The sequence below is a fragment of the Vibrio penaeicida genome, from assembly GCF_030689305.1.
In the GTDB taxonomy this organism is placed as follows: domain Bacteria; phylum Pseudomonadota; class Gammaproteobacteria; order Enterobacterales; family Vibrionaceae; genus Vibrio; species Vibrio penaeicida_B.
Map to the genome: position 1 here is coordinate 57,672 of NZ_JAUYVM010000005.1, position 57,671 is coordinate 115,342.

Annotated in this window: 47 protein-coding genes and 1 pseudogene (2 of these 48 cut by a window edge); 31 read left to right on the plus strand and 17 right to left on the minus strand. The window is 44.1% G+C overall.

The annotated features are described in order from the left end of the window. From Q8W40_RS09960 to Q8W40_RS09985, 6 genes are all read left to right on the plus strand, one after another. A protein-coding gene (locus Q8W40_RS09960) for a M4 family metallopeptidase (protein ID WP_305397014.1) crosses the window boundary here: on the plus strand, positions 1–995 show its 3' portion. Its footprint begins 862 nt before the window's first position; the window shows 995 of its 1,857 coding nt (coding positions 863–1,857); its start codon lies off the left edge, out of view; the stop codon is at positions 993–995. A gap of 855 nt (positions 996–1,850) precedes the next feature. Beyond that, a complete protein-coding gene (locus Q8W40_RS09965) occupies positions 1,851–2,558 on the plus strand; it encodes a hypothetical protein (RefSeq protein WP_305397015.1) in 708 nt (235 codons plus the stop codon). A gap of 63 nt (positions 2,559–2,621) precedes the next feature. Continuing rightward, a complete protein-coding gene (locus Q8W40_RS09970; protein ID WP_305397016.1) occupies positions 2,622–3,845 on the plus strand; it encodes a zinc-dependent metalloprotease family protein in 1,224 nt (407 codons plus the stop codon). A 964-nt stretch (positions 3,846–4,809) separates the two neighbouring features. Continuing rightward, positions 4,810–6,711 (plus strand): M20/M25/M40 family metallo-hydrolase, encoded by a 1,902-nt coding sequence (locus Q8W40_RS09975; RefSeq protein ID WP_305397017.1) that lies wholly within the window; start codon positions 4,810–4,812, stop codon positions 6,709–6,711. 286 nt (positions 6,712–6,997) lie between these two features. After that, on the plus strand, positions 6,998–9,208 hold the full coding sequence (locus Q8W40_RS09980; RefSeq protein WP_305397018.1) for a M4 family metallopeptidase: 2,211 nt from the start codon (positions 6,998–7,000) through the stop codon (positions 9,206–9,208). A 294-nt stretch (positions 9,209–9,502) separates the two neighbouring features. Then, positions 9,503–10,945: a catalase gene (locus Q8W40_RS09985; RefSeq protein WP_305397019.1), complete on the plus strand. Its 1,443-nt coding sequence runs from the start codon at positions 9,503–9,505 to the stop codon at positions 10,943–10,945. A gap of 215 nt (positions 10,946–11,160) precedes the next feature. Here the strand turns inward: Q8W40_RS09985 and Q8W40_RS09990 are convergent, their stop codons facing one another. Beyond that, positions 11,161–11,688, minus strand: a complete 528-nt coding sequence (locus Q8W40_RS09990; RefSeq protein ID WP_180958371.1) for an outer membrane beta-barrel protein — start codon at positions 11,686–11,688, stop codon at positions 11,161–11,163. A 349-nt stretch (positions 11,689–12,037) separates the two neighbouring features. Here Q8W40_RS09990 and Q8W40_RS09995 point away from each other — a divergent pair, with 349 nt between their 5' ends. The 8 genes and pseudogenes from Q8W40_RS09995 (at position 12,038) to Q8W40_RS10030 (ending at position 19,577) form a co-directional block, all read left to right on the plus strand. After that, the gene (locus Q8W40_RS09995) at positions 12,038–13,477 is read left to right on the plus strand and encodes an SLC13 family permease (protein WP_305397020.1); all 1,440 of its coding nucleotides are present in this window, start codon (positions 12,038–12,040) and stop codon (positions 13,475–13,477) included. Between the two features lie 39 nt (positions 13,478–13,516). Continuing rightward, positions 13,517–14,410 (plus strand): LysR family transcriptional regulator, encoded by an 894-nt coding sequence (locus Q8W40_RS10000; RefSeq protein ID WP_305397021.1) that lies wholly within the window; start codon positions 13,517–13,519, stop codon positions 14,408–14,410. Between the two features lie 98 nt (positions 14,411–14,508). Then, a complete protein-coding gene (locus Q8W40_RS10005; RefSeq protein ID WP_101111820.1) occupies positions 14,509–15,351 on the plus strand; it encodes a mechanosensitive ion channel family protein in 843 nt (280 codons plus the stop codon). A gap of 133 nt (positions 15,352–15,484) precedes the next feature. Beyond that, positions 15,485–16,120 (plus strand): HD domain-containing protein, encoded by a 636-nt coding sequence (locus Q8W40_RS10010; protein ID WP_305397022.1) that lies wholly within the window; start codon positions 15,485–15,487, stop codon positions 16,118–16,120. Between the two features lie 2 nt (positions 16,121–16,122). Continuing rightward, positions 16,123–16,863, plus strand: coding sequence for a helix-turn-helix domain-containing protein (locus Q8W40_RS10015; protein ID WP_305397023.1), 741 nt, complete (start codon positions 16,123–16,125; stop codon positions 16,861–16,863). A 183-nt stretch (positions 16,864–17,046) separates the two neighbouring features. Beyond that, positions 17,047–17,637, plus strand: a pseudogene (locus Q8W40_RS10020) (1-acyl-sn-glycerol-3-phosphate acyltransferase); the annotation flags it as partial. A gap of 166 nt (positions 17,638–17,803) precedes the next feature. Continuing rightward, the gene (locus Q8W40_RS10025; RefSeq protein ID WP_305397024.1) at positions 17,804–18,427 is read left to right on the plus strand and encodes an esterase/lipase family protein; all 624 of its coding nucleotides are present in this window, start codon (positions 17,804–17,806) and stop codon (positions 18,425–18,427) included. 367 nt (positions 18,428–18,794) lie between these two features. Next, complete coding sequence (locus tag Q8W40_RS10030) at positions 18,795–19,577, plus strand: hypothetical protein (RefSeq protein WP_305397026.1); 783 nt, start codon at positions 18,795–18,797, stop codon at positions 19,575–19,577. Positions 19,578–19,691: 114 nt separating this feature from the next. Here the strand turns inward: Q8W40_RS10030 and Q8W40_RS10035 are convergent, their stop codons facing one another. Next, a complete protein-coding gene (locus tag Q8W40_RS10035) occupies positions 19,692–20,909 on the minus strand; it encodes an MFS transporter (RefSeq protein ID WP_305397027.1) in 1,218 nt (405 codons plus the stop codon). 249 nt (positions 20,910–21,158) lie between these two features. Then, positions 21,159–21,881, minus strand: coding sequence for an oxygen-insensitive NADPH nitroreductase (gene nfsA / locus Q8W40_RS10040; RefSeq protein WP_305397028.1), 723 nt, complete (start codon positions 21,879–21,881; stop codon positions 21,159–21,161). Between the two features lie 224 nt (positions 21,882–22,105). Between nfsA and Q8W40_RS10045 the strand changes: the two genes are divergently transcribed. Next, entirely contained in the window at positions 22,106–22,516 is a 411-nt protein-coding gene (locus Q8W40_RS10045; protein ID WP_305397029.1) for a DUF4893 domain-containing protein, read from the plus strand. Between the two features lie 55 nt (positions 22,517–22,571). On the opposite strand, the gene Q8W40_RS10050 is transcribed toward Q8W40_RS10045, so the two are convergent. Continuing rightward, entirely contained in the window at positions 22,572–24,167 is a 1,596-nt protein-coding gene (locus tag Q8W40_RS10050) for an MFS transporter (RefSeq protein ID WP_305397030.1), read from the minus strand. A gap of 244 nt (positions 24,168–24,411) precedes the next feature. On the opposite strand from Q8W40_RS10050, the gene Q8W40_RS10055 reads away from it, so the two are divergent. The 3 genes from Q8W40_RS10055 to Q8W40_RS10065 all read left to right on the plus strand — a co-directional run bounded on the left by Q8W40_RS10055 (position 24,412) and on the right by Q8W40_RS10065 (position 27,483). Further along, the gene (locus Q8W40_RS10055; protein WP_305397031.1) at positions 24,412–25,068 is read left to right on the plus strand and encodes an alpha/beta hydrolase; all 657 of its coding nucleotides are present in this window, start codon (positions 24,412–24,414) and stop codon (positions 25,066–25,068) included. Between the two features lie 242 nt (positions 25,069–25,310). Further along, positions 25,311–26,384, plus strand: a complete 1,074-nt coding sequence (locus tag Q8W40_RS10060; RefSeq protein WP_305397032.1) for an SGNH/GDSL hydrolase family protein — start codon at positions 25,311–25,313, stop codon at positions 26,382–26,384. A 160-nt stretch (positions 26,385–26,544) separates the two neighbouring features. Continuing rightward, positions 26,545–27,483 carry a homocysteine S-methyltransferase family protein gene (locus tag Q8W40_RS10065; protein ID WP_305397033.1) on the plus strand — a complete coding sequence of 313 codons (939 nt, stop codon included), beginning with the start codon at positions 26,545–26,547 and terminating at the stop codon, positions 27,481–27,483. Positions 27,484–27,613: 130 nt separating this feature from the next. On the opposite strand, the gene Q8W40_RS10070 is transcribed toward Q8W40_RS10065, so the two are convergent. The 3 genes from Q8W40_RS10070 to soxR all read right to left on the minus strand — a co-directional run bounded on the left by Q8W40_RS10070 (position 27,614) and on the right by soxR (position 30,353). Beyond that, a complete protein-coding gene (locus Q8W40_RS10070) occupies positions 27,614–28,753 on the minus strand; it encodes a hypothetical protein (protein ID WP_305397034.1) in 1,140 nt (379 codons plus the stop codon). Between the two features lie 85 nt (positions 28,754–28,838). Continuing rightward, positions 28,839–29,867 (minus strand): AraC family transcriptional regulator, encoded by a 1,029-nt coding sequence (locus Q8W40_RS10075; RefSeq protein WP_305397035.1) that lies wholly within the window; start codon positions 29,865–29,867, stop codon positions 28,839–28,841. Positions 29,868–29,918: 51 nt separating this feature from the next. Continuing rightward, a complete protein-coding gene (gene soxR, locus Q8W40_RS10080) occupies positions 29,919–30,353 on the minus strand; it encodes a redox-sensitive transcriptional activator SoxR (protein WP_305397036.1) in 435 nt (144 codons plus the stop codon). A gap of 98 nt (positions 30,354–30,451) precedes the next feature. On the opposite strand from soxR, the gene Q8W40_RS10085 reads away from it, so the two are divergent. Continuing rightward, positions 30,452–31,654, plus strand: coding sequence for an MFS transporter (locus Q8W40_RS10085; RefSeq protein WP_305397037.1), 1,203 nt, complete (start codon positions 30,452–30,454; stop codon positions 31,652–31,654). 16 nt (positions 31,655–31,670) lie between these two features. Here the strand turns inward: Q8W40_RS10085 and Q8W40_RS10090 are convergent, their stop codons facing one another. Both Q8W40_RS10090 and Q8W40_RS10095 read right to left on the minus strand, forming a co-directional pair. Then, the gene (locus tag Q8W40_RS10090; protein ID WP_305397038.1) at positions 31,671–32,312 is read right to left on the minus strand and encodes a flavin reductase family protein; all 642 of its coding nucleotides are present in this window, start codon (positions 32,310–32,312) and stop codon (positions 31,671–31,673) included. A gap of 117 nt (positions 32,313–32,429) precedes the next feature. Then, the gene (locus Q8W40_RS10095; protein WP_101111839.1) at positions 32,430–32,921 is read right to left on the minus strand and encodes a fasciclin domain-containing protein; all 492 of its coding nucleotides are present in this window, start codon (positions 32,919–32,921) and stop codon (positions 32,430–32,432) included. 173 nt (positions 32,922–33,094) lie between these two features. Here Q8W40_RS10095 and Q8W40_RS10100 point away from each other — a divergent pair, with 173 nt between their 5' ends. From Q8W40_RS10100 to Q8W40_RS10110, 3 genes are all read left to right on the plus strand, one after another. Next, positions 33,095–33,400: a DUF6482 family protein gene (locus tag Q8W40_RS10100; protein ID WP_305397039.1), complete on the plus strand. Its 306-nt coding sequence runs from the start codon at positions 33,095–33,097 to the stop codon at positions 33,398–33,400. 201 nt (positions 33,401–33,601) lie between these two features. Beyond that, complete coding sequence (locus Q8W40_RS10105; RefSeq protein ID WP_305397040.1) at positions 33,602–33,946, plus strand: XRE family transcriptional regulator; 345 nt, start codon at positions 33,602–33,604, stop codon at positions 33,944–33,946. A gap of 198 nt (positions 33,947–34,144) precedes the next feature. Beyond that, positions 34,145–35,401, plus strand: a complete 1,257-nt coding sequence (locus Q8W40_RS10110; protein ID WP_305397041.1) for an SGNH/GDSL hydrolase family protein — start codon at positions 34,145–34,147, stop codon at positions 35,399–35,401. A gap of 16 nt (positions 35,402–35,417) precedes the next feature. Here the strand turns inward: Q8W40_RS10110 and Q8W40_RS10115 are convergent, their stop codons facing one another. After that, positions 35,418–36,284 (minus strand): LysR family transcriptional regulator, encoded by an 867-nt coding sequence (locus Q8W40_RS10115; protein ID WP_305397042.1) that lies wholly within the window; start codon positions 36,282–36,284, stop codon positions 35,418–35,420. 115 nt (positions 36,285–36,399) lie between these two features. Here Q8W40_RS10115 and Q8W40_RS10120 point away from each other — a divergent pair, with 115 nt between their 5' ends. Then, a complete protein-coding gene (locus Q8W40_RS10120) occupies positions 36,400–37,059 on the plus strand; it encodes an FMN-dependent NADH-azoreductase (RefSeq protein ID WP_305397043.1) in 660 nt (219 codons plus the stop codon). A 105-nt stretch (positions 37,060–37,164) separates the two neighbouring features. Here the strand turns inward: Q8W40_RS10120 and yghU are convergent, their stop codons facing one another. Further along, a complete protein-coding gene (yghU, locus tag Q8W40_RS10125) occupies positions 37,165–38,025 on the minus strand; it encodes a glutathione-dependent disulfide-bond oxidoreductase (RefSeq protein ID WP_305397044.1) in 861 nt (286 codons plus the stop codon). A gap of 455 nt (positions 38,026–38,480) precedes the next feature. Between yghU and Q8W40_RS10130 the strand changes: the two genes are divergently transcribed. Further along, a complete protein-coding gene (locus tag Q8W40_RS10130) occupies positions 38,481–39,671 on the plus strand; it encodes a diaminopropionate ammonia-lyase (protein WP_305397045.1) in 1,191 nt (396 codons plus the stop codon). A 128-nt stretch (positions 39,672–39,799) separates the two neighbouring features. On the opposite strand, the gene Q8W40_RS10135 is transcribed toward Q8W40_RS10130, so the two are convergent. Then, a complete protein-coding gene (locus tag Q8W40_RS10135; RefSeq protein WP_101111846.1) occupies positions 39,800–40,291 on the minus strand; it encodes an Lrp/AsnC family transcriptional regulator in 492 nt (163 codons plus the stop codon). A gap of 312 nt (positions 40,292–40,603) precedes the next feature. Here Q8W40_RS10135 and Q8W40_RS10140 point away from each other — a divergent pair, with 312 nt between their 5' ends. The 6 genes from Q8W40_RS10140 (at position 40,604) to Q8W40_RS10165 (ending at position 47,024) form a co-directional block, all read left to right on the plus strand. Next, entirely contained in the window at positions 40,604–41,371 is a 768-nt protein-coding gene (locus Q8W40_RS10140) for a maleate cis-trans isomerase family protein (RefSeq protein WP_305397046.1), read from the plus strand. Positions 41,372–41,413: 42 nt separating this feature from the next. Beyond that, positions 41,414–42,607: a M20 aminoacylase family protein gene (locus tag Q8W40_RS10145; RefSeq protein ID WP_305397047.1), complete on the plus strand. Its 1,194-nt coding sequence runs from the start codon at positions 41,414–41,416 to the stop codon at positions 42,605–42,607. A gap of 161 nt (positions 42,608–42,768) precedes the next feature. Further along, positions 42,769–43,812, plus strand: coding sequence for a TRAP transporter substrate-binding protein DctP (gene dctP / locus Q8W40_RS10150; protein WP_305397048.1), 1,044 nt, complete (start codon positions 42,769–42,771; stop codon positions 43,810–43,812). Between the two features lie 129 nt (positions 43,813–43,941). Continuing rightward, positions 43,942–44,484, plus strand: a complete 543-nt coding sequence (locus Q8W40_RS10155; protein WP_305397049.1) for a TRAP transporter small permease — start codon at positions 43,942–43,944, stop codon at positions 44,482–44,484. Beyond that, the gene (locus tag Q8W40_RS10160) at positions 44,481–45,824 is read left to right on the plus strand and encodes a TRAP transporter large permease (RefSeq protein WP_305397050.1); all 1,344 of its coding nucleotides are present in this window, start codon (positions 44,481–44,483) and stop codon (positions 45,822–45,824) included. The genes Q8W40_RS10155 and Q8W40_RS10160 overlap by 4 nt, the downstream gene beginning before the upstream one ends. A gap of 15 nt (positions 45,825–45,839) precedes the next feature. Then, a complete protein-coding gene (locus tag Q8W40_RS10165) occupies positions 45,840–47,024 on the plus strand; it encodes a M24 family metallopeptidase (RefSeq protein WP_305397051.1) in 1,185 nt (394 codons plus the stop codon). Between the two features lie 69 nt (positions 47,025–47,093). Here Q8W40_RS10165 and Q8W40_RS10170 read toward each other — a convergent pair whose 3' ends face one another. From Q8W40_RS10170 to Q8W40_RS10185, 4 genes are all read right to left on the minus strand, one after another. Continuing rightward, entirely contained in the window at positions 47,094–47,963 is an 870-nt protein-coding gene (locus tag Q8W40_RS10170; RefSeq protein WP_305397052.1) for a retropepsin-like aspartic protease, read from the minus strand. Positions 47,964–48,194: 231 nt separating this feature from the next. After that, positions 48,195–48,830: an alternative oxidase gene (locus Q8W40_RS10175; protein ID WP_305397053.1), complete on the minus strand. Its 636-nt coding sequence runs from the start codon at positions 48,828–48,830 to the stop codon at positions 48,195–48,197. 186 nt (positions 48,831–49,016) lie between these two features. Next, on the minus strand, positions 49,017–50,777 hold the full coding sequence (locus Q8W40_RS10180; protein WP_305397054.1) for a diflavin oxidoreductase: 1,761 nt from the start codon (positions 50,775–50,777) through the stop codon (positions 49,017–49,019). A 31-nt stretch (positions 50,778–50,808) separates the two neighbouring features. Continuing rightward, a complete protein-coding gene (locus Q8W40_RS10185; RefSeq protein ID WP_305397055.1) occupies positions 50,809–56,265 on the minus strand; it encodes a glutamate synthase-related protein in 5,457 nt (1,818 codons plus the stop codon). A gap of 396 nt (positions 56,266–56,661) precedes the next feature. On the opposite strand from Q8W40_RS10185, the gene Q8W40_RS10190 reads away from it, so the two are divergent. Next, positions 56,662–57,369: a DUF445 domain-containing protein gene (locus tag Q8W40_RS10190; protein WP_126607677.1), complete on the plus strand. Its 708-nt coding sequence runs from the start codon at positions 56,662–56,664 to the stop codon at positions 57,367–57,369. A 95-nt stretch (positions 57,370–57,464) separates the two neighbouring features. On the opposite strand, the gene Q8W40_RS10195 is transcribed toward Q8W40_RS10190, so the two are convergent. Continuing rightward, positions 57,465–57,671 carry the 3' end of an Lrp/AsnC family transcriptional regulator gene (locus Q8W40_RS10195; protein ID WP_101111857.1) on the minus strand. Its footprint extends 279 nt past the window's final position, so the window shows 207 of its 486 coding nt (coding positions 280–486); the start codon falls outside the window, past its right edge; the stop codon is at positions 57,465–57,467.

The following is a 57,671-nucleotide window of genomic DNA, read 5'->3' on the forward strand; positions in this document are numbered from 1 at the left end:
GTGTGGACCTAGGTGTAGCGAATGCGTCGTGGTATTTGGGACAAATGTTCTACGGTAAATCCAGAACAGGCGCCGATTACACAACAGATTTCGATGTCATTGGCCACGAGTTTACTCATGGCGTTATCGATTCAACCGCCGATTTGATTTATCAAAATGCATCAGGCGCGTTAAACGAAGCGTGGGCAGACATTCTAGGGATCTCGGCAGAAGCGTATAAAAATGGCAAAACAACTTCTACTTGGTTGCTAGGTAACGAACTGTATCAAAGGCCTGGGCAAGCGTTGCGCTATATGAACAATCCAACTAAAGATGGGCGTTCTAAAGACTGGTACCCAGAGCGCAGACCTTTTGTAAAAAATCCAGGTCAGGATAATGACAATGGTTGGGTTCACCTAAACTCTGGTATCGCAAACCTTGCCTATGTTCTATTAGTTGATGGCGGATCCCATCCACGTGGCAAGTCGGACGCGGTTGTTGATGGTATTGGTTTACTTAAAGCGGAAAAAGTATTCTACCGCGCTCTCAACACCTACATGGGTCCAAACACTAATTTCCCTGAAGCTCGTACGGCAACAGCTCAAGCGGCGGCTGACCTATATGGCCAAAGTGCAAAACACTCTGTTGAAACAGCATGGTGTGCGGTTGGTGTAGGTGAGTGTCCAACAGCGATACCAACATCGGAAAAGCCAACATCACTTAGTGAAGCAGTAAGCGATATTTCCATTCCTTTGAACGAATGGAAACACTACACGCAAGACTTGGGTGAAGGCTACTCAAAAATGACGATTAAGGCAGAAGGTGGATTAGGGGATGTAGACCTATACGTAACCTATGGAAAGGAATCGACAGCAACCGCATTCGATTGTGAGTCAAACACCACTTCCAATACTGAAGAATGTGTTATTACAAACCCGAAAAAGGGCGCTTGGCATATTGATTTATTCGGTTATAAAGCGAGTTCTGGTGTCACACTAACACTGACTGCAGAATAAGCTTATTCAAGAAAGACAGCAATTGCTGTCTTTCTTTTCGTACCACTCACATTGCGTGCTAGCTTTTATGTTTACCTAAATAATTTAAATTGTTATTTAATAACATAACAATTTAGACACTTATATTAATAGCAAACGTTTAAATGGGAATATGGATATTTATCTCTTATAAATACTGAAGATAAAATATAATAATCGCATGTTCTTATTTGAATTGTGATCACATTGGAACATGCAAGTTTTCGATAAACCAAGATCCCTGCCATGTTTCTATTTATTTTCAGCCAGTTGGTAAAATTAAAGCTTTTACTCTAAAAATAATTTAGTCGCCAAAATATCAATAGAAAGGAAAAGACCTTTAATTTCATAACATTAATAGAAAAACACGAATCAAATACATTTGGTAGGCAACGAGAAACACTCCATATCTCATACAGTGTTCGCTAGGCTTAATGTATTATAATTTACATAATTATCAATAAATTCTGAAACCTATAGTCATCAATACTTATAGAGTAGGTAAGATAAAAAAACACAATAGCAATACATAAATACAGTGAAGTTTCAACCCACTAAATGTATTAACTGATTGAACTATTGTTAGCGTAAAATAACTCTAATAGAATCCTCTTCTCCCAATCAGGAGAGGTTCCTTGTTTTATTTTAATCCTGACAAAATTAAACAAGGAATTAACAAAGAGTTTTAATTTAAAGATTTATCATCCAAGAATTATACGTACGCATAGCCTTTTGCAAGTAACGTAAAGGGTCGGAGTCTGCCTAGATAGTAGACTCAAAAAAACTGTATTCTTAATATTTTTGCCATAAACATAATTATTGGTAGGGAGATTTTTTGTGAAAATAAAACCCATATTAATCGCGATAGGGTTAGCTGTGCCTTTATCTTTATTTATTTTTAGCGATATATCTAACGATCCAAATACATCGCTAGATACCAATTCTTCTAAAAATTTAAATGCAAGCAAAAGCTCTGAAGAAAACAGCATTCTGGACAAACAAGCGGGTCGAAAAAAGCAAGAGAGTGGCAATCATCACACAGCGAAAATAGATGAACCCATTCATTTAGAAGCGCAAAGCGAGAAAAGCACTCGTGAGGAAGAAAAATCGCTTGAGGAAACAAAAGTACATGAAGACAAATCTCATGAGCCAATAAGCTTGGAACAAGCTTGGATAGATGTAAATCCAAGCGAAACACTTGCAAGCATAAGGCCTAAAAGTGAAGCCATAGAAAGTATTAAAGCGATTGAGTTTTCGAATGTATCAGAATTCCAATCTCTAAATACAAATGACAACGTGACTCTCAACTTACCGGATAACACTGACATTGATATCGAAGTGGAATCAAACGAATTTCAAAATGAAGGAGTAAGAACTTGGTCGGGGAATTTCAAAATTGATAATCAGAACTACCCAGCCACCTTCACTTTTGGAAGTTCTTCAATTTTTGGTTTTATTGGTCACCCTAATGGTCCAATTAAAATTGAAGGCTCTGGAAACACTGCATGGATTTATGAAGTCCCAGATAGTCATGGATACGACTAATTAATAAATGCAGTTCAAATAAAAACAAACTAATTAATTAAAGATACTATTTTAGGATTAAAAATGAAAAAAACGTTATTAGCGGCGATTGTTGCGTCGAGCTTTGTTGCACCCCTTACACACGCAACAACGAATATTGATGTACTGGGTGTTTACACGACAGAAACCGCGCAAAAAACTGATCACATTACTGCTATCCAGCATCGTTTCAATGTTGGTAATAAGATTCTTAAGGACAGTAAACTAGACATAAAAGTGAATCTCGCTGGGCTGAAAGAGTACAACTTCGACTCCGAACCCGGTAGAAAACAAGATCAAGGTGTTGCTTTGGAAGCAATAACACCTGGATATAAGCAGTCCGCGTTGTTCCGCGATATCGAGCAAGTAAGAAAAGATGAAGGCGCGGATATGGTGGCTATGTTCCGCTATCTAGACCTCGACAATTCTCCGGATTACGAACGCACCGCCAATGGTTATAGCATCAGTTGTGGTGTGGCCTGGGTAATACCAGCATTCCAATGGAATGGTAACCAATCTTGGGCGAAAAGCAGAATGTACAGCCATACCTACATTAACGAATGTGGTGGTGATACATTTATTCACGAATTAGGCCACAATTTTGGTATTAACCACGCACGTGAGCAATACAACGGTTTGCCTCACCTCCAAAATGGAACAGAAAAAGATGCTTATGGTTATGGCGTAAACGGGCAATTTGCAACGACAATGGCTTATGGGTACCTATTCGGTATAAGAGGGCGTTCTTACAATTTCTCTAACCCAGAAGTAGAGTGTAAAGGGCAGCCATGTGGTCGAAAAGGGGTAGCAAATGCCGCTCGCGCTATTGGTCTAACCGCACCTAAAATTGCCAATATCTATCAAAGTAAAACCGATGGTACGGATACAGGTAAACCGACCCAGCCAATCGATCCTAAAGAACCCAACAACGTCTTTAAAATCGACTCCCCTGTAGCAATTCCAGACCAAGCTCAGGTAGACATTCCTCTTAAGGTGTCCTTCGAAGGCGAAATCACCAAACCAACAATCGCGCTAAACGTGGAACATGAGTTCATCGGTGATTTGTCTATTCGACTTATCGCACCAGACAACAACTACTGGATTTTGAAGGAAGCGAACAGTAGAGATCGTGGTGAAAAATACAATGTTACTTTCACCTTACAAGATATTGAAGGTATCGACTTCAACGGTCAGTGGACACTGCGTGTTACGGATAAATTCGAACGAGATACTGGTGTAGTTAAAAGCGCCGTTCTAACCCTTAAGTAATCCGTATACCCAAGAGCCCAAAAGGTTCTTGGGTATTTTTATTAGAAAGAGTTAGGTACATGCCATACGAATATAAGGAGAAGGAAATGAATTAAGATTTGAATATCAATTTACGTTACTGTATAACATAACAACATCAATTCTGTTGTTTACAGGAAGGCAAACGTTAAACAATGAAATATGTATTTTCATTCTCATTATTGGAATGACATAACTCTGACATTAATTATAGTAATTCCTGAATAGTTATCACATGAAATTAATGAAACAAATGAAAAATACAATTTTAAAATTGGCTCAACTCGTTACTTCGGGATAAAAATAAAGTATAAGCCTTTCAATTACTTATACTTTAGATATGTAAAATCGCACAGCAATCCGTTTAATTCATATATCATTAATTCAATTATAAGTTTATATATATCAATAAGTTGAAAATTAAACTCTTATTCAACGCAACATTGATCTCATTTATTCTTAATTTTTTACCCTTATTCATCTTCTGTTCACGTGATTTCTACTAAGGATGATTGCTAGGGGAATGGAAAATATTTTTTACACTCTTTGCTGTATCGCCTATATACCAAGCATATTCCTTTATACACGTACCGTAAAAAAACACCAACAAACATATTAGATAACACCTGTCAACATAATAAGGTTTTCTAAATTCTTCTGAAATTTGTTTTTTCTCACACCATTGATAACAATCTCTGTACTCAGTCACTGATACGGCTGTGTATTTGATTAATTCGAACTTTCTAAAGTGGAATAGGGTTTGGCTCTATTTCTGTTTTCTTTTGATGCTTGAGGAAAATCATATTTTCAACAAACATTAATAAGCTAATTAATAGCTATAGTCACATGACTTATAAAATATAATATTGAGTTATATAAGTGTTCACTTATTTTAGTGGGTATAGGCTTTTTTATTTTTTAACTTTAATAATTTCGGGAATAAGAAATGAAAGTTAAGTATTTGTTACTCGTCACAGCAATTAGCGCTACAAATTCAATCGCTAGCCAAAACATTATAAATCCAAACGAACCAACAAAAGCTTGGATAACAATAGGTAGCGACGCAATTCAGCACTTTACAACAGCGCAAGAACACAAAGGGTTGGCTTTTTCATCTCAAACAATACAAGGCGTTAATGGCATTACCGTATCGGAGATTAATACTGCCGATATAAACAATTTGAGTGAGCTCATGCACCATGAATTCAAACGCTGTGGTGGATTCTTTTATCACGATTCGTTTGAAGAAGCGCAGGCATACGCGAAACAAGCCGCGAATGCGAATCAGAGCTTTGCCAATTTTGCAGCCGTTAACTACACCATCGATAACGAGTCTGTCACCAATGCGATGATGTCAGAAACGTCACAGCAAAACCTAACCAATACCGTCAATACATTATCCAATTACTACGATCGTTATTATACGTCTCAGTCGGGTTACGACGCGGCAAAATGGATAAAGGATCATTGGGTTCAGCTTTCGCAGGCACGCAGTGATATCAGTGTGGAATTTTTTAATCACAGCTGGAAACAACCTTCTGTTATCGCAACGATAAATGGTACGACTCTTGCCGACGAAATCGTCGTTATCGGTGGGCACCTAGACTCCATTAATACACGAAGCCCAGGTAACGAATCCGCCCCAGGTGCGGACGATAATGCTTCTGGTATTTCTGTTCTCACTGAAACGCTAAACGCGATCGTTAAAAGCGGATTTAAGCCTAAGCGTACCGTTAAAATCATCGGTTATGCCGCAGAAGAAGTCGGGCTGCGAGGTTCTAAAGCCATCGCCCAGTCTTACAAAAGCTCAGGTAAGAACGTAGTGGGTGTCGCTCAGTTTGATATGACGGGCTATAAGGGGACATTTAATCGCGACATCGTACTCATCACTGACTACACCAATTCAGGACAAAACCAGTTTATTCGAAACCTGATCAACAAATACTTGCCGAATATGACGCACGGCAATTCGCAGTGTGGTTACGCGTGTTCCGACCACGCCTCTTGGTACAATGAGGGCTTCCCTGCTTCTATGCCAGCGGAAGCAAATTTCCACGATTCGAACCCACTCATCCATACAGCAAATGATACCCAATTTGACTCAAGCCATGCGATTAAGTTTGCCAAACTGTCCGTTGCCTTCATTTCTGAACTCGCCAAAGGTACGATTGCAGGAACCCCTCCACCACCGCCACCTACTGGCGAAAACGAACTGCAAAATGGTGTGCCAAAAACCAATATATCTGGGGTAGCTAAAGCGCAAAACTTTTATACGTTTAATGTTCCAGCAGGGGCTTCCAACCTGAAATTCACAACATCAGGCGGAACTGGCGATGCGGATTTATACGTAAAATTTGGCTCTAAGCCAACGCTTAACAGTTATGACTGTAAAAGCACCAACAGTTCCAACAATGAACAATGCCAAATTCCAAACGCACAAGCGGGAACCTACCATGTGATGGTAGAGGCTTGGTCTTCAATATCTGGCGTATCTCTTACAGCAAGCTATGCCGACAGCGGTAACCCACCACCTACAGGCATTGAACCCATTAACGAAACGGCTACTAATATTTCTGTTTCTCGTGGTCAGTGGCAACGCTACACCCAAACACTAGGCGAAGGTTATTCAAACCTAACCGTTACGATATCAGGTGGATCGGGCGATGCAGATCTGTACGTTCGCCATGGCGCTCAATCTACGTTTGGGCAACACGACTGCCGACCTTATCTCAATGGGAATAATGAAAACTGCCCAATCACGTCACCGCAATCTGGCGTTTGGCATATCGACATCTACGGATATTCAACAACGACAGGGCTAACGCTCAATATCAAAGCCACACCATAAAATAGTGGCGCTTCACTGCCCTTTTCGAATCAGAAAAGGGCAGATTAAACACATCCAAATTTGATGAGTTTGTCATTGCATGAACTATTTTCTATGCCGTTTTAGTTAATAGAACAGCATGAATAAGCACATCAAATTAATACTGAAATCGATATTAAAATCTTTGGTATTAATGGAATAACGTCTCTTTTTAAATAAAAGAATACGTATAAGGAAACCATGAATATTCATGGTGGATGGAATGTTGGAAATATCCAGCGGTCCTTTAAATACAGGAAAATAAATCATGAAGTTTAAAATAGGAATTATCCCCTTAGTGGTCGGTATTACATTATCGACCTCTGCTTTCGCACAGATGGAAATAAAAACAGCGACAGATACTGGGCGACCTTCATTTGTCACTGGGAGCTTAGGTAATGCAACTGCAGGTGCTGAAGTTCAGGCGTTAAAACAAATTCTAGCCAGCAACCCATCGTATAAGTCGACGGGAAGCGAAGAATTTGAAGTATCTCGCCAATGGGTTGATGAACTGGGGAAAAAGCACACGTTTTTTGATCAGAAAATCAATGGCATTAAAGTTTATGGCAACAGTATTGCTTTGCACACCGAAGCCAGCAATAACGCTAATGGCTTGCTGAATAATGCCCCTGTTTATGCGGTAACAGGTGCACTCGCGGTTTCTTCTGCTCCGGCTTCGGCTGCGTTTGCCACCAAGCAAAGTAATGACAATGGTAAACAGGCGCGATCAGTTGGAGAAAGTATTGGTTCAGTTCAAACACAACCTGAACTGGCTTACATCTACTTGCCGGATCAAGACGAAGCAAAACTCGCTTGGCGTATGGAAGTCGTCTACTTTGCAGGTGCTGGACCATTTGGGCGTGACATAGTTTACATTGATGCCGCAACCAATGAAGTGCTCGCACGACATGCACAGGTACACTCGGCAAAGAGTTGGAAAACGTACACCCTTAACGGCGGTAATCAAAACTCTGCACCGGGGCAACTGCTTTGTACGAACAACCAAAATTGTGGCGGCAACGCTGCGGCGCAACGCGCTCACGATGGTGCAGCAACAGTTTACGATTATTACCAACAGCGACATGGTCGTGACAGCCTTAACAACAATGGGATGACGTTGGTATCCAGTGTCGACCTTGGTGAGCAAAATGCGTATTGGACTGGTTCGCAAATGCTTTATGGTCAAGCCGGTGGCGGGGTCGACTACGATTTCACCTCAGATTTCGACATCATTGGTCACGAGTTTACGCACGGTGTCACCAACTTCTCTGCCCGTCTTGTTTACCAAAATGCACCTGGTGCATTGAATGAAGCATGGTCAGATATTCTTGGTCTATCCGCAGAAGCGTTCAAAAATGGCACAACGACATCCAGCTGGTTACTGGGCGACGGTTTGTACAACCAACCCGGTAAAGCTTTCCGCTACATGAACGATCCGACCAAAGACAATTACTCAAAAGACTGGTACCCAGAACGCATACCGTTCACCAATAATCCTAATAGAGACAATGATTATGGCGGCGTACACGGCAACTCCGGTATTGCCAACTTAGCGTACGTATTGCTTGTAGACGGTGGAACACACCCTCGCGGAAAATCCAATGCACAAGTGCCCAGTATTGGCATGCTAAAAGCCGAGAAAATCTTCTATCGTGCGCTGGTCACCTACATGAACCAAAACACCAACTTCTCAGGTGCTAGAACAGCAACCGCTCAAGCAGCGCAAGACTTGTATGGCGCAACAGAGAAAAACGCTGTTGAAACCGCTTGGTGTGCCGTTGGTGTGGGTGACTGCCCTACAACAACACCGCCTCCACCCCCACCTACTGGCGATAACGAACTGCAAAATGGCGTTCCAGTAACGGGGATTTCAGGCGCAGCGAAAGATCAGAAATTCTACACATTCCAAGTTCCTGCTGGCGCGACAAACTTGCGTTTCGTTACAACAGGCGGTTCAGGTGATGCTGACCTTTACGTAAAATTCGGCTCCAAGCCATCGCTAAGCACTTACGATTGTAAGAGCACCACCAGCTCAAGCAACGAAACCTGTGCGATCAGCAATATCCAAACGGGCACTTACCATGTCATGGTTGAAGCTTGGAATCAGATAAGTGGCGTAACTTTAACTGCCAGCTACGATGGCGGTACAACACCTCCACCACCACCTAGCGGACCAACACCAATCTACGACACACTGGGCAACATCTCTGTTGGCGGTGGTCAGTGGCAACGCTTCACTCAAGAATTAGGTACGGGCTACTCAACCATGACGATTACCACGTCTGGTGGGTATGGTGATGTCGACTTGTATGTTAGAAAAGGTTCCGACCCTACACTCTACCAATACGACTGCCGTCCTTGGAAAAATGGCAACAATGAATCCTGTACGTTTACCAACCCCGGTGCAGGCACTTGGCACATCGGTATTTACGGTTACTACAATAGCTCTGGCGTCACGTTAACCCTGACAGCAGAATAAACAGTAAACAACTCGTAAGATAAAAAATCCAAAATGTAATTTGAGAGGGGCAGTAAAGCCCCTCTTTTCTGTTATCAAACCAAGACCATCGAATTTACCTATCAAAACTATAAATACAATCGAATATACCTTTCTAAATGTAAAGAGTAGCCTTAACTTATTCTTAATTAACCCTGATTTAAATAGGGATTATGTAGTCAATGTACTAAATTATTAATGGCTATGTTTCTTTGTTTTCGGATTGTCCTATGGTCAACGAATTCATCCAAAAAAATACACTGGAAGGAATATATTATGAGTAAGAAGCTAACAACCGCAGCAGGTTGCCCTGTTGCACATAACCAGAATGTTATGACCGCTGGTCCGCGAGGACCGCAACTTCTTCAAGATGTTTGGTTTTTGGAGAAACTGGCGCATTTTGACCGTGAAGTGATCCCAGAAAGGCGTATGCACGCCAAAGGGTCTGGTGCTTACGGCACGTTCACAGTGACTCATGATATTACTCAATACACTCGGGCAAAAATCTTCTCCGAGGTAGGGAAAAAGACCGACTTGTTCGCACGCTTTACTACCGTCGCCGGAGAACGAGGCGCAGCAGATGCAGAAAGGGATATTCGTGGTTTCGCGCTTAAGTTTTACACCGAGGAAGGCAACTGGGATTTGGTTGGAAATAACACCCCTGTGTTCTTTTTACGCGACCCTCTAAAGTTCCCAGACTTGAATCACGCAGTAAAACGCGACCCACGAACCAATATGAGAAGCGCGGTGAATAACTGGGATTTCTGGACTTCCCTACCTGAAGCGTTTCACCAAGTCACCATTGTAATGAGCGATCGAGGCATTCCTACCAGTTATCGTCACATGCATGGATTTGGCAGCCATACCTTCAGTTTTATTAATGCCGATAGTGAACGTTACTGGGTGAAATTCCACTTTAAAACACATCAGGGCATTAAAAACTTAACCGACGAAGAAGCCACCATTCTGTGTGGACGAGACAGAGAAAGCCATCACCGCGATCTTTATGACAACATCGAAAGTGGAAACGCGCCTAAATGGACTTTGTACATTCAAATCATGCCGGAGCTAGAAGCCGATGAGGTGAATTTCAACCCATTCGATCTGACTCGCGTGTGGTCTCAGAAAGATTATCCGTTGATCGAAGTGGGCGAGCTGGAACTTAATCGCAACCCAGAAAACTACCACGCAGAAGTTGAACAGTCGGCATTTAACCCAGCTTCCATTGTTCCGGGCATTGGCTTCTCCCCGGATAAAATGCTTCAAGGTCGTTTGTTCTCTTACGGTGATGCGCAGCGTTATCGCTTAGGGGTAAACCACCATCAGATCCCTGTGAATGCGCCAAGATGCCCAGTGCACAGCTACCACCGTGATGGCGCTATGAGAGTGGATGGCAACTACGGTTCAACCATTGGTTATCAACCAAATTCACAGCAGGAGTGGGAAGAACAACCTGATTACTCCGAACCACCATTGCGTATTTCTGGTCATGCGGATCATTACGACCACCGTATAGACGAAGATTACTTCACTCAAGCGGGCGATCTTTTCCGCCTAATGGATGAGCAGGAGCGACAACGTTTGTTTGATAACACCGCCCGTTCTATCAAAGGCGTGCCCGACTTCATACAACAACGCCATATTGACCATGCGTATCAAGCAGACAAGGCATACGGTGAAGGGTTAGAGAAAGCCATCAAAAAAGCAAACGCATCTTAATGAACTCCGTGTTCCTAAATAAGAAAAGAGAAACCAGAAAGGAGAAAGCCATGAGCGAACAAGATTTTATGACTCTATTTAACACCACGGACTTATTTATTTTTTACTAAGCCGCAACGGTGAATAACGGTCCTAAATAAATCACTAAAAACGTAAACAGCCTGACGATATCAGGCTGTTTTTTTAGGTGAGGAACCGGGTGAGGCTGAACAGAATTAAAATTTCATACCAAATGTGGCACTCAGCTGAGTCACATTGACACCGTCCATTTTGCTTCTATCAGCGCCGAAATCGACATAAAAGCCATAGTTGGTCGAGAACCGTATACCCGCTCCGCCGAATGCGGCAGATTCGTTCACTTTTTGGGTCGTCGTGGTACCTTCAATTCGATGATTGGCATAACCCACTTCAATGTAAGGTTTGATAAATGAGCCATCGGATAACACGTAAGAGTACCCTAGTTCTCCCCCTGCTTTTAAGGTGTGTCCTTTCAGCTCATCTTTAGTGTTGTTCTCGTAAGACGCCTTTAACGCGGCAAACCCATTGAAGTTGTATGTGGTTTCCAATCTCAACCCAGAGCCTGCATCTTCTGTAATTGAGAACCCTCCAAGGCTCGCTGAATAATCGGTATCAGAATACCCCGCACCAAGGCTCCAACCTTCCAATCGATTAAAATCTTGAGCACTCGCAAAGCCAGACATCAAACCGACGATGAGAACCAAGCCACTACGTAATTTCTTCATAATTCCACTACCCATTTTTCTTTTAGAATCCGGTTTTATATTCACGCAACCTTACTAAATTCCTGACTCCACCTCACAGTTTTTCATTGATGAGTCATGGTATTGCGACCCACCTCTACCGCCATAAATGCAAGTACATCTCAAAAGAACGAGTAAAGCGGTAACGATCAGACATTTATGTAAAATCAAACAATTGCAAAATCTAAACACTCGCAATGCAGAAAAAATCAGACCTCAGCAATCCTGATCGACTGCTTCAATTTTATTGATTGGATTTGAATCAAAGAGTGTTGCTAGCATGCTCACAGCAATCAGTATTCTTACAATATTAAAAAGGAGTGAGATCCGCATGTCAGACCCAATCTCCACAACGATAAAAGCGCCGCCTTCACCCAACGCTTCGCCATCAGAAAAAAAAGCAAAGAATCTTAGGGTAGCCGTAGGTATTACTCTATTTAGCGTATTAACAGGCATCGTAGTCGCGCAATTTCAGTCGACTCAGCTCGCATCTGTTGCGGCACTAACGGTATTTTGCATAGGCTTGTGGGCGACGGTCGTCGTGCCGGAATATTGGACGGCATTGAGCTTTTTTCTTATCGCCATCGTTTTCAATATTGCACCCGCTTCCGTTGCGCTTTCTGGATTTCAATCTTCTACGTTCTGGTTATTGTTTGCTGGGTTGGTTCTTGGAGCCGCGTTCAAACATACAGGGCTAGGAAAGCGCATAGCCCATTTGCTCGCTTCTGCGCTAGGTACGCGCTATAACACCATAATTTGGCGGATTGTCATTTTCGGTATTGCACTCGCCTTTATAATGCCATCTTCCATGGGCAGAATCGCGCTCTTACTCCCTATAATTATGGCGTTATCGGAGCAAATGGGATACCAAAGTGATTCTAAAGGACGCATTGGTATGATTACCGCCACGGCTTTTGGAACTTGGTTACCTGCTTTCACCATTTTACCCGCCAATGCGCCCAATATGATCCTTGTAGGTATGGCTGAAAACCTTCACGGCTTACAACTTTCCTACTGGGATTACTTGCTGATCCACTTCCCTGTGTTAGGTGCGCTGAAAGGTGTGGTATTGGTTTTGTTGATTTTAAAAATGTTTCCTTCCGACGATCCAAAGCACACAACAAAAGAAACGGCCTCTTTGCCCGCTGTAACAAAGGATGAGAAAACGCTGGCTTACATTATTTTGGGTTGTTTGGCCATGTGGCTAACAGACGGCATCCACCATATTTCTCCGGGATGGATTGGGCTTGCCGGTGCGGTGATTTGTTTATGCCCATTTTTGAATTTAACCACCAAAACCAGTTTTCAAGCCGATTTGAATTACAACTCTCTTTTCTTCGTGGCGGGTATTATTGGCTTGGGTGCGGTCATTGCGCAGTCTGGCTTAGGGGAAACACTTATCGCAGCTCTGGGTGATAGCGTGCAGTTTTCACCGCAAGAGCAACTGCAAAGCATTGTTTCGCTAACGTTCATCTCAACGATTGTTGCTATTACCACCAGCTTGCCGGGGGTTCCAGCGGTAATGACCCCCATCGCAGGCGACCTTGCACTTTCCACTGGTTTGCCTATCGCCACTGTTTTGATGACTCAGGTTTTTGCCTTCTCCAACATTTTGTTGCCGTACCAAGCTCCTCCGTTAGTCACAGCAATACAAATGGGTAAGTTACCCATCGCAGCCATCAGTAAGTTATGTTTGGTCCTATTTTTCATCACAGTCGTGGTTCTTTTACCGCTCGATCTATTATGGTGGCGTCTTATCGGTCTATTCTGAAGTAGGTCATGTTGGCAAAAAGAGGAGGGAGAAGGGGTAATGGACAACCACCAACTACGAACGTTTGTCGTCGTCGCTCAAGAAGGCAGTATTACACGCGCGGCAGAGCGGCTTTTTTTGAGTCAACCAGCCATAAGTGCGCACATTAAAGCGTTAGAGTCGTCTTTGGATCTCACTTTGTTTGAGCGCACGCCTCAAGGTATGCGACTCACCTTAGATGGCCAGCGAATTTTGCTTAAAGCAGAAGAAACACTACAAGCGCATCAAGATTTGGTCGAAGAAGCGCGCAAAATCAAAGGGCAAATAGCGGGAGTGATCCAGGTTGGCGCAACCAGTCATACTGATCCCAAAACACTTGGGAAAATCATGATATATGTTGCTGAGCATTTCCCAGAAGTTGACGTAAAGCTGCAACATCTTTCAACGCAAGACATTGTTGCTGGCATTAGAAGCGGCGACTTGGATGCTGGTATTTATAATGAATTCGGTGAAGCGCCAGAAGATTTTTTCTCTGCAGAGCTGTCTAAAATAAGGTTACTGCTCGCTTCGTCCCCACATTTCCCTCAGATCTACTCTCCTGTTGACTGGCAAGCGTTGCAGCACATACCTTGGATTTACCCCGGTGAAGATACATGCTGCGGAAAAGCCGCTGAACATTTATTTAAACAACGTGGCTTTCGCCTTAAAAAACTGATTCATGCCGATAGGGAAAAGGTCACTCGCACCTTAATTGCCGGTGGTCTTGGTATAGGGTTGGTTCACGACAAACCTCATTCTCAACCTCAATCAAGCGAACAAACAGACGACATCGTTATTCTGGATGACATATCCCTAAGAATCAGAACATTACTCGTTTGCAAGAAATCTCGCCAAACCGATCCGGTACTCCACTCCTTGATTGCCTCTATGGTCGGTAACCACAGCTCTAAGTAACAGTATGTCTTTGATCCCTTTATTTTCTCAACAATGGGAAGTACTTACGTAGATGGTCTAACCTATAATTCAGGTGATTTTAAAAAGGAGTCATATTTATGATGGACAATATTTCGTTAGAACAAATCTACGAAAAAGCGTTAGAACTCGTTCTGACATTCGGACCTAAGCTCATTCTTGCATTTTTGGTCTTAGTCATTGGTTGGTGGTTAATTGGGAAAGTAACCAAAGGTGTTGACGTTGCATTAGAGCGTGTTCGCTTAGAACAAGGGCTAAGAAGTTTCCTCTGCTCACTTGCCTCGGTCATTCTTAAAATTCTGCTGATTATCTCTGTCGCTTCGATGATAGGGGTCGAGACCACGTCCTTCATCGCTATGCTGGGTGCCGCAGGCTTAGCCGTGGGTATGGCGCTGCAAGGGAGCTTGTCTAACTTTGCTGGTGGCGTACTCATTCTGTTCTTCAAGCCTTTCAAAATAGGCGATGTGATTGAAGCGCAAGGTCATATGGGTAAAGTGGTTGATATACAAATTTTTGTTACTGTATTAATCACCTACGATAATCAAAGAATCATTATTCCTAATGGTATGCTTTCTAATGGAACGGTTAAAAACCTGTTCTGTGAAGAAAATCGCCGCGTCGATATTGAATTTGGAATCAGCTACGGTGACGACGTGCGTAAAGCGCGCGAAGTTCTCATGAAAGTACTGGCCGATTACGACCTTGTGTTGGACGATCCTGAGCCACTTGTTCACGTTAGCCAACACGGCGACAGCCATGTCGGTATGCTGGTTTGGGCTTGGGTGAAATCTGACGATTACTGGCCTGTGTATTTCAGCTTGTACGAGCGCGTGAAAATCGCCTTCGACGAACAAGGCATCACTATCCCGTTCCCTCAGCGCGATGTGCATGTTCATCAGTTCCCAGGCAAGCAAGCGTCTTAAATTGCTGAGGTCTGTTGACCTTTCGCGATACCTTCTAGTAACACGCCAGCATTTTGCTGGCGTGTTGGTTTTTGTAACCGAACTCTAGATGCTTGGGTATAATACACCACCACTTTCAAGTAGATGAGCCCCCATGAGCCTCGCGTTAAAATACGAAAAAAACTGCATTGAATTCATAACGAAAGAAATGATCACCGACGCTGCTCACGACCTGCAGCATATTTTTCGGGTCGTCAAAACAGCGAAGTCGTTGGCAGACAGAGAACAAGCCGATATCAATGTTGTTTTACCCGCCGCTTATCTACACGACTGCTTCACCTACCCTAAAGATCACCCAGAACGTCATTTAAGTGCTCAGATAGCCGCAGACAAAGCGTGCGAGTTTTTGCGCTCCATCGAATACCCATCGCATTACTTAGATGACATTCACCACGCCATTATGGCACACAGTTTCAGTGCGGGACTCACACCCAAAACCAAAGAAGCCAAAGTGGTTCAGGATGCCGACAGGTTAGATGCGTTGGGTGCCATTGGAGTAACTCGGTGTATTCAAGTCAGCAGCACGTTCGGTTCAGATTTATATCACCCTGATGACATGTTTGCCCAACATCGACCACTTGATGATAAACGCTATACCATCGATCATTTTGAAGTGAAGCTGTTCAAAATTGCAGAAACAATGAATACCCTATCAGCGAAAAAAGAAGCTCAAAAACGCGTGGCGTTTATGAAAAGTTACCTCTTGCAACTGCAAAACGAAGCGGAATAAACATGTCTGAAACAGATAAAGTCATCACAGAGCTCAAGCGCCAACTCAAAATCAGTGGAGTTAAATACACAGATGTAGCCCAAGCCCTGTCCCTCACTGAAGGCTCCGTCAAGCGCTTACTTGCCGCTGGTAATCAAATCAGTTTGGAACGCTTGAACGCCATTTGTGAGTTGATTGGTATGGATATGGCAGAACTGTTTAAACTTGCATCGCCAACGCAGGCTCTTACTGCATTAACTTATGAACAAGAAAAACAACTCGTCGATGACAAAGCGTTATTACTGGTGGCGGTTTGTGTTGTGAACGGCTATCAGTTTGAAGAAATTCTTAATCAATATGAATTCACTCAACCTGAGCTTATTAAATACCTCGTCCAATTGGATAAATTGGATATCATCGAGCTGCTTCCAAACAATAGGTTAAAACTTAAGCTCTCTCCCACATTCTCATGGATTGCTGGCGGACCTATTCAGCGCTTTTTCCAACAACAAGTTCAAGACGAATTCTTCCGCAGTCACTTTTCTGGTGAAGATGAAAAACTGATGATGGCTACGGGTTTAATGTCTATCCCTAGTAACAAGAAAATTCAGAAGCGCATCGATAAACTCGTTTCCGATTTTTACACCGCCTGCCGTGATGATGGTGAACTGAACTTGGACGATCGCCATGGAACATCGATGATCGTTGGGATTCGTCATTGGAGCCTCCCACAATTTAAACGCCACGAAAGACCTAAAAAGTAACCATAATCGAATCAAAAGTTACGTATTATGTAACTCCATTTGTTTTTATTTTAAATCTGGTATTAATACAGCACATTAACCTCATGCACTAAGGCACTGCTCATTTCTTAAGGCAGTGTCTATTTCTAAAAATACTGTCTATTTCTAAAGGCAGTCTATGAGGTTTACATGCACACTTATCTAAGATTCATCAGCTCTCTATTCAGCCGCTTGCTTTATCGTATCCGCGTAAATGGCAAAAAACACATTCCGCAAAATGGAGCTGCACTGATCGTGGCTAACCACGTCAGCTACATAGACGCACTGATTCTTATGGGCTTGGCGAATCGACCAATTCGCTTCGTAATGGACAAGAGTTTAAGTGAGCTACCCGTTCTTAAATACTTTTTCCGTCATGCTGGCGTCATCCCTATCTGCTCTCCGAAACAGTGCTTAGAAACCTACAACCAAGCTTTTGATCAAATTGATGAAGCATTAAACCAAGGCCAATTGGTGTGCATCTTTCCAGAAGGGCGCATCACTAGAAATGGTCAAGTAAACGAATTCAGACCGGGTGTGGAACGTATTTTGGCAAGTAATCCCGTACCTGTTGTCCCTGTTGCATTGAAAGGGCTTTGGGGGTCGTTTTTCTCGCATAAAGATGGACACGCGTTCACTCACCTACCAAAACGATTTTGGTCAAAACTGGAAATCAACATCGGTAAGAGCGTGAATGGAAAGTCGGCAAACTGTTCTCTGCTTCAGCACCGCGTTGAAACATTGATAGCTCGGTAATCTGGAAGGACAGCTGTTCACTTTAAACGGTTGACTTACCTACAACATCACAGATTTTATACCCAATTTGAAGCATAATAATAACGTCACATGTATTAACTCATTTGTCGTTGTTTTTCTATTAATATCCAACGAAGTTGAGCAAGCAGGAGTACAGGAGACCACAATGAAAATCATCATTTTACATGGCTTATATATGCACGGTTTGGTTATGCAGCCGCTGAGCCAACGCCTTCGAAAACTCGGGTATGAAACCCAAGTTATCAGCTATAACTCCGTCACTATCGATGAAGATAAATTATTCCACTCAATTGATTCAGCATTAGACCGAACACAAAAAAATGTGCTGGTCGGGCACAGCCTTGGTGGTGTGGTGATTAAAAACTACTTAGCCTCTCGCTCCCCTTCGCCTTCGCTTGTTTCCCATGTCATTGCCGTTGGCTCACCACTTAAAGGGGCATCTATTATTTGCAAAATTCAAGAGTTAGGTTTGGGTGCTATGTTAGGTAACGCCCCCGAATTTGGATTGAAAAAGCACGAAGATGTATGGGGCTACCCACAAAAACTGGGCAGTATTGCCGGAACAATCCCCCTTGGCATGCGACCTTTATTGTTAATGGATAACGATACTTTATCTGATGGCACCGTGACGGTAGAAGAAACACAAATTGAAGGCATGACTGATCACTTGCAAACCAAATCTAGCCACACCAGCATGATTTACAACCACTACCTTCCGAATCAGATCGATCACTTTATCCAGCAAGACCAATTCCGTCATACTCATTAGGGGGAGTACCCCCTTTGATGCGAGTTCACTCTTGCAATAATAACCCAAGAACATACTTATTAAGATGAGCACAGTTCTACACTTCGTTTTCGACCTTGTGCAAACAAAACGCGATAGACAAGAGTCGCCGATAAGCAATGTCATAGGTCGTGTCGGAATTTAACTACGTATCACCCAATCTGTAATTCGATTTTATGGTGAACCTAGTAATGCAGAACAATAAATGCATGAATACGATTTCAACATAACATACTGATTAAAAAGAAATTTACCATCCGTCGTATAGCTCGCAAATTTATAAAGCGGTCCTAACGACAAGAAATGATATGCATTAACATTAGGAGTTCACTTCAAAAAGGACTTCAAAATGAAAAAACTGGCTTTCCTCATTTCTTCTGCCCTTCTCGTAACAGCATGTGGAGGAGGTGGCAGTGGTGACGGTGCTTCTTCCACTGGTGGTGGTAGTGGCAGTGGTGGTAGCACCGCAGCCAAAACTAAAATCACCAATAACAGCGCAGACGGCATGATAAATGGTGCGAACAAGGTAGATCCAAACGCTGCACGTAATGTAGCAGGAAATGTTGGTAATCAAGGCGCATCTGGGGCTGCTCGGAGTGCAATGGCATTAAGTGCCAGAGCGGCGTCAAACATTAACGATACAATCGCATGTTATAACGGAAATGGTAATATAACGACAAAGGCTAGCGGCAACGAACAAAGCACGACAGGTACATTTACTATTGATCGTTGTAGTTTATCGGATGACTTAAATATTAGAGCGAATGGTAAGCTGAATTTTTCGGTTGCTGACAGTAAGTTAAGCATCAGTGGATTTTTCAACCTAGAAGATGAAAATAAAGCAGAGAAGATTATTGCGTTAAATGATCTGGCATTCAATCTTAATGGTTCAAATACCTCTTTTTCTTCATTAGTTAGTGCCGGTGGCGAGACACACGGCATTGCGATAAACCATATCGTGAGCGATAACTCTGGTTCTACAACAACTCTAAAACTTGATGGTGCTGAAGGTACATGGGTTCAAGTAAACCGTGTCACTAATGTATGGGACCAAGAAGTGAGCTGTGAAGTGACACAAAGTGCAGGTCTTGATTTTACACAAGATGAAGGCTGTGACTTATTGCGTAAGTAACATCTCTTAATAATGACTTACTAGCCTTGTTCGGCTTTGCAAACTTATCGTAACAATTTTGGTATTTAAAAGGGATTTACATTGTAAATCCCCTTTTTCAATTCACATTGCCAATCATTCCACTTTGAAATGCTTCGTACTCTTTTGCTTCATCGCGATCAGTGGTGCAACCAAGCACACCGCACCACACCCTAGAAGAACTGCCGTATTTCCAAACCACCCTGTAAGCGGAGCAATGGCTAACAGCCCTAATGGCGCAAAACCATAAGAACAAAGGAAATCAATGGAAGAAATACGGGCTAGCTTGTCTTTGGGGACTTCTTTTTGCAAAGAAGAGAACCAAATAACATTAAAGATTTCTATGCCGACACCCGCAACAAAATAAGCCACAACGGGCAAAAGTACAGAGTGATCAAATAAAAAGCTCAAGGGCACGACACCATACACTGCGAGACCTATTAAGGCCCACCAGCCTTGAGGGTGAAACGTAAATCGCCCAAGAAGAACAGCACCCGTCAGCCCGCCCAATGCGTAAGCGGTCATGGAATAAGTGAGAAGGCTAGAATCACCAAAGTTCGCTTTTGAAATCGTTGGAAGGAGAACACTAGTCGCGGAATACCCAGCCGCAATCACAATGGTCAATGCCGCTAGGCTCACTATAAACCATGGGTGACGCTTGGCTTCTTCAAGTGCTTCTCGAATATCAAACCACATTGAAGAAATATGCAACGAATCGGACTCTCTATGCCTTTTTTGTTCTGCAACCCAAGGGGGAACAAACGCACTGACTAGCCAGCCAACGATAAGAAGGGCAAATCCACTGTGAAGACCTTGCCAGATAGCCAGCGCGGTTACCGCAGCCGGCCCTGCTAATGTCACCACACGAATGGATAAACTCATTGCTGCATTGGCAGGTTGCAATTGCTCGGGTTCAATAACTTTGGGGACCAATGCTTGAAAAGCGGGACGGCATGCGCCTTGTCCAAAGCCAGAAAGCATCGCACCTATAATCAAAAGACTGATACCTGAACCCCGTTCTATATCAAGAGGCAAAGAAAACAGAGTGAGCACGATACCAATAGCAGCGATCAAACTCGCGATGAACACCACACCTCGGCACGAATACCTGTCAGCAAAAATGCCTCCAAGTAATACACCCACCAAAAAACCACCTGTTCGAAATGCCAACGCAATTCCCAGCTGTACAGTCGTCAGCATATCTTGGGTCATGGCGTAGCCAAGCAAAAATGGGAGCCCCCATGTAGCAAAGCCTGATGTTGTACTGCCGAGCCAAAGCCGGACAAATGCCCCATTTCTCACTATTGTTAACACGTGATCTCCAAGTCTTTTTCTTATACCTAAGTAAAGTCGATACGCCTTGATAGAAACGTTAACCGGGTAATTTAGCAATCATTGTTACACTATTACATGATGCCGATATGGAATGCCCCCATATCGCGCAGGCACGCAGCGTCAGGCATTAAATTAGGTAAGGCAGCTTTGTTCGGTATTTTTCGAAGTAAACAAACAAAAAGCCGCACGTAGGCGACTCAATTGATGTTGATATTCAACGTTTAAGAATCACTTAATCGCCAAACCTTTTCCGTTCAAATAACCCTTAATGTGAGGTCGAGATTCTCCTGAAAGTTTACCCGTAATTTGCTCCGACCACGTCACGCTTTTATTGTTACCGCTTCGGCTTGAATAGTAATCCAACATGGTTTGGTCGTACTCACCCACTTTGTTTTTATCCAATGGCTGATACGTGTTTTCATGCAAAATAACATCTGGGCTTAACCGAGGTTTCACTTCAGGATGTTGATCGGGGTGCCCTAAACACATTCCAAATAAAACCGCAGTATGAGGCGGTAACTCCAGCAGTTCATCCACTTCTTGAGCACAGTTTCTTAATCCGCCAATGTATACACCACCCAGCCCCATCGACTCCGCTGCCAACATGCAATTTTGAGCCATAATTCCGGCATCTACTGCGCCTATTAGAGTCAGTTCGGTAAACTCTGGTTTAACGTTCTCGTTCAATTCAACATGGCGTTGGAAATCAATACAAAACACCAAAAACTCCGGTGCCGAACCGACGTATTTTTGACCACCAGAAAATGTCACCAAGGCTTCACGCTTTACAGGATCGGTTACGCGAATAATAGAGTTCACCTGTAATAAACTGGAAGAAGACGCCGCAATGCCTGCCCGAATGATGGTATCAAGCTGTTCTTTGGTCACGGCTTCTTGAGTAAATGCACGAATTGAACGGTGAGAAAGAATGGTGTCGATAGTCGAGTTCATAAGCGTTCCATATTGAGGGATCTGAGCGTGAGTCACGTTCGCAAAAATCTTTTATAAATAAATCCCAAAACATTGTCGAATACCGCGATCGCAAACCAAGAATTTATACAAAAGAAAAACAATGCGCACCTACACGCATAAATACAAAGAGTGAAAACGAAACAATATACATAAGCCTCCTTAAGTTGCAGGATTCACCCATACCTTCAAATTAAGAGGATGACATGAAATTTTTTGTATCCACCCTTGCTCTCGTCACAATGGCAGCGAGTGCACCTACTTTTGCTAAAGAGTCCCAAAACGGTGTAACCCTTGTGGGTAACTACGCCTGCGCTTTCACTAAATACTCCGGTGGCGAGACCTACGCCTACCCCGACTTCAAATGTAAAATTACTGAAAAAGAAGGCGTATTCACTTTAGAAAAACTCACAGGCTCTCAGCGTATTAAGGGTAAGGTAACTCTCACACCAGCAGGGTTCGAATTTGAGGGGGTATATTTTTGTCCCTGGGGAGACTGCACATACGATGTGCACGGTCAATTTGAAACGCAAAAAGCAGGCGAGTTTGCTGGTACCGTTTACAACACAAGCGATCCGAATGACTTTACCGACGTGGATCTAAGACGCGTCAAATAATACAGACAGGTGTGATCTTGCCCTGTTAGATCACACCAAATTATCGTTTCTCAAGCTAACTGGCTTCTGAAATGCTGCTTGCGATGGATCGAATTTCAACCGTTTCCTCTTCATCTGCACCATCCAATAACGCCTCGTAAATCAAAGCATTGATCCTAGCTTTTCGCAGTAAGAAAAAGTCATGTAATGAGTGGGCTATTTCGAGCCTTCGCTGAGGATATTGATTGATCAACTCGCCTAAAAGCTCCCCAGACTGCTTGGGGTAGGCAAGTGTTATATTGATGGCAACATCGTTGGCTTTTAGCGATGATCCTTCTAACGCTGTTCGGATCAACACGCCAGGGTCTGTCGGGTTTTGTCCTAATGCCGCTATCAGCAATTTGAGCTCTGGGTCTGCAATGTCCGTGTATTTGAAATCTAGCATAGAGTCTAGCTCTGCGGTTCCCGTTGGAATCGGCTGCACATTCACTTGATACTGACTGACGGCTTCCAACGTGTCGGTACGCACAAAGACCTTGCGGTACAGTAAGAAACCAAACACAAATAAGTGGACCACGATGAGGTAGTAATAAAGCCAAACAATGGAAAACTCATTCATAAGATAGCCAGCAACAATGGGACCCGTTACCCCGCCAATCCCCACCAATATTTGCATGGTGCTTGTTGCTGGCATCGCTTCTTTAGGTTGAATATGATCAAAAACTTGAGTCACCGCGAGTGGGAACAACGCCACCCCAGAACCACCTGAAATCCAAAATAGAACGGCAAGCATTTCGATAGGCATCGGGATGTAATTTTCCAAAATGATCAACGAATTACTGATCACACCCATAAACATAAGCCCAGAAGCGACGACGCGTTTGTCGTACCGGTCTGCGAGCCACCCTGTCGGGAATTGAGTCAACAACCCCCCCATTTGGTAAGAGCCCAAAATCAGCGATAACCAGATCCCAGATATGCCCTTACCGTATGCATACAAAGAAATCAAAGACACGCTTGCAGCGTTTATCAGCCCTGCACAAAAACAAGAAAGCGTGCCCGAAGGAGAGTAGTTCCAGAGTTGTTTAATGGTAAGCGGCGCGCTTTTTTCTGGCAATTCAGGCATGGGTAATCGGCTCATCGACATAATGATGAGGGCAATGCACAAAAACACCGAAATAATCCCAAAAACTCGAGGGTCTTGGGCTCCAGAAAATGCAATCAAAAAGGGAGCCGTACCAAAACCAATAGCAAAACAGATTTGATAGGTACCATACACCTTGCCACGGTTACTTCGATCACTCAGCACATTAAGCCAGCTTTCTAATGTGATAAAACTGGTGACATAACAAACACCGGACACCATTCTTAGTGCCGAAGTAACATAAATATCATTTGAATAGCTGTGCAATACTGACACAATAGCCAGCATAGCTGCCATAGAGGCAAAGGCTCGGATATGCCCAACACGCAAAACGACCTTTGAGCCAAATAAGCCCGCGCAAATCGCTCCTGCGGCGAACATACTCATCGCTAAACCGATTTCAGAAGAATCAAATCCACCGTCTTTTAAGCGAATCGGTAACATGACATAAAAAAGGTTATGGCTGATCGCAAACGCAAAAATAGCGAACAGAATCGGTCTTATACGAATGAATATACTGTTTCTCATAGGCACTATGGACTTTTTAGGCAATCAATCGACGGCAAGGGTTGCTGATTAAAATATCAACTACAACATAGCACAGGTTAAAATTTATCCAGATATTTAGAAAGAAAAAGTATCGAACAATCAGAAGAAGTTGTGTGTGTTCTCAAGTTCGAGAGCTCTATTTGCAAGGCGAAAATTGAAGATCGCATTCGACCGTAAATAGCGTTAAGGTGAGCCAAACTTAAAATCAATATGGAATATCAAGATGCTTAGTTACGTTGAAGTCGAATCGACAACAAAAGCCACTGCCAGTGTGATTTGGCTGCACGGTCTTGGCTCAAATGGACACGACTTTGAAGCCATTCTGCCTGAATTAAAACTGCCAGCCGATGCCCCCGTTAGATTTATTTTCCCGCACTCGCCTTCCATTCCAGTTACCGTCAACGGCGGAATGGTGATGCCAGCGTGGTACGACATTATTGAAATGGGTGCCGGTAGAAAGCTGAATTCGCAGCAACTCATCGATTCAGCCCATCAAGTCGTTGAATTAATTAAGCAAGAACAAGAACGTGGAATCGCTTCAAACCGTATTCTACTTGCAGGGTTTTCTCAAGGTGGCGCAGTGGCATACCAAGCGGCATTGAGTTTTGATCAGCCACTAGCTGGCTTGTTAGCACTATCCACTTATTTCCCGACATCCGACTCCATTGAATACTCAGAAGCTAGCAAATCTTTACCTATAGAGATCATGCATGGCACCTTCGACCCTGTAGTATTTCCAGCGATGGGCGAAGAAGCCAAAACCGATTTAGAAGCCGCTGGGTACAAACCCAATTGGCGTACTTATCCGATGGAGCATCAAGTATGCATGCCTCAAATTAAAGACATTTCAGAGTGGCTGCACCGCATACTCGAACTTTAAAATCGGTTCTTTAGCCTCTTTACTCTACGTGTGGAGAACCTGCTCTCCGCACGACTTACCTAACGGTATGTCACCGCTCCACTACACCGTTACCTCCAAAGAATGCCAACCCCACCATAGATCTAATAAATTACTTAGCTTTTAATAATTTCTTCATTGAACCTCAATATTTCGCTCCTTAAGTTAGATCAAGTTATCCATCGATAACATATTGATAAATAAGTAACTAAAAGGAATTGGCTATGTATAGAAAAATTGCTTTTTTGGCTTGTATGGTATGCTCTGGCTACACGTTTTCTCAAACTGATTCAGCGACGCATTACGCAGTTCAATATGAAGGAAGAAGTGTAAAGGACTACGCAACGGGTACAGTTCAAATTAACTTCCCGGGCAGTGCGCTGAAAACGAAATTCACGGGCACTCAGCTCGCAATCAATTTAAAAGGCAAAGGCGATCATTTTGATGTGCTGGTCGATGGTGTCTTGTCGCACAAAATTGTCACGAATATTGGCAACGAAACCCAAAAATTTGAGCTGTTCAAAAGTGCAGAAAAAAGCACGGTTGTCATCGAAGTGGTTAAACGAACAGAAAACTACGATGCCATGATTGAAATCGTATCGTTCGATCATGATGGCTTCCTAGAAGGAGTGTGGGAAAACCAACCGCATGTCCTGTTTATCGGGGATTCAATCAGTGCTGGGTTTGCCAGCGAATCAAACAAACGTGACTGTACATGGGACGAAGTGTATAACACATCCAACGCCCGTCTAGCCTTCCCACATCAAACAGGCGATCAACTGGATGCCAGTATCACTCAAGTTTCGCTTTCTGGTTTAGGGTTAATTCGAAACTGGGACGGTAACCAATCTTTTCATGATGTAACCTATTACGCTGATAAATCCGGCGCTGTGTTTGGTAACGTGCAGCAATTTGAAGATAAACACCCAGACTTAATTGTTATCGAAGTTGGCACCAATGATTTCAGCACCGATCCAAAGCCTCACGAACCATGGGCAAACATTGATGAAGTGAAAACAGCTTGGGTCGAGCGCATGGTGGAATTCACTGAGGAACTAAAATATCGCTACGACGATACCAATATTGTTTACATGCCTCGTCCAGCCTACCCATACGACTACATCATTCCAGCAACAAACGAAGCGATTAGCGTATTAAACAGCAAAGGGGTAACTGGTCTGTATAGCCATACCTTTGTGTCGCCATTAGAAGGCTGCATTTGGCACCCAACAGAAGCAGAGCATAAAGACATCGCGACGAAGCTCACCACCTTCATCAAGCAAAATGGGCTCTTATAAGCCAATCTTAAAAAGTCGTCGATGGGGACACCCCGTCGACGCCTCACAACACCAAACCAACGTTATAACCACAAAACCCTGAAATAGATTGGGTTACTCTTCGATAGATTACTGATATAAAGATAAACAAGTAACTGTTCTAGCAATTGGAGTAGCAAAAATGGCAAGGTATCGAAAAAATATACCACTGCTTGGACGTGAACTTTTCGCTTGCTATACAGGAACTGAAACGGATCTTCTCTACAACCGTGGAATTGATTTACCAGGGTTTGCGACCTACCCATTACTTTCCAGCGCAAAACATAAAGCAATACTCCGCGAGTACTACTGCAAGCTTATCGACTTGGCTCGGAGCCAGAATGTGGGTGTCATCTTAGATTCCGCGACTTGGGTTGCTAGCCGAGATAGAGGTGCAGAGCTTGGATATACCGTTGCTGAGCTAAAACAATTTAATATTGAAGCCATTGAACTCATGGCCAGTGTCCGTAACGAAAAAGGGGATTTGCCCACCATACTTAGCGCTCAGGTGGGTCCAAGAGGAGATGGATATGCCCCTTCCGATCTCATGACGATACAGGAAGCAGAAGAGTATCACGCAGAGCAAATAGAGGTTTATTCAAACACCGACGCCGATTTAGTGAGTGCGTTTACGATTTGCTATGCAGAGGAAGCAGCAGGGATTGTGCGTGCTGCAAAGAAATGCAATATGCCTGTCGCCATTTCATTTACGGTTGAGACTGACGGGTGCTTGTCCACGGGTATGGCATTAAAAGAGGCCATCGAGCAGGTTGATTCTGAAACAAATAATGACGCACTTTACTACCTCGTTAATTGTGCGCACCCTGATCACTTCAAAGGCAGTTTTAACCATGAACCGTGGGTGCGACGTGTACGAGGTGTCGTCGCTAATGCGTCCCGTTGTAGCCATGCAGAACTGGAAGTTTCAACTGAACTGGATGATGGAGACCCGAATGAATTGGGTATACAGGTTGGTGGATTACGTAAAACATTCCCCCATTTTAATATCCTTGGTGGTTGTTGTGGTTCCGATTGGCGACACATGAAACGCATACTTGAAGAAGCTAAAAAAGCAGAGTAAAAACGCGAGTAAGCTCTCCCCCTATTTTCAAGAAGAAAGATACCTTATCGCGTTATTTGGGTCTGTTGAAAATCAACATATGGGACAGCGTGCCCCATGTGATGTACCTACCTAAGTCAAGAGTATTGAACTAGTATTCTTTACGTTGAATAGAAACGTTGGGGTGCTCAGACAGTATCAGTTCTTTATCTTTTAAATAGTGAGAAAAGAAGCCACTCATGCTTGTTTGAACGATGTCGTGTATATCGTTCGCCCCTATCCCTGAAGGTAACCCGACGCTCCATCGGCTTTGATCGGTAAAGTCGCGATGATTCGTGCCTGCGACGGACACCAAATAGGTATCGGATTGGTTCGCTTCATAGCCTTCGCTTAAATTGTGATCGGCTGCTTGCAGGAGCATCAACGGTTTATTCATTGGGGAATCGGCAACGCCACCCAAAATAATGCCGTCCATATTGGCCGCTGCGACACATGCGGTAATCGCTTTGCAGCTGTTCATCGCTGCACTGCCACCTAAGCTGTAGCCCAAAGCCCCTACTTTTGAGGTATCCAGTTGATACTGAAAACGCCATTGGTTCCATAAAAGCCATTGATACGTGGTGAAAACATCCTGTGTAATTTGCGGCGCGACAACACCATTAAAGTACGCTTTACCTTTATCTGTATTCACGTCGTGCGAACCTTCAGGAATATACCCTTTCACCGTGATGCCATCATTAAAAACCGATATGCCAGAGGCAAACGTATGATTGATTGCTACAACGGCAAACCCTTGACTCGCGAGATCTTCAAGTAACTCGACATTGTCCTTCTCAAGTAACATTGAACCATGAGAATAGAAAAGTATTGGCCATCCTTGGTCTATTTCAGCAAGGTCGGCATTTTTGACCGACCACGACAACATCTCATTCAAATCATGTTGTTGTGGATGAACGGGCGCATTGGGAGGGCGAAAACTGGATAAGTATTCGACTTGGTGTCCACCATCATCAAAGTATTTTTCATACTGTTCAGATTCTGTATCACTTGGGTAATACACTTTAATGTGGAGCTTACGCATCTCACCTGAAATCGGGTTTAGTGTATCTTCACGGTAATCGATTAAATCGAATTCTTGGGTTCCCACTCGATAAATACCGCTCGGTGAAGGGTACACATGGTCGACTACCCGTTTGATATCATCGATAGGTGATACCGTCTCATCATCACACCCTGTAAGCAGTGGCAATGCAATAAAGAAAGGTAAGAAAATAGCAGTGTTAACGTTCATAAAGACTCTCCTTGATTGAGAGCTTAATAGTGAGGGAGGCGTAATATTCCGTCGTCCGATTGCCTTATTTGGACGTCCGGATTATTTAATTAGGACGTTCAAGTGCTGACTTATACTGGGTTGGTGTGCATTCTTTGTATTTCTTAAATGCTGAGTTGAATGTTGACTTAGAACTGAACCCAGATTCAAATGCCAAATCTAAAACTGATTTATGGGGCTTTTGCTTAATCAGTTCACACACATGAATCACCCTTTTTTGATTCACTAGGTCATAAAACTTGATCCCTAATTGTTGGTTCAGAACTTGAGTCAACAAATAGGGTTTTACGCCAAGTTCTTCTGCTAACGACTGCAAATTCAAATCAGACTTTAAGTAAAGCTGTTTGCTATCCATCAACAGGGAAACCTGTCTTCCTAGCTCAAAATCCAATTCACTATCACTGCACTCTTCCGTTGGAGCTTGCACTAGTGGCTCGAAATTCAACAGCTCTGGTTTAACCAAAAACAGGTACGTCACCAAAAAGACGAATAAGCTAACAAACAACTGAGGAAGAGGCAGCTCAGTGTTAAGCACAATTTGTAAAGGGATGGTTGAAATCGCGACAATCAGCCCTGCACATACGCCCCACATCAACCAAAGGTTTTCTCGGCTGAGATTCGCTTGAACGGTCTTTTGCTCTACTTGATAACGCCAAACCATTCGTATAGCAGCGACATTGTAAATAAGATAAACAAGCAATATTAAATACGTGGCAATCCAATGCCTTGTAGTAATCACAACAGAATCTGGGGATAAAGAAAAATCGTAGATAAGCGCACTGATCGCTAACCAAGGAATAAAATGCACTGCAGCTCGTCGTGTGATCTTTTCTTGGGTTAAACAAGCTCGAATAAATAAGAAGAACAACACCGGATATAATAAAGCCCAGCTAGCGTTAAGTCGGCTGCTCAACCATTGTTCATGTTCTGCAATTAGCAAGATAAGATCCGCTGAAAATACGGCATGAACCAATGTTAATGGCCAGAAGAGCGGCTGGGTTCGAGACCTTGAAAACAAAAACACCAGTAAGATTAAGCTCTGAATAAACCCCGCGAGCAACACGGCTGTGACCATATACAACTCCATTTGTAAAAGGCAGCGAAGAACTGATTTTAGGCTAAGCTATTAACTCGAGTGACCAAGCCAGTTTTCCCCTTTGTGTTCTTCGCCATACTGGTCTTGGGGATTACGAAGAGCGCAATTTTCCAAAGACAAACAACCGCAACCAATACACCCACCCAAGTCATTCTGAAGCGCCTGCAAACGGCGAATTCTGTCTTCTAGCATAGTGTGCCAGCGGCTGGCTAGTGTATCCCATTCTTTTTTGTTTGGTGCTTGGTGTTTGGGTAAGTGTGACAAAGCTTGGGCGATTTCTTCTAGCGACAACCCCACTTGCTGGGCTGCTTTGATAACAGCAATTCTGCGTAGCACACTGCGATGAAAGCGCCTCTGATTTCCAGCGTTCCTCCAACTGGATATCAACCCTTTTTGCTCATAGAAGTGAATAGCTGAGACTTTCACCCCAGCCCGTTTCGCCACTTCGCCAACGCCTATGTCCATATTCCACCTACCAAAAAGATCAAAAAAGACCTTTACCTCAACTTAACTTGAGGTTTTAGAGTAGCACGCAGACCTAAAGAATTCACGGAGGAAAAAGAATGAAAAACAAAACCTTTCCCTACTTAGTTGGCCGCTTTTTTGATGGCATTTCATCTGGGCTTTTCATGATGGCGCTACCATGGGTCATTTTATCTCAGCCCAATATGGGTACGTTCGTTGCCATGGTCGCACTCTTATGTACTGCCGTCTCTTTTGTTGCGACACCTTTCTTTTCTACTTTGATTGATCGCCATTCCCGAAAAAAATTATTGGTGATCAATCAAGTTATACAAGCCCTTACCGCCGCAATTGTGGTTGTCGCATATTCACTCGATGTAGGGTCGCATTGGTTGCTCGCCGGGGCTCAGTTGGTTATATGGGTTTCTAGTAACTTAGCGTGGTCAACCAACAATGCCTTCACTCAAGAAAACTACGATTCGCATGAATATGCGTCTATTTCTGGCTACCAAGAAGTGGTTATGCAGGGCACAACCTTGGGTGCAGGTGCGCTGGGTGTGGTTCTGTTAGAAATGTGGAGTATGTGGGAGTTCGCTTTGTTTGCTGCAATCTCGTCCGGCATTGCCTCTTTCGCTTACCTGCTTACCCCGTATCGAAGAAAGCTAAGAAAAACCCAAGCAGTACCTTTCTTTGCCCAGTTAAAAGAGAGCAAAAGCATATTCGCCAAAGCACCGCGTTTCTATGCCTTCATTCTGTTGTCTTGCTTGTCATACCCAATATTGACGTTTTTGGGAAAACTTGTCCCTATTTGGTTTTCTGAGGCGGGTATTTCTGGAGAGTGGCTTGCCGGGTACAACATCAGCTTTGGTTTAGGCTCGTTAATTACAGGTTTGTTGGTCAGTAAAATTTTGGCGGAATCATCACACCAAAATATTATGAAGTACTCCATGTTTGTGGTTGCTTTTATGTTAGTCGGAATGTCTATTTATCAACACCCAGCCTACTTGATGGCGTTTACATTAGGCTTTGGATTCTTTAACGCGCTTAACAGAATTGCGAGAACCAACTGGATGCACCACAGCGTAAAGGTGTCTGAACGTGGTCGAGTAGACGGTGGCTTAGCGCTGTTTTCAACACTGGCTCAATCACTGAGTTACGTATTAATCGCGTACCTTAGTCACCATGAGATAACTCGTTATGGATTCGCCATTGCTGCAGTCACTGTTATCGCTGCCGCCATACTCATGACATTGTTAAACAAAAGCAGCAACATTAACTTAGAACCGGCAAGTCAGGTGAATTGATATTACAGTGTACCCATCACTCAAGCTCCCTTAGATCAGAATCCGGCTTTGCGTAGCTCAATCGCGCAAGTCGGGTTCCAATGTGATAGCTGTCTAGCCCTGAAACTGCAACCAGATCCAGCGAATCTACATCAATAGACCCGTCTGTGTTTAACGCGTCGTCTTGAACTCTTATCTCTTGGATCTCACCAATGATCAACTCAGTGTTGTTCACGTTTAACGTCGTGTGTTCTCTTAACGATAAACCAATTTGGATAGGGCTTTCTTTTACATAGGGGGCGCGTATTTCACTTCCTAGAATAGGAGTAAGCCCAACCTTCTCGAACTCGGATTCTTCTTTTTTGTAACGAGCAGACGTTTGATGGGCTGATTTGAAAATCGATTGGCATACCGAATTGATCGTGTATTGCTGGCTAACCAGAATATTCTCTAGCGTGTGCCTTTCGACACTATGAGGGCGGATAATAAAACCCATTAAAGGTGGATTGGCTCCAAGGTGAAAAACGGAGCTCACGATAGACAGATTGTGTTGACCTTTGTCGTCTGTCGTACCTATCAAGTTAGCGCTCTTATACCCCGATAAAGAGTTAACAAATCGAGCTCGATATCTGTCTTCCATCTCTCTGATGTTTTTTTGCGTGTAACAGCTTTTGTTCATTTCATGTCCTGTAAAAAGCAGCGCCTGCAGGTCTAGTATCTTGGGTTACTTTCGCTCGGCAAGCACTGCATAACACTTGGTTATTAATTTTTGGGTATTGGTTATTTATGGACTTAATTACTTAGGCAAAATCACAGAATCAATCACATGAATAACGCCGTTACTGGCTTTAACGTCTGCAAGCACAACGTTCGCGTTATCAATCATGACTTTGTCTCCCATTGTCTTAATAGACACATCTTGTCCTTGCACGGTTGACGCACCTGATAGCTTAACCACATCTGACGCCATCACTTTTCCTGGAACAACGTGGTAGGTGAGAACAGCAACTAGCTTGTCTTTATTTTCTGGTTTCAGAAGCATGTCGACCGTGCCTTCAGGCAATTTTGCAAACGCCGCATCGGTCGGAGCAAATACAGTGAACGGACCATTTCCCTTCAATGTATCCACCAATCCACCCGCTTTTACAGCGGCTACAAGCGTGTTGAATGACCCGTTACTTACAGCAACATCAACGATATCTTTCTTCTCACCATGATGACCCGCGTTGGTCATGAATGAAAAAGAAGTAAGAGCAACAGTGGCAACAAGCAGAATTTTTTTGAACATAGTTTTGTCCTCAGTTTTTGAACAACGGTTCCAGCGAATAACTGGTTGCTGTATCTACGGCTGGATTTTCAAATGGGATCAAAAGAAATTTTGCGAATATTTGAGAGTGAACCGAAGGTAAATTTGTTGCGTACTAAAGCTGTATCGGAGAATTCTATGGAAGGTGAGTTTCTATGAAAATGACGTTAAACAAAGCCAAAAAATATTTTCACATCGATAAATTGGTGATCCACTCTTTGGACATGTCACTCTATCAAGCCTCTGTTGTGATTGACGGCGAAGAGTGGTTTCTCACAGAGCAAGATGGGCAGTTAGTAAGAGCTTGGTCGTTCATAGAGATTCAAAAGCGTTGCCGAAACATTAACGCCATTGAACGAGTCATGCGCCAAGAAAGCGCTTACGACGAAATGGTTGGAGGACCAGAGAAACCCATCAGCAACGCAATGGAAGTACCGTTAGGCGACAACAAGCTTTACTAAGCCAGAGAGCCATAAGGGAGCGAGCGTAATACACCTTGTGGCACCCTGTTTTACCTTGGCAAAAGGTCGCAATATAACAACCTAGAAAATTGAACTGACAATTTCTAACTCTGTTTTGACAAATCCCCCCATCAGCACGGCAAACTTCTTCGCACTTCTGTTCATCGTACTTTAAAACCAATAAATCAATCAGGAATGGCTATGGAGTTTACTCAACAAGATCGCGAAGCACTTTATCAAATCTGGATGTCGCAAAAAGCCAAAATGCGTATGACTCAAATGGAAATCACGAAACGACTCGGGATAAGCCAAATCGATTTTTCCGAGCTTTTAAGAGGAAGCGCGCGGTTAGAGCCGGCTTTTGTTGAACAGTTTTGCAGTCAATTACACGTCGATCCTAAATCGGTTATCCCTTCCCTAAAAAACAACGATAACCCCAGCCAGGTTATCTATCTGAAAAGTCGCATCACCGTCGATGGAGAGATCAAAAAAACCTATATTGAAGGTAACCAAGTCATTGTTGAATATGCACATTCTATTGAATAAATAAAATCAAACCACCAGCGGTATTGCGTAGGAAAAGCGTCAGTGTCTATGTTAAAGATTAGAATTGAAAATGCGTCTTTTAGCCCAAATTTCGTCAGCATTTGTATTCAACTTTTTAACCTATAGAGATTCGTTCCAATTCATCAGCACAATTTAGAGTAAAAACACTAACTCAATTTAATAAGGGAGTTAATGCTTATGCTCAGTTATCTATTACCCGTTATAACCAGTTTTAGTGCAATGCAACCATTCACATCACTACTGGACTTAGACGTGACTGCAATACCAGAGTCCGTGCTTTCTTCTGCACCTGTTTCTTTCATTTTTGAGCGAGAAAGACCAACTTATGTACGCTGTTGGTATCGAACCAGTCATGCGGAAGAAGACGTTGGCACCGCTTGGGAATGGGCAAAAAATGAAAATGGTAGCTATCTTGAACTGGATGGCTATTGGTGGTCTGCGTTTGGTAAACGAAATATGTTCTATACCGACATGCCACAAGAAACCATTCATCAGCATTGTGAGCGCACACTCGGAGTGAGTTATAGCAATGCCGATATCATGTTTTATGCCTCCGATAACGACCTTTCCTACAACCACACTATCTGGACCAATGATCATGTGATGCAGCCGAATACCATTAATAAAGTGGTGGTTCTTGGTGATAGCCTATCGGACACCGGTAACATTTTTAACGAATCTGAATGGACATTTCCGAGCCGAGATTCTTGGTATTTGGGGCATTTTTCAAACGGCTTTATTTGGGCTGAATATCTTGCTAAATCTCAGAAATTACCAATGTACAACTGGTCGGTTGGTGGGGCGGCGGGATCGGATCAGTACTTACTGATCAAAGGAGTGAAGGCGCAAGTCGACTCATTCCTTACCTACATGGAAGAAGCCAAAAACTACAAAATCCAGAACACGTTATTCACTCTGGAATTCGGCTTGAACGACTTTATGAATTACGGGCGTGAAGTCTCGGAAGTAAAATCAGATTTTGATTCAGCGATGAATAAGCTCGCCGCTTCAGGGGCAAAGAACATTTTACTGCTGACTCTACCTGATGCGACAAAAGCGCCGCAATTTCAATACAGCACTCAAGAAAACATCAATACAATCCGCAAGAAAATTCTTGAATTCAACGGTTTCATTGAAGAGCGGGCGGCTCATTATCAATCTCAAGGGGTTAACATTACGTTGTTTGATGGCTACCAATTGTTTGAAGATGTACTCACGAACCCACAGCAACATGGGTTCGTGAACACAAACGAACCTTGCTTGAACTTAACGCGTAGCTCTGCTGCCGATTATTTGTATGGGCATGATATTACGAACGATTGCGCCGCCATTGGATCGGATAAATACGTTTTTTGGGATGTCACTCACCCAACAACCGCCATTCACAAATATTTAGCGAAAAGGATACTTGAAGAAACAAGTATGAATTTTTGATGCTATTGGAGCGAGGCTATCCTCGCTCCTTAAATTGCTTTTGCAACCAATCCACACAATATCTCACCACGTGCTTGTCTTTGCTGAACGGGGAAACCCTGAGGTAATAGCTGTACCCTTCAAAAGAAGGTAAATCGGTTCTTTGTTTTAGCCATTGCTGCTTTCTTGCGACTTCGCTCAATACATCACTCACTAATGCTACGCCCTGACCTGCAAGTGCCGCCTGTAATACGTATTGCTCCTGATTAAATTTGTGAGTCACTAAGTCCGATTTCACAAAATATTTCTGCCACGACACATTAGGTATGTAGGATTCGTCCTCCCACTCTGTCACAAATAAGGTTTTGGGCATATTTTCAGCTCGGTCATCAAAGTTTGCTGGCACATAACACCCTAATTGTTCAGCCCCAAGAAATACTTCTCCTTCTTCCATCGTTTCTGGTAAGCCATAACGAACCGCAATATCTATGCGGCGCTCATTGCTAAAATCCACCAGCCTGTCACTGGCGCATATTTCCACTTCCAAATCTGAACGCTTGGCATACAGTTCCGGCAGTTTTGGGGCTAACCATAATGCGGCAAATGATGTACAGCACGAAATAGTGACTCGATTTATTGGTGCCTGAATATCTGAGATGGTGTCTTCTAATTGGGTAAACACATTCTTCGTTGTTTGTGCCAATTTCTTCCCTTCTTCCGTCAACGTCACCGCCCGAACCTTGCGTTCGAAAAGCGTCACGTTCAGTTGAGCTTCTAGGCTTCTAATCTGATGAGAAATAGCCGTTGGTGTCACGTTCAAAACGGTCGCGGCATGTTTAAAGCTTCCATACTGGGCAGCCAAGGAAAACGCTCTTAAATGATTCAAAGATGGGATATTCGCCATACCACTCCAACTCTATAAGTAATAATTTCTCATCTATAAGTAGTCTTTTCTCGTTTGTCAGAAACTCTCTGCCATTTAAGAATAAGCCTACTCCCCAATCACGAAGGACATCAACATGGCAACACTTCTTCACATTGATTCAAGCCCGAGACCTTACTCTCCAGACCAGCAAGCACATCAGTCGCTTTCTCGACAAATAGCGCATCACTTTGTTTCCGAGTTCAATGACCGACGCCATAATAATCTGATATACCGAGATTTATCAACGAATCCACCACCATTTATTGATGTAGAATGGATCGCTCAAAGCTTTGCAAAACAAGCGGAAAAAGAAGAATACCCAGCGTTGGAAACATCCAATGAATTGATAGAAGAAGTTGAGCAAGCCGACGTAATTGTTATCTCGTCTCCCATGTACAACTACGGTATGCCCGCGGTTCTAAAAGCATGGTTTGATCAAGTCATAAGGGTGAATAAAACTTTCTCATTTGATTTAGAACGAGGTGAGAACCCTATCGAGCCTATATTGTCTGGAAAGACCGTTGTTCTTTGTACCTCCAGCGGTGAATCGGGCTTTGCCGAAGGAGGGCAAAAGCACCATATGAATCATCTAGGGAAGCACATCAAATTACTAAGCCCTTATCTGGGAGCCAGTCAATTCCACGAGATCACCAGCGAGTATCAAGAATTTGGAGATGAACGTCACAGCCTTTCGTTTGAAGGAGCCAAGAAAGAAGCGAAACAGCTTGCGGCTAGAGTTGCCGCTCAAAAATAAATCGTAAAAAACGGCTAGAAATAAGAAACCCTTCCAATAATGAAAGGGTTTTTGTCTATCCAAGCTACCTAATGGTAAAGGTACTCAGGTAGGTGATTTAGCGGATCAAGACGGCTTTTTCGCCAACACTTCATCGATATCGGCAGCTGAGTGACGTTCTGGTACTTGCTCCCATTCTTCTCCCCAAGCGCGGTTAACCATTCGACCGCGTTGCACGGCAGGACGTTGAGAAATGTCTTTTGCCCAGCGTACAAGGTTAGGGTAGCTCTCTACATCTAAAAACTCAGCGGCATCATAGAGAACGCCAAGCACAAGATTGCCATACCAAGGCCACGTCGCAATATCCGCGATACTGTATTCATCGCCACCTAAGTATTTGTGATTCGAAAGACGCTTATCCAAGACATCAAGCTGGCGTTTAGCTTCCATAGAAAAACGATTGATTGGGTACTCAAACTTCTCTGGCGCGTAGGCATAGAAATGCCCAAAGCCACCGCCCAAGTAAGGTGCCGACCCTTGAAGCCAGAAAAGCCAATTCAACGTTTCTGTGCGAGCTTTTGCATCTTTAGGTAATAGCTGCCCAAACTTCTCTGCCAAGTAAAGCAAAATACCGCCCGATTCAAATACATTCACAGGCTCACTGCCAGAGCGATCCACCAGCGCTGGGATTTTCGAGTTAGGGTTAACATCAACGAACCCTGAACCAAACTGGTCTCCATCGCCTATTTTGATTAAATACGCATCGTATTCCGCTTCGGTTACGCCAAGTGCCAAAAGTTCTTCCAACATAATGGTGACTTTCTGCCCATTTGGAGTGCCCATGGAGTAAAGCTGTAATGGGTGCTTACCTACTGGCAGTTCTTGTTCATGTCGTGCACCTGAATCTGGTCTGTTAATGCTTGCCCACTGACCGCCATTTTCATCTTCCATCGTCCAAACTTTTGGTGGTGTATATTCGTTTGCCATCTCAATTCCTTATCTGTGTGAGGAGGGGGATATATCTGAGCCTGAGATCAGTAGACCCTACAACATACATTAGGTCTTTTTTCTCAGTTAAAACCCCTATCGGATATTTTTATTAGAACGATCGGTTATTTATAAATCATTGTTTAGAATAAAGCTAACTCATTAACTCAACCTTTAAAGTATGCGCTTAACCCCGAAAAGCACTTAGCTATTTTGAGCTCTGGCGAGCAAATAATCTCGATGAAACAAGCACATCCGTAGGTTTGAAGAATTTCCGCATCGAGCCGCTTAATTACGCTGAAAAACGTCAATTACTCCTCAAGACTAGACGCTCCCCTGCAAACACGCTTGGTAAACTTTTATTATTGAAAACGACTCGTGTGTCTTTAAAGGTTGGGGTTGACCAATCAATCCGAGCTTTAAGTGGGTACACATCTATAAAAGGAAAACCTTCTATGCATTCATTGACCGGGACTCTGACTCATTTCTCGAATCCTAATGCACACCCAGAACGTCTTTATACAGATAAACAGAGGGGCATCCTCAGTGTAAAAAGCGCTCAAGACGCCATACAAGATATTACTCAGTGGCCTCATTATGCGGCAACTCCTCTTCATCATTTGGATACACTTTCGTCCGACGCTGGTTTGGGTAAGTTGTGGTACAAAGACGAGTCTCAACGATTTGGATTAAAGAGTTTTAAAGCCTTAGGAGGTGCATACGCCGTTGCGAAACAATTGCAGCAAGTACTGGCTCAGAGGTATGGGAAAACACCGAGTATCACTGAATTACTGGCTGGCGATTGGAAGTCTGAAATCGCTGAAATTACGGTAAGCTGTGCGACAGATGGGAACCACGGACGCTCTGTGTCTTGGGGAGCCCAAATGTTTGGCTGTGAATGCATCATATACATACATAAAGACGTTTCCGAAGGTCGCAGACTTGCCATGGAATCGTACGGTGCAAAGGTCATTCGCATTGAAGGAAATTATGACGAATCGGTACGCCTAGCCGATTCTGAGGCCAAAGAACACGGCCGCATAATCGTTTCAGACACTTCTTACGAAGGCTACATGGACATACCAAAAGATGTGGCGCTCGGCTATACCGTAATGTTGGCAGAAATTGTGGAACAACTGAAAGGAGAAATCCCAACCCATGTCTTCATCCAAGGCGGTGTGGGTGGGCTTGCCTCTGCCGTATGCGGGTATTTCTGGGACTTATGGGGCACTCAACGTCCACGCTTTTTAATCGTTGAACCCGAACAAGCGAATTGCCTGCAACAGAGTGCCAAAGCAGGAGAACCTGTCACCGTCCATGGCAGCCTAGAAACGTTAATGGCAGGCTTGGCATGCGGTGAAGTCTCCAGTTTGGCGTGGGAAATACTGGCGGAAGGCGCGAATGATTTTCTCACACTCAGCGAAGATGCCATTCCTCAAACAATGAAAATGCTAGCCAGTGGCGAGTCACACAGTGAGAAAATTGAAGCTGGTGAATCCGCTGTACCTGGATTAGCGGCAGTATTGATTGCCCGTTCCGACACTGAGCTGGCGAAAACAATTGAACTGAACAGCGATAGCCGCGTGCTGGTCATAGGTACTGAGGGCGCAACCGATCCTGATCTGTATAAAACGTTAATAAGCTGATTTGTTTACCCAGTACACCTTAATTTTCTGTCAATCAATCTAATTATGCGTTCCCCCTAGTGAACTATTATCCCCATACTTTGTGTTCACTAGGGGCTTTTAACCAGATAATGCCAACTCGATGCAAGTTACTCATTTCCCTCATCGATTGGGATTGTTAACCCTACTTTGACCAAATCCATTACAACATTGGTTTGAAAGCTTTTGATATTGGCGTTGTCGAAAAAGGCTTCACGCGTAAACTCGTCATACCCTTCCATGTCTTGCGTCGTCACAATCAAAATAAAATCGGAACTGCCTGTCACGTAGTAACACTGCTGAACAGAGCGATTGGTCAGCATTTCCTTTTTAAAGTTATGCATTAGGTCTACGCGTTCACGCTCTAGAGTCACCTGAACAACAAAAGTCATGGCATGACCTAAGGCTTTCGGGTTGATCACCGACACATCCGCTTGAATAACGTTTTGAGCACGCATACGCTTTAATCTTCTTTGTACTGCTGCCGGAGAAAGCCCTACTCTTTCTGCAATTTGATCTGAGGTCGTTCGATTCGATACTTGTACTATATCGAGGATTTTTCGGTCGAAATTATCCACTGAAAGAGTTGGGGGTTGAGCCATTTAAACCATTCCTTTGTTGGTGAGTTCTTAATAAATCACGTCCAGATGCTTGGGCATTTACTCAAATTAGAGCGCTTAAAAGGCATACGTCGTTTGAAGCGATAAGCCTATTCTTTTCCGCTCATCACCCTATTAATCTGCTGTTTTTCATCTTGGTAATTCAATGTTCATTTAAAAATACTATAGCGCACAAAATTTGCGGATTTTCCTCATTGTTAGACCAATTTTGAAGGAATTTCATCGATACGCGAAAGGCATTATTGAACTTGTGAAGGAAATGTAAAGAAAACGATACTAACAAGGACGTAACGCATGCTAGTGGATACTATTGCCCCCACACTCCCTTTAGATAACCTTGCTCCATCTGGCAAGGTAGGGGTGATAGCTCTCGCTACGGATTTCAATATTGAAAGTGATCTTCGTAAGATTTACCCAAGCGATGTTCAGCCCTTTACAAGCCGAGTAAGAAACGTCAACCCACTCACCATCGACAACTTGCAGAAAATGGCACCGGGTATTAGTGCAGCGGCGGATTCCATACTGCCGGGGACCGCTCTCGATGTAGTTATCTACGCGTGCACTTCTGGAACCGTAGCCATCGGTGAGCAAAAAGTAACGGAATTGATTCACAGCACTCGTCCAAACACGTTGGTCACCAACCCTCTTAGCGCATCCATAAAAGCAATCCAGACTCTAGGAGCAACACGTATCTCGATACTGACTCCTTACACAGAATCCGTGAACCACGCCATAGCAACCCATTATTCTGAAAACGGTTTCGATGTATTGAGCGTGGCTGGATTTGGCTTTGACGATGACACACAAATGACCTTTATCTCCCCTAAAGATATTGCTCAAGCAGCCTTAAGTTCTTGCCACTCAGATGCCGAGTTACTGTTTATTTCGTGCACCGCACTGCGCGCTAGCGGCGTCATAGAGCAAATAGAACAAGAACTGGGTAAACCCGTCGTAACCAGCAATCAAGCTTTGGCATGGCACTCTTTGACCTTAATGCATTACCCCAATTCTCTATCTGGATTTGGTGTGCTGCTGTCTGAGCATTTAGGAAAAAATACATGAACCACAACTTATTTATCCAATTACACTTTTTGGAGCTTTGTAATGAATTCATTATTTAACTCGGTGAACCATCCATTATCCGAACAGTTGGTTCGCAATATGGAGGAATGGCGGAAACACATGCACCGTTTCCCTGAATGCGGTTTCGAAGTAGATAGCACGGCACAATTCATTGCCGACAAACTTCAGAGTTTTGGCATTGAAGTTGTTATGAATATTGGGAAAAGCGGACTAGTTGGAATCTTGAAGCATGGCACCAGCAGCGCAAGTATTGGCTTAAGGGCAGATATGGATGCACTGCACATTCACGAGCAAAACACTTTTGACCATTGCTCCCAGCACCCAGGAAAAATGCACGCCTGCGGTCATGACGGGCACTCCGCTATGTTACTTGGTGCAGCTGCCTATTTAGCTGAGAATCCTAATTTTGATGGCACCGTTTATTTTATCTTTCAGCCCGACGAAGAGCACGGATGTGGTGCGCAGGCAATGATAGATGATGGATTATTTGAGCGATTTTCTATTGACGAAGTGTATGGCATTCACAATTTCCCAGGGTTAGCAGAAGGCAAGCTAATGGTGCGTTCTGGTTCGTTAATGGCCAGCGAAAGCTGCTTTCATATCACCATCAAAGGCATTGGCGGCCATGCCGCATTACCTCATCAGGGGGTGGATCCTATCGTTGTCGGGGCCCAAGTTGTTTTGGGGCTGCAAACCATTGTTTCACGCAACCTTAATGCCATTAGTGACACAGCTGTCATCTCTGTCACCGAGTTCATCACCGACGGTACCGTCAATGTCATCCCAAATGAAGTTCAGATTAAAGGAGACTGCCGCTGTTTCACCGACTCCACCTTGCTTCAAATTGAAACGAGTATGGAACGAATAGTGAAGGGAATTTGTGGTGCGGCTGGCGCGACATACCAATTCGAGTTCATCAATACTTTCTATCCGACGGTGAACAGCGCGGAGCAAACGGAATACTCGGTACTTGCCGCGCAGCAAATACTCGGCAAATCAAACGTTGAAGCTGATTGTGAACCACTGACCATTTCAGAAGATTTTTCAAGCATGCTGCGCGTTAAGCCCGGTTGCTATGTGCTGCTCGGAAATGGTGTCGACTCTGTAGGCGGTTGTGCATTACACAACCCAAAATACGACTTCAATGACCGAATATTGCCTTACGGAGCGAGCTATTGGGTCCAATTAGTGAGCAATCGCTTACGAGCAAAGTAATCATAAAAATTAGATAACCCATTAGGTGTAACGAATTAATTAAAAAGTAAGTAAGCAGAAGAAACCTCCTGTTCGAAACAAAAAGACATACCCAAGTGAATTCCCAAAGCCCTGAAAATGAGCAAGTGGATTTAGGATTAAGACAAACAAGGAAGAACAAGATGAAACGACTAAGCGTGGCGCTATTGAGTTTAGGCATGATATTTGGTGTTCATGCCGAAACTTGGAAGTTTGCATCAGAAGAAGACAAAACGGATGTCCAAGATATATACGCGCAAAAATTTGCAGAGGTCATAAAAAAAGAATCCGATGGCGATATTAGGGTTCGTATTTATTACTACGGTCAACTGGGCACAGAAAATGACATTGTCGAGCTAGCGGCAAAAGGCACCATTCAATTTGTTTCGGTGGGTGCGGGTCATTTGGGGTCTTATGTACCCGAAGTGCAAGCCGTCAGTTTGCCTTATGTTTTGGGTACTAACGAGAAAGTCACGCACAAGGTACTGACTCAAAGTTCAACTATTTACAATGAGTTAGCAGAGAAGTTTGAAAGCGTAAATTTGAAGCTGCTGTCTATGATGTCTGAAGGTGAAATGGTTTGGGGGAGCAATAAACCAATTCGCACACCAGAAGATTTTGCCGATCAAAAAATACGCACATTCACATCAACCATACCGGTTGAAACGTATAAAACCTTTGGTGCCACTCCGACTCCACTTTCTTGGGGTGAAGTTTATGGTTCACTTCAACTGAAAACCATTGATGGGATGGTTAACCCCATTTATTTCATTTACAACGCCAAATGGCACGAAGTGCAAGACTACTTGATGTTCCCAGGCCAACAGCCTTATGTCAGTACCGTTTCAACAAACAGCAAATGGTACAACAAGCTGTCAGCAGAAAAGAAAGCCATGGTTGATAAAGCGATTAAGGCTGCAGATAAAGCTGCCTATGACTATCAAATTAAGATCAACAAAGAGAACATGGACAAAATCCTCAAGGAACGTCCGGACATTCAAATTGTTGTTTTAAATGAGGAAGAGCGTAAACGTTTTAAAGCACTTAGCCTACACCTCTACAGTACCTTCTACGACGTAGTGGAAAATGCCTACCCAGCATCAGAAAAAGCCGTCGCACGTGCGGGAGCAGAGAAGATTCTTAAAAGCTTATTAAAAGAGGTCGAAGTCGCCACCGTGACTCAATAAGTTTCAAACCGAGATCGCAGCGCCGCCCTTGTTGAGTTTTGCCTGATGCTTATCGTCAGCTTAAACCACTGAACTCAATGGCGGCGTTGAGATGAGAAGTACAACGCTCTTGACTGCGAAATGTTTACTATGAAAAAGCTGCTCTCCACTCTAAGTGAATTAACGGAAAAACTGGAACGATACCTGATCATGTTCGCGATTCTCGCCATTATGATCAACTCTACCGCGAACGCCATCGGGCGCTATGCCTTCAGCAAAAGCCTTTTCTTTTCAGAAGAACTCAACCAATTCTTGATTGTTGTCGTCACTTTCGTAGGTTTTGCCTATGCCGTACGTAAAGGTAGAAACATTCGAATGACCGCTCTATACGATTCTCTCAGTACAAAAACACAGAAACGCATGACGATCTTCATTGCCCTTATCACTTCTTCTCTGATGTTTTACCTTGCTTACTTGGCGTTTTTCTACGTCATGGAACTCAAACAAATCAACCGCTTGAGTCCATCACTGCAAATCCCTGTGTATTGGGTCTATGCCATTATCCCTATCGGGTTTGCCATTGCAGGTCTGCAATACGCGATGAGTTTTATCATGAACCTATTACACCCGGAGATTTACGTTTCTTACGATGTAATCGAAAACAAAAACAAAGCGGCGGGTGAAACACAATGAATGAATTGACGCAGTTAGTTTCCGACATCATATCGGGAGAACCGGATATCTATGTCATCACCATCACGTTAGTACTTGTGATGGTCATCCTTTTGTTTCTAAGCTTCCCGATGATAGTTCCTTTATCTATCGGTGCTCTTATTGGTCTTTTGCATTTTTCTTTGGTTGAGCCTGACGTCATCATTCAACAAATGGTTACGGGGATTTCACCCAATGCACTGATCGCCGTTCCAATGTTTATTTTGGCCGCCGATATCATGACACGTGGGCATACTGCCCATAACTTACTGGGGCTGATACAAGCTTTTTTTGGTCACTTACGCGGTGGGCTCCCCATTACCACCTGCATAAGCTGCACGCTATTTGGGTCAGTTTCAGGCTCGACACAAGCCACCGTTGTTTCGGTTGGGCAAATTATGCGCCCTAAACTGTTGCAAGCTGGGTACAAAGACAGCTTTGTGATGGCACTCATTATCAATGCCAGTGACATCGCCTTTTTGATTCCGCCAAGCATTGGGTTGATTCTGTATGGCACGCTTGCAAACGCCAGTGTCGGGGAGCTGTTTATCGCGGGTATCGGCCCCGGGATTGTGCTCGCTATTTTGTTTTCTCTCTACAGTTACCTTTACAGCATAAAACACAGCAAAACCATCACGTTAGTCGACAAAGCAACAACCTTGGAAAAAATCGAAGCGATCAAACAAGCCCTATTACCTTTAGGTTTTCCTGCTTTGATCATCGGCGGTATTTACTCTGGTATTGTCACCCCAACCGAAGCGGCTTCATTTGCCGTTCTCTACGCAATTTTGGTGGAATGCATTTGCTACCGAAAGCTCAATGTTAAAGACATATGTGACGCTGCATTAAGCACAGGGCTCATCACAGCTGTCGTCTTTGTCCTTGTCGGCATTGGTCAATCTTTTTCATGGTACATATCATTCGAACAAATCCCGCAAGAATTGCTGTCTCCACTCAATCTAGACAACGCCTCACCGGAATACATCTTATTTGTTATTGCTTTAGCCTTTTTCGTTGGCTGCATGTTTGTTGATTCGCTGGTGGTGCTTTTAATCCTGACGCCAATATTTAGCCCAATCGTTGATGCGGCTGGCATCGACCCTATATTGGTTGGAGTGATGGTGACGCTGCAAATGGCGATTGGCTCGGCTACGCCCCCATTTGGATGCGATATTTTTACCGCCATTGCTATATTTGAAAAACCATACCTTCAGGTAATACGTGGCACTCTACCGTTCTTTTTGATCTTGTTATTGATGTCAGCACTTCTAATATTTTTTCCAGAGATCGCACTGTTTCCAAGAGATTTTCTTTTCCAGTAAAAACTAGGAACCCTAATGACAAAAACACCAATGACTCCTCCAAAAAGAGGCTTTGAAATAGAAGAGTTTGAACGCAGAACTGAAAATTTGCAGCGCAAAATGCGTCGACAAAAGCTCGATGTGGTTTTTTTCACAACAGAACCGGAATTTCGTTACTTCAGCGGTTTTAAATCCCAATTCTGGGAGAGCCCAACAAGACCGTGGTTTCTGGTTATACCGTTAGAAGGAAAGCCCATCGCTGTTGTGCCGCAAATTGGTGTCGCAGGGTTTATAGAAACCTGGATAGAAGATGTGCGAAGCTGGCCATCCCCCAGGCCTGAGGATGATGGCATCACGCTGCTCGCTGACACACTGTCCTCATGCAGCAAAAATTTTTCTCGCATAGGTGCCATGTTAGGTGACGAAACACATCTTCGTATGCCTATCGACAATTATGAAACCCTGAGAAATCATCTTTCCAGCCATGATGTTGTTGATGTTTCCTCAACGATAAGAGAATTACGCAACATTAAATCCGCGGCAGAAATTGAAAAGGTTCGCTTTGCCTGTCAAGTTACTGCTGCTGGGTTTGAGTATCTTAAAGAGCACTTATCGCTAGGTATGACGGAGCGAGAAGCTTGCAAACTCATGCATATCGAAATACTTAGGCTTGGCGCAGACGCCTGCCCATACCTTATTTCTGCTTCAGGGCAAGGTGGATACAACAACATCATTATGGGGCCATCGGATAGGATACTCACTCACGGAGATGTGTTGATCATCGATACCGGTGCAAACTTTGATGGCTACTTTAGCGACTTTGACCGGAATTATGCGTTGGGCGGTGTCACGCCAGAAACTCAACACGCTTATGATGCCGTATATCGCGCTACGGAAGCCGGTCTCAAACTCGCCTCTCCCGGATGTACAACCGGTGATTTATGGCAAGTAATGTGGTCGGTGCTCAAGAAAGCGGGCGCGATTGGGAACGATGTCGGGCGAATGGGACACGGCCTAGGAATGCAGCTCACTGAATGGCCATCGCTCATTCCAAATGGAAACGTGGTTTTGGAACCAGGAATGATTATCACACTGGAGCCAGGAATGACTTATGGTAACGGACAAGTGATGGTCCATGAAGAAAACATAGTCATCACAGAAGATGGCTGTGAACTCCTCCATCCACGAGCATGGCCAACCATTCCAGTCGTCGGTGTGTAACCAGATTAGTCGCTCTTCTGTTTTGTTCACTCTCATCCATAAAAGTGAGGAGAAGCCATCCCGAATTGACTAATTCGCTGGCTTGACGAGGATTTTGTTGTGAGTAAAGTCCAGTTGGACATCAAATTGATGAAAAAAATCGACACCAAGTAAACCATCCAGCTGGAATCGCGAGTCAATAGGAAACAGTAGCGCCTTGCTGGTAAAAGGATATCCATACGTGGTCATTGGCTCGTTGAGCAGCTGGCAAGGAATGTTTCCTAAGTTGTAGCGGCACGCTTCTAACGATTCCTTCGGATTCACTTTGTTGCGAACAAACACGGTGTTTGATGCCCCAGTATCCAGCACCAATGTGTAGGGCTGATTTTTAGTCTCAACAGCGGCACCAATCCCTTCTTTGTACACACCAAGAGCAGGCCATTGTTTGGATACCAATTGGTCTGAATTTACAATAGACAGCTCTTTGTCTTGAAAGCTGATTTGTACCGTTTTCCCAGAAAACAATCCTAGCCCTATAACAGGTAACTCATCCGTGTCTGTTTTTCCTTCTCCCACAGATACTCCCCACGATTGGAGCGCGACCAGTTCGAGGTCTTCAAATTCCATGCATCCTAATTTCAGCGTTTTTAAGCGATAAACAGAATTGCTGAACTCTTTCCCAGCAGCATTCATGCTTTTGCGTTTTTCGGGCAACTCCGTTGTTCCCTTTAGGTTAATCATCATTGACTTGGGCAAATGTAACCCCGCGCTTGACCCCGTATCCAAAAGGAAATCTATCTCTTGTTCACCTATCTCCAGAGTCACCACTGGCATACCTTTAGGAGTGAAGGAAATAGGAGTATTGAAAGAATGGCACTCCTCAGAATAAGAAGGTGCACTGAAAAGAAAGAAACACATGAAGATTCGGAAACAAGCAGAAAGACGGTAGATGAGATACATCGGTGAGAGACCTTAAACAAAGCAAACCGGATTCATTGTTGGCGATAAATCCATAAAGTGCGCCATACTAATCTTTAAGGTCCGCTACTCGAACTTACCAACTTAAAATCTTTGTAAAATGAGACAAGCTTCATGCGCAATCTAAACTACGAAGACCAACAGCCGAAGCTGCTGATCTATTTAAACAAAACCGCAAAATACTTATGCTTTGGTTAGGGTCTATTGACCTAATCAGTTCTGGTGGGCAGGTAAATCTTGTTTTTCGTAAGCATCGGCGAATGAATGGTTGCGATCGCGGTGTTTGGCTTCGTCATTACGAATCTGCAAAATCACGTCTCGAAGCATCGCGTCGCTAGGTAATTGGTAGTAATCAATAGCGATTTTCGGTGCTGGCACATTCTCGACTTCACCATCGTCAATTTTCCCCAGATACTCGGTATAACTTTTACACGCTTCTTCCTCAAAATGCCCAACTACTCGATGCGCAATCTTAGATGAAAGCAGGTAAATCAAGCTGTAAACAACAATGAAGGTGCCCTGACCAAGCAGCACTAACGCTCGTTCAACCCAACTGGGTTTCGCAATATCCAAAAAAATCATAAGGTGCATGCGCTCATTTTCGGCTTCATCCAGCAATTCTCGGATCCAGCCTTCGTCGTCTTTCATTCGCCTTAGGGCTTTCATGTGATTAAACATACCCGCAACCATACCAGGTACTGCGGCGATGGTTTCTAAGATCACGGCTCGCTTCGCGTATTTCTTTCCGTAGAAAATATTGAGGGTAAATTTTAGGAATTGCGTAATACGATACGCAACACGTTCAGAAAGTTTGCTCGCAGAGCGATGCGTTAATTTGAAGTCTGACATGAGCTTTACCTCTTTACTTTAAAGATGCATTTAAAATACACCTTTAAAGTAAAAGCTTCAATATACTTTAGATCTTTAAACTATTTTTATAATCCCATTTAGGAATAAAGGGATAAAAAGAAAGGTCAGAGGAATAAAAAAGCCATGGCGAACCATGGCTTTGAATCACATTAAACCGAATAAGGCTTAATATACGTCGCGCACATAACGTTTCTGCTTTTTAAGCTGGTTTACGTAGGCTTCTGCTTCTTCCTTCGACTTGTTGCCGTGAACTTCGATGACTTCGTGCAGCGCTTTATCTACATCTTTTGCCATGTAGTAGGCGTCGCCACATACGAAGAAGTAACCACCGCGTTCTAGCCACTCATACAAGTCAGCGCCACTTTCACGCATTTTATCTTGCACATAGATTTTTTCAGCTTGGTCACGCGAGAATGCCAGATCCAGCTTAGTGAGCACTCCCTTACTTTGAAGAGCTTCTAGCTCTTCTTGATAGATAAAGTCTGTTGAACCGTTTCTATCACCAAAGATCAGCCAGTTGTCGCCTGGAGAAGCTTGAACCTCACGCTCTTCAAGGAAAGCTCGGAAAGGCGCGATACCCGTTCCCGGACCAACCATGATCATTGGCGCTTTGTCGTCTTCAGGTACAGCGAAGTTCTTGTTAGGAGCAAAGTAGCAAGGTACTACATCACCCTCTTCCACTATGTCTGCTAACCATGTTGAACATGTACCATTGTAGTCTCGCTCGCCATTTTGGTATCGCACACTGCCAATGGTTAGGTGTACTTCGTCTGCGTGTTTGTTCAAGCTCGATGAAATGGAGTAAGCGCGCGGTGCGATAGGCTTAAGCAGCGATAATATTTCTGCCAGCGATAACGTCACGCTTGGGTATTGGCGCAATAAATCGAGAATGTCTTTCCCCCAAAGGAAGTCGTTCAAGCCTTTGCTGTCTTCGTTTCCGATTAAAGCGATCAATTTGTGGTCGCTGGCACTTTCAGCCAAGGCTTTAACAAACTCTTTCGACGGAGTTCGAATATCCAAATGCGAGGTAAAGATTTCACGTAAACTGAAGTTGTCACCATTCCACGACGGCTTTTCATCTCCACTAAACTGGAAATGCTCTAGGAACGCTTGAACCAGTTCAGGCTGGTTTTGAGAGATTACATTTAGGGCGTCACCAGCCTTATAGAACTCACCGCTCCCTTCCAACGAGATCTCGTAATGTACGATTTCTTTGCTGGAACCTTCTTTGTTCAGCACACGCTTATGTTTCAGCGTTGCTTGCAGTGGTTGTTTACGGCTGTACTTCGACTTAGCCTTTGGGGCGCTGCCCCCTTGAGCAACGGTAGCTTCACCGTCATCGCCTTTGTCTGCGATACCAGGCAGAGTGGCAATCATCCACTCTTCAGCAGGTTGTTCAAAATCGATGTCGCAATCCACACGAGTCGTAACACGCGTTGCGCCAAGTTCTTCAAGGCGCTCATCCCAAAGTTTACCTGCGAGGCAGAACTCATCGTAACTGGTGTCGCCCAGCGCCAATATTGAGAAGAAGGTGCCGTCCAATTTAGGCGCATGTTCATCAGACATGGTTTGCCAGAGTGACTCGGCATTATCGGGCATTTCACCCTCACCATAGGTACTGGTCACAATCAGGATACGAGAAGATTTAACGAAGATTTGTGCATCAACGTCATCCATATCATATACCGTGGCTGTCATGCCATATTCTTTGGCTTTTTCTGCCGTATCGTAAGCAACGGCTTCTGCGTTACCAGTTTGAGAACCATAAAGAATCGTCAGTGCTTTAACCTGAGGCTTGGATTCCGCGTGTACCACGGACTCTTCTTTAACCAGCAGGCGTGAGTGCAATCCAGAAAAGAAGCCCGCCAACCAGGTCTTCTGATCGTCGTTAAACGGAATGTCTTGAGGCAAATAAGGTACTTTCATTTTTCTTCCTACTTTGAAATCGGTGCCTTCCCTAGGCAGTTTGGGCTTCTAAAACTTGCTGAGCTTTTTGTTCTTCAATATCGTCTCGAATCACATCGGCAAAAACGTGACAGTAAAGCGTCGCTGTGCGTAATGACACCGCTTCGATCTCTACCATTTGTTTGCTTATGTCTTTCTCTCGCGCCAATATCCAGACTGAAGTACCACGCGAATGGGTATCCCAGACGTCACGACGTGCCAAAGACGTTTTGTAGTCTTGCACTCGTTTAGCCGCCAGTAATACAGCCAATTCGTCATCGCGATAGTTCGATATGGCTTCCTTGATATCTTTCAGCAACGCATCCAGCAGTTTTTTGTCACGCAGCTCGAATAAGCGTTTCACTGCACGAGACTGCTCAACTTCACCTTCAAACTGACCTTTTACCAATTGATGCGCTCGGTGAAGCACACCGCTTTGCGTCAATAAATCACAAATCAATGGCGTATCCATATCGCCATACTGTGGGCTGAAACCACGTGACAAGGCTTCATTTCCTTCATAAGCAAAATGCACTTGCTCAATTAAGCGATTCGCCTCTCCTTGGATCAATTCTTCCAGCATTTTCTTGCGCGAATTAGTCTCAAGAATGCTCTCAGGATGCTGACTCTGCGTTAATGCAAGTGGAAGCACCAACGTGAACAACGTTCGACTTGTCGCCCAGTCGTCCAAAATGGCTTGCGCTTTTTCAGATTGAGTAAATCGAACGTGCTGCTCTAAGTGCCATTTCAATGCTTCTTCGTAGCCTTCATCGTGCTCGATGAGCGGCAAGGCTAAGACGGAATCTTTGCTGCAACGCTGCGCAAACGCACCATCAACATCGTATTGATAAGCAAGACCACCAGACATACCGTTACCAAAACCTTTACCGTATTCGCCAAGGTTAATAACGGAACCATTTGTCATGTATTCACAACAAAAATCACCGACGCCTTCTACAACAGCAATCGCTCCGGAGTTACGCACGGCAAATCGGTCGCCCGCTTCGCCTTGAATAAAGGCTTGACCACCTGTTGCACCAAACAAGGCAAAGTTACCGATAAGCACATTATTGCCAGCCGACATATCGTTTCCGCCCGGAGAGCGAACCACGATATGACCGCCACTGGAACCCTTACCGACACCATCATTACATGTGCCGACATGTTCCATCACCAAACCGGAGTTATTGAACGCACCGTAGCTCTGACCTGCGCTACCGTGGGTGCGAACCACAATGGATTCAGCATCAAGGTAACGACGGCCATTGCCAGCGGTGAACACGGCTGGGTGTTTTTCTCCAACATTTTCATAGTTCAACGCGCGTTCAATATCGATTGAAAGCTGACCGCCCGTCGATTTGTTGCGGTTGTTGAGTTTTGTTCCTGCTAATTCAATGTTCAGAAGCTCTGAATTGAAGTACTCACTGAGCAGTTTTTCGATGTATGCGTCATCTGTCGTAAAGTCTGCTTCCAAGTAAACAGGGCGAGGCACTCTAACGTGCTCCACTTCTCGAAGAAGCCCTGTCACATCCAATCGACCAACAATGCTGTGGTGATTCGCAAGATGCAGAAGTTCTGTCTTACCGCGGATATCACGCAGGCTGCTGTAGCCTAAGCTTGCCAGAATCTCGCGAACTTCATGCGCAACGTTTAGGAAATACTGCGCTAACGCTCGTGGATCGCCCTGATAGAGCTCAGGGTTCGTTGTCAGACCCGCTGGGCACTTGATGTTACAGTTCTTCGCCATAACGCATTTAAGCATCATCAGCGCCGTTGTACCGAATTCGAACGAATCACCGCCCATAATCGCAGACTTGATGACATCCGTACCGGTTTGGTGCGCGTTGGAACAACGAAGCGTCACTTTGTCTCGCAAGCCGTTCTCGCTGAGCGACTGATGCACTTCTGCAATGCCGATTTCTGCCGCACGACCTGTATTTTTCAAACTGGTTACTGCGGCTGCACCTGTACCACCAGTGTTACCTGCGACGTTGATGACATCCGCACCCGCTTTCGCAACACCAACCGCGATCGTACCGATACCTTCGGATGACACCAACTTAACGATAACGCGAACACGTGCTGCTTTTGCATCGTGAATAAGCTGACCAAGATCTTCAATCGAATAAGTATCATGGTGTGGTGGTGGGCTCACCAATTCCACACCCGGTGTACCACCACGCGCCGCCGCAATTTCTACGGTGACCTTTGGTGATGGTAGCTGACCACCTTCGCCAGGTTTCGCACCTTGCGCGATTTTGATTTCAATCTCTTCAAGCTGCGGATCGGCAAGGTAACCTACCCAAACACCAAATCGACCCGATGCAAACTGCTTGATCTTGCTCGACTTGATGCTGTTGAAACGGCTTGAGTGTTCACCGCCTTCACCAGAGTTACTCATAGCACCCGCTATATTGGTGCCTTGCGCAACCGCCATGTGAGCATTGGAGTTAAGTGCACCGTGACTCATCGCGCCCGATGCAAAGGTAGGCGTAATGAGATGTGCTGGCTCGACGTCGTCCAGCTCTATTGGTGATTTCGCTTTTTGAATCTTCCCAATAAACTCTGCGTATTTAGGTGCGAGAACCACATCCACTTTGTCTTGGTGAAGGGACAATTGTTCAACGTGATCTGCCCAACAGGTTTGCATCGCTTCTGCAAACGTCGAGAGGTTATCGGTGTTGTCTAAGCGGAAAGTAAACGCGCGGTCTTGGCGCGACACACTCTCAATAGAAATGCCGCCCCACAAATAGTTGACGTTGCCATCCAAATGAAAACGGTCGAGAAGATGCGAAAATGCTTCTACGGTGTTGGCTTTGGAGAAATCCAGTGGCAGTAGCAAGATATCGCGAAGTGCCGCAGGTCGAGCGCTACGTTCCTGATAAAGGTTGTCGATGAACGCTTGATAAGACGGCGTAATGTCAAACTCGTCAATCTGTTCTGGGCTGCGTTTCTCGTAACCCTTGTCTTTGTAGGCGATGTCTTCACTGGCAAATTGATTGGTCTTGTCCATTGCCAGTTCGGCTTGATCGGCGTAACTGACAGGCTCTTGAGTCATGTTGATGTATTCGCGAACCGCTGTGTTACCAAAGCTGTGACCCGCGCCATCTTGTCGCTCTTTAAACAAACCAAGAAGTGGAATCTGATTCTCTTCATTGATGGCAAGCGCTTTAAAGTGCCACTTGGCAGAACTCCAAGCCAGATCTTCAAACCTTGCCCCACCCACAGGCGAGCTGATGTTCGGGAAATAATGCTTCAAACAATCTGAATCGGAATCTAAGAAGTTTGATTCGAAAAATTCGCCACCGATGTAACTTTCAGCAGTACACAGACCAAACTTACCCATGGTCTTCATGAGTGATTTTTCGACTGCTTTTTGGAAATGCTTAAGACCCGCTTCAACCGTTTGGTTTGTCGATAACGTTTGAGCACGATAGAACACAGAAATAGGGCAAACAGCCGATGAGCCAAACCCAAGAAGGCAGGCTATATCGTGGCTACTTGCCGCCTGCCCTGTGAGGTAAACAATACTGGTGTCGAATCTCAGACCTTGTTTGATCAACCTTTGGTTGGCCGCGGCAGCCATTAAAATGGCAGGCAGAGCGGCTTTATCTTTGCTGATGTTCTTATCGCTGAGCAGAACAATACCGCAGCGACGACGAGCCGCTTCTTCAATTTGGTCACAAAGCGCGTTAATCGCTTCTTCCACTCGCTTGGCGTTGTCTTCGCGGCTATTCAGTGTCGGAGTGTACAGCGTATCGAACGTTGCGACCTCTATGCGATCTTGTTCAAGAATTTGCTCCAGCTGTTGTGGCTGCAACACAGGTGATTGCAAAACAAGCTGAACGGTATCTTGAGGGCTGAAACCTGGCTTAGCGCCTAAGGCAACACGCAAGGTCATACCGTCCGATTCACGCAGCGAATCCAAAGGCGGGTTGGTTACCTGAGCAAAACGCTGACTGAAGTATTTGGACATGCCGCCTTCTTCATCGGTCAAAACGTTTGGCGCCAAGCCAAAGCCCATGGCAGAGATTTTCTCCGCTCCATTTTCGATCATGGGATCGAGGAAGAATTTGAAGCTCTCTTGGTTTAATGAATAAGCAACGTGGCGGCTGTAGGTACTGAAATTATTGTTTTCTTTAACCGCATCAAGGGAAACGGATTCAATATCGTTCAGCGTGATTCTTGCCGACTCTAACAATGCAGAGTAATTACGCTCTTTCGCGAGCGTTTCTAAAATTTCTTTGGTTTCGTAGCTATTACCAGTGGAGTGATCGAAGTAAATCATACCACCAGCTTGAATGCGCCCATAACGAATCACATCTTCTGGTGGAAAATCAATTTGACCTGATTCACTCATCACCGCGAGATAGCGGTTGGTTTCAACACTACGAAGCGGACGCAGACCCAATCGGTCTAGACGCGCACCCACTTTCTCTCCATCGGAGAAAATCAGTGCCGCTGGTCCATCATTCTTTTCTTCGGACAAACTGAAGTATTCCAGCATGTCTCGTACTTCTTGTGAAATCGATTCGTCGTTTTCCCAAGCAGGCGGCATCATCGCCAACACCGCTGTTACGATGTCCATGCGATCTTCAACAACGCGTCTAGCCAACGTTTGGTCAAGGCGGGCTGAGTCCGATTGCCCTTTCGGGAAAATCACTTTTTTGTGTTGCTGACGCGCTATCGCATCTTCGCTTAGGCGGTTTTTCTTATCAGTATTAAGTTCACCATTATGCGCCATACGACGAAACGGCTGCGCCATCATGGTGGCGGGTGCGGTATTCGTCGAAAAACGGGTATGGAAAAACAAAGTGGTAACGTGATGCTCTGGGTGCGTAAGGTCCGCAAAATAAGGCACAACTTCACCTGAGTTTAAGCGCCCTTTGTACACCTGAGTGCGCGAACTCATTGAAAGTGGGTAAAACCCTTCAAATTCAGAATCGGTAAAACCGATCGATTCAAGTTCTGAAAGCGCGGCGTTAATCTGGTCTTCAAAGGATTGTGCGTCTGGCTGATTATCGCCTCGTAAAAAAACCACCTGTTGAATGGCTTGCTGAACTTTTTGCGACGCTTCATTGACTGCTTCAGGATTAACGGGCACTTCGCGCCACAATTCAACCTTCAATGAATACTTGTAAAGCGTCTCTAGAATAAGTGATTTAGCCGACTCAAATTGCGCAGAGTCGAATGGGAAAAAAAAGTTTGCGACACCAAATTCGCCTTTTTCAAGCGTTGGTTCGTTTAACAGAAAGCGGTAAAAGTTCACGGATAAGTCGATGTTAACACCGGCACCATCACCAATACCCTCGGCATTCATACCGCCACGATGTGGAATAGTGCATAAAGCTTCATGGGCAAGGGTAAGAAGCTGATGAGTCTGCTCCCCCGTTTTATCCGTGATGAAACCCACCCCACAGCTTGAGTGTTCATGCTCGCGATCATACAGCGAGCGAGATTCCTGATTCATTCGATCATTTCCTTGATTGCTTGCAGCTATTAGCTCTGCAGGTCCTTTGGCATGTATCGCTACAGTACCGAAGCCTTTATCCAGTGTATTGTGAGCAAACCAATCCTGTTTAACTCACACAAATAGAAATGATAATAATTATCATGCGTAGTGCTGTAAGGCAAGTTTTCTGTGATTGAGATCGCTAAAAATTATTCGTCAAATTCCTAGTGATAGTTGAATGAGTATGCGTTCTGATTGAATTTAAGGCGGTTTTTCTAATTGAGCTGGCCACAAAACTTGTTTAGGGTGTACTGGTGAGTTTGAAAAAGATGAATACAAAGAGGTTATTTAGGTATTCAAGTCACATTATGATGTTGCTAGAATCGCGAAAATTTTTCATAAGACAAGAGAATGATGAATAAAAGTGTTGTCACTAATTTGCTAGCGCTTGGTCTGCTGGCAGCCGGATACCAATTGGACAATCAAATTGCACTGTATGCAGGTGTATTTGCTTTTTCGGGTGCAATAACCAATTGGTTGGCCGTACATATGTTGTTTGAAAAAGTCCCTGGTCTCTATGGGTCTGGGGTTATTCCGGCAAGATTCGAGGAATTTAAGTCTGCCATTAAGAACTTGATGATGGCGGAATTCTTTACCAATGAAAACATTGATCGCTTCTTGAGCAATGAAATGTCTGGAGGTCAGTCGTTGGATCTTCAGCCTGTCATCGAGTCCATCGACTTCGAGCCAACTTTTGAGTCTTTGGTAGAGGTTATCGCCAATTCTCAGTTTGGTGGCATGCTTGCGATGTTCGGTGGAACCGATGCATTGCAGCCTCTAAAACAACCTTTTGTCGAAAAAATGCAGCAATCTGTTGTTCAAATAAGCCAAAGTGATGCCGTTAAGGCAGCATTAAAAACGCAGTTAGAGCAGCCTGGTATGATCGATGAAATTCAGAATAATATCGAAAACATCATTGACCAACGTTTGAATGAGCTAACACCTCAGCTGGTAAAAAGCATGGTTCAAGATATGATCAAAAATCACCTAGGCTGGCTAGTTGTCTGGGGAGGTGTTTTTGGTGGTCTCATTGGTGTGGTTTCGGCTTTTCTTAGCGCCTAACTAAACCCGCTTCTATGGTTCGTGCTGTCTGATAGAGTTTATAAGTGATAATTAGGGTCAATGACTCTAATTATCACCCTTAAGGTACGAATCCCCTAAAGCATGGTAATCAAATCCGGGTTCACTCCGAATCCCGTTTTATGCTCTTCAATCACCACTTCACTACGCGTTTGGATTACTCCTGGAAGCGTGCCCAATTTAGTCGACATGAAGTCTTGATACGCTTTCATATCTTTAACACGCACCTTGATCATGGTGTCAAAATCACCGGAAAGTGAGTAACACTCCTCAATTTCTGGCAT

Excerpts from the sequence above, each read along its gene's own strand:
- Q8W40_RS10120 (WP_305397043.1), top strand. The coding sequence starts at position 36,400 with ATGGCAACACTTCTTCACATTGATTCAAGCCCGAGACCTTACTCTCCA.
- Q8W40_RS10160 (WP_305397050.1), top strand. The coding sequence starts at position 44,481 with ATGAATGAATTGACGCAGTTAGTTTCCGACATCATATCGGGAGAACCG.
- Q8W40_RS10180 (WP_305397054.1), bottom strand. The coding sequence starts at position 50,777 with ATGAAAGTACCTTATTTGCCTCAAGACATTCCGTTTAACGACGATCAG.
- Q8W40_RS09990 (WP_180958371.1), bottom strand. The coding sequence starts at position 11,688 with ATGAAGAAATTACGTAGTGGCTTGGTTCTCATCGTCGGTTTGATGTCT.
- Q8W40_RS10145 (WP_305397047.1), top strand. The coding sequence starts at position 41,414 with ATGAATTCATTATTTAACTCGGTGAACCATCCATTATCCGAACAGTTG.
- soxR (WP_305397036.1), bottom strand. The coding sequence starts at position 30,353 with ATGGACATAGGCGTTGGCGAAGTGGCGAAACGGGCTGGGGTGAAAGTC.
- Q8W40_RS10060 (WP_305397032.1), top strand. The coding sequence starts at position 25,311 with ATGTATAGAAAAATTGCTTTTTTGGCTTGTATGGTATGCTCTGGCTAC.
- Q8W40_RS10140 (WP_305397046.1), top strand. The coding sequence starts at position 40,604 with ATGCTAGTGGATACTATTGCCCCCACACTCCCTTTAGATAACCTTGCT.
- Q8W40_RS09980 (WP_305397018.1), top strand. The coding sequence starts at position 6,998 with ATGAAGTTTAAAATAGGAATTATCCCCTTAGTGGTCGGTATTACATTA.
- Q8W40_RS10170 (WP_305397052.1), bottom strand. The coding sequence starts at position 47,963 with ATGTATCTCATCTACCGTCTTTCTGCTTGTTTCCGAATCTTCATGTGT.
- nfsA (WP_305397028.1), bottom strand. The coding sequence starts at position 21,881 with ATGAACTCGACTATCGACACCATTCTTTCTCACCGTTCAATTCGTGCA.
- Q8W40_RS10070 (WP_305397034.1), bottom strand. The coding sequence starts at position 28,753 with ATGAACGTTAACACTGCTATTTTCTTACCTTTCTTTATTGCATTGCCA.
- Q8W40_RS10105 (WP_305397040.1), top strand. The coding sequence starts at position 33,602 with ATGGAGTTTACTCAACAAGATCGCGAAGCACTTTATCAAATCTGGATG.
- Q8W40_RS10000 (WP_305397021.1), top strand. The coding sequence starts at position 13,517 with ATGGACAACCACCAACTACGAACGTTTGTCGTCGTCGCTCAAGAAGGC.
- Q8W40_RS10025 (WP_305397024.1), top strand. The coding sequence starts at position 17,804 with ATGAAAATCATCATTTTACATGGCTTATATATGCACGGTTTGGTTATG.
- Q8W40_RS10050 (WP_305397030.1), bottom strand. The coding sequence starts at position 24,167 with ATGAGAAACAGTATATTCATTCGTATAAGACCGATTCTGTTCGCTATT.
- Q8W40_RS10100 (WP_305397039.1), top strand. The coding sequence starts at position 33,095 with ATGAAAATGACGTTAAACAAAGCCAAAAAATATTTTCACATCGATAAA.
- Q8W40_RS10005 (WP_101111820.1), top strand. The coding sequence starts at position 14,509 with ATGATGGACAATATTTCGTTAGAACAAATCTACGAAAAAGCGTTAGAA.
- Q8W40_RS10135 (WP_101111846.1), bottom strand. The coding sequence starts at position 40,291 with ATGGCTCAACCCCCAACTCTTTCAGTGGATAATTTCGACCGAAAAATC.
- Q8W40_RS10030 (WP_305397026.1), top strand. The coding sequence starts at position 18,795 with ATGAAAAAACTGGCTTTCCTCATTTCTTCTGCCCTTCTCGTAACAGCA.
- Q8W40_RS09970 (WP_305397016.1), top strand. The coding sequence starts at position 2,622 with ATGAAAAAAACGTTATTAGCGGCGATTGTTGCGTCGAGCTTTGTTGCA.
- Q8W40_RS10130 (WP_305397045.1), top strand. The coding sequence starts at position 38,481 with ATGCATTCATTGACCGGGACTCTGACTCATTTCTCGAATCCTAATGCA.
- Q8W40_RS10075 (WP_305397035.1), bottom strand. The coding sequence starts at position 29,867 with ATGGTCACAGCCGTGTTGCTCGCGGGGTTTATTCAGAGCTTAATCTTA.
- Q8W40_RS10015 (WP_305397023.1), top strand. The coding sequence starts at position 16,123 with ATGTCTGAAACAGATAAAGTCATCACAGAGCTCAAGCGCCAACTCAAA.
- Q8W40_RS09975 (WP_305397017.1), top strand. The coding sequence starts at position 4,810 with ATGAAAGTTAAGTATTTGTTACTCGTCACAGCAATTAGCGCTACAAAT.
- Q8W40_RS10165 (WP_305397051.1), top strand. The coding sequence starts at position 45,840 with ATGACAAAAACACCAATGACTCCTCCAAAAAGAGGCTTTGAAATAGAA.
- yghU (WP_305397044.1), bottom strand. The coding sequence starts at position 38,025 with ATGGCAAACGAATATACACCACCAAAAGTTTGGACGATGGAAGATGAA.
- Q8W40_RS10095 (WP_101111839.1), bottom strand. The coding sequence starts at position 32,921 with ATGTTCAAAAAAATTCTGCTTGTTGCCACTGTTGCTCTTACTTCTTTT.
- Q8W40_RS09985 (WP_305397019.1), top strand. The coding sequence starts at position 9,503 with ATGAGTAAGAAGCTAACAACCGCAGCAGGTTGCCCTGTTGCACATAAC.
- Q8W40_RS10090 (WP_305397038.1), bottom strand. The coding sequence starts at position 32,312 with ATGAACAAAAGCTGTTACACGCAAAAAAACATCAGAGAGATGGAAGAC.
- Q8W40_RS10085 (WP_305397037.1), top strand. The coding sequence starts at position 30,452 with ATGAAAAACAAAACCTTTCCCTACTTAGTTGGCCGCTTTTTTGATGGC.
- Q8W40_RS10155 (WP_305397049.1), top strand. The coding sequence starts at position 43,942 with ATGAAAAAGCTGCTCTCCACTCTAAGTGAATTAACGGAAAAACTGGAA.
- Q8W40_RS10175 (WP_305397053.1), bottom strand. The coding sequence starts at position 48,830 with ATGTCAGACTTCAAATTAACGCATCGCTCTGCGAGCAAACTTTCTGAA.
- Q8W40_RS10110 (WP_305397041.1), top strand. The coding sequence starts at position 34,145 with ATGCTCAGTTATCTATTACCCGTTATAACCAGTTTTAGTGCAATGCAA.
- Q8W40_RS10065 (WP_305397033.1), top strand. The coding sequence starts at position 26,545 with ATGGCAAGGTATCGAAAAAATATACCACTGCTTGGACGTGAACTTTTC.
- Q8W40_RS10185 (WP_305397055.1), bottom strand. The coding sequence starts at position 56,265 with ATGAATCAGGAATCTCGCTCGCTGTATGATCGCGAGCATGAACACTCA.
- Q8W40_RS10115 (WP_305397042.1), bottom strand. The coding sequence starts at position 36,284 with ATGGCGAATATCCCATCTTTGAATCATTTAAGAGCGTTTTCCTTGGCT.
- Q8W40_RS10045 (WP_305397029.1), top strand. The coding sequence starts at position 22,106 with ATGAAATTTTTTGTATCCACCCTTGCTCTCGTCACAATGGCAGCGAGT.
- Q8W40_RS10055 (WP_305397031.1), top strand. The coding sequence starts at position 24,412 with ATGCTTAGTTACGTTGAAGTCGAATCGACAACAAAAGCCACTGCCAGT.
- Q8W40_RS10190 (WP_126607677.1), top strand. The coding sequence starts at position 56,662 with ATGAATAAAAGTGTTGTCACTAATTTGCTAGCGCTTGGTCTGCTGGCA.
- Q8W40_RS09995 (WP_305397020.1), top strand. The coding sequence starts at position 12,038 with ATGTCAGACCCAATCTCCACAACGATAAAAGCGCCGCCTTCACCCAAC.
- dctP (WP_305397048.1), top strand. The coding sequence starts at position 42,769 with ATGAAACGACTAAGCGTGGCGCTATTGAGTTTAGGCATGATATTTGGT.
- Q8W40_RS10010 (WP_305397022.1), top strand. The coding sequence starts at position 15,485 with ATGAGCCTCGCGTTAAAATACGAAAAAAACTGCATTGAATTCATAACG.